Annotated in this window: 46 protein-coding genes and 1 tRNA gene; 20 read left to right on the plus strand and 27 right to left on the minus strand. The window is 61.8% G+C overall.

What is annotated here, in order from left to right:
* From NKI21_RS29370 to NKI21_RS29380, 3 genes are all read right to left on the minus strand, one after another.
* The coding region (locus tag NKI21_RS29370; protein ID WP_352868716.1) for a DUF2938 family protein at nucleotides 1–493 on the minus strand (493 nt) is incomplete at its 3' end.
* Between the two features lie 91 nt (nucleotides 494–584).
* Entirely contained in the window at nucleotides 585–1,061 is a 477-nt protein-coding gene (locus NKI21_RS29375; protein WP_023808596.1) for a peroxiredoxin, read from the minus strand.
* An 84-nt stretch (nucleotides 1,062–1,145) separates the two neighbouring features.
* Nucleotides 1,146–1,952, minus strand: coding sequence for a protein-disulfide reductase DsbD domain-containing protein (locus tag NKI21_RS29380; protein ID WP_352442779.1), 807 nt, complete (start codon nucleotides 1,950–1,952; stop codon nucleotides 1,146–1,148).
* 170 nt (nucleotides 1,953–2,122) lie between these two features.
* Here NKI21_RS29380 and NKI21_RS29385 point away from each other — a divergent pair, with 170 nt between their 5' ends.
* A complete protein-coding gene (locus NKI21_RS29385) occupies nucleotides 2,123–2,731 on the plus strand; it encodes a YqgE/AlgH family protein (protein ID WP_023808594.1) in 609 nt (202 codons plus the stop codon).
* A gap of 298 nt (nucleotides 2,732–3,029) precedes the next feature.
* Here NKI21_RS29385 and NKI21_RS29390 read toward each other — a convergent pair whose 3' ends face one another.
* The 4 genes from NKI21_RS29390 to thrC are packed head-to-tail and all read right to left on the minus strand — an operon-like array spanning nucleotide 3,030 to nucleotide 9,238.
* The gene (locus NKI21_RS29390) at nucleotides 3,030–5,918 is read right to left on the minus strand and encodes an EAL domain-containing protein (protein ID WP_352868719.1); all 2,889 of its coding nucleotides are present in this window, start codon (nucleotides 5,916–5,918) and stop codon (nucleotides 3,030–3,032) included.
* A 3-nt stretch (nucleotides 5,919–5,921) separates the two neighbouring features.
* Nucleotides 5,922–6,518 carry a GNAT family N-acetyltransferase gene (locus NKI21_RS29395; RefSeq protein WP_352442778.1) on the minus strand — a complete coding sequence of 199 codons (597 nt, stop codon included), beginning with the start codon at nucleotides 6,516–6,518 and terminating at the stop codon, nucleotides 5,922–5,924.
* Nucleotides 6,519–6,533: 15 nt separating this feature from the next.
* Entirely contained in the window at nucleotides 6,534–7,826 is a 1,293-nt protein-coding gene (locus NKI21_RS29400; RefSeq protein WP_127290840.1) for a M16 family metallopeptidase, read from the minus strand.
* A 14-nt stretch (nucleotides 7,827–7,840) separates the two neighbouring features.
* Nucleotides 7,841–9,238 carry a threonine synthase gene (gene thrC, locus NKI21_RS29405; RefSeq protein WP_352868722.1) on the minus strand — a complete coding sequence of 466 codons (1,398 nt, stop codon included), beginning with the start codon at nucleotides 9,236–9,238 and terminating at the stop codon, nucleotides 7,841–7,843.
* A gap of 128 nt (nucleotides 9,239–9,366) precedes the next feature.
* On the opposite strand from thrC, the gene NKI21_RS29410 reads away from it, so the two are divergent.
* A complete protein-coding gene (locus tag NKI21_RS29410; protein ID WP_023808589.1) occupies nucleotides 9,367–10,098 on the plus strand; it encodes a hypothetical protein in 732 nt (243 codons plus the stop codon).
* 25 nt (nucleotides 10,099–10,123) lie between these two features.
* Here NKI21_RS29410 and NKI21_RS29415 read toward each other — a convergent pair whose 3' ends face one another.
* The 3 genes from NKI21_RS29415 to NKI21_RS29425 all read right to left on the minus strand — a co-directional run bounded on the left by NKI21_RS29415 (nucleotide 10,124) and on the right by NKI21_RS29425 (nucleotide 11,483).
* Entirely contained in the window at nucleotides 10,124–10,414 is a 291-nt protein-coding gene (locus NKI21_RS29415) for a type II toxin-antitoxin system RelE/ParE family toxin (RefSeq protein ID WP_023808588.1), read from the minus strand.
* On the minus strand, nucleotides 10,414–10,650 hold the full coding sequence (locus tag NKI21_RS29420) for a transcriptional regulator (protein ID WP_023808587.1): 237 nt from the start codon (nucleotides 10,648–10,650) through the stop codon (nucleotides 10,414–10,416). The genes NKI21_RS29415 and NKI21_RS29420 overlap by 1 nt, the downstream gene beginning before the upstream one ends.
* Nucleotides 10,651–10,796: 146 nt before the next feature.
* Complete coding sequence (locus tag NKI21_RS29425) at nucleotides 10,797–11,483, minus strand: HAD family hydrolase (RefSeq protein WP_023808586.1); 687 nt, start codon at nucleotides 11,481–11,483, stop codon at nucleotides 10,797–10,799.
* Nucleotides 11,484–11,659: 176 nt separating this feature from the next.
* Here NKI21_RS29425 and NKI21_RS29430 point away from each other — a divergent pair, with 176 nt between their 5' ends.
* Nucleotides 11,660–12,793: a site-specific DNA-methyltransferase gene (locus NKI21_RS29430; protein ID WP_023808585.1), complete on the plus strand. Its 1,134-nt coding sequence runs from the start codon at nucleotides 11,660–11,662 to the stop codon at nucleotides 12,791–12,793.
* 8 nt (nucleotides 12,794–12,801) lie between these two features.
* On the opposite strand, the gene NKI21_RS29435 is transcribed toward NKI21_RS29430, so the two are convergent.
* The 3 genes from NKI21_RS29435 to mutY are packed head-to-tail and all read right to left on the minus strand — an operon-like array spanning nucleotide 12,802 to nucleotide 14,983.
* Nucleotides 12,802–13,185 (minus strand): WapI family immunity protein, encoded by a 384-nt coding sequence (locus NKI21_RS29435; protein ID WP_023808584.1) that lies wholly within the window; start codon nucleotides 13,183–13,185, stop codon nucleotides 12,802–12,804.
* A 12-nt stretch (nucleotides 13,186–13,197) separates the two neighbouring features.
* Complete coding sequence (locus NKI21_RS29440) at nucleotides 13,198–13,809, minus strand: HAD family hydrolase (RefSeq protein ID WP_023808583.1); 612 nt, start codon at nucleotides 13,807–13,809, stop codon at nucleotides 13,198–13,200.
* Nucleotides 13,802–14,983 (minus strand): A/G-specific adenine glycosylase, encoded by a 1,182-nt coding sequence (gene mutY, locus NKI21_RS29445; RefSeq protein ID WP_352628650.1) that lies wholly within the window; start codon nucleotides 14,981–14,983, stop codon nucleotides 13,802–13,804. Before mutY ends, NKI21_RS29440 begins: the two co-directional genes overlap by 8 nt.
* Nucleotides 14,984–15,036: 53 nt before the next feature.
* Here mutY and NKI21_RS29450 point away from each other — a divergent pair, with 53 nt between their 5' ends.
* The 3 genes from NKI21_RS29450 to smc all read left to right on the plus strand — a co-directional run bounded on the left by NKI21_RS29450 (nucleotide 15,037) and on the right by smc (nucleotide 20,008).
* Nucleotides 15,037–15,537 (plus strand): DUF721 domain-containing protein, encoded by a 501-nt coding sequence (locus NKI21_RS29450; protein ID WP_352442775.1) that lies wholly within the window; start codon nucleotides 15,037–15,039, stop codon nucleotides 15,535–15,537.
* Between the two features lie 163 nt (nucleotides 15,538–15,700).
* A complete protein-coding gene (locus tag NKI21_RS29455) occupies nucleotides 15,701–16,444 on the plus strand; it encodes a DsbA family protein (protein ID WP_352442782.1) in 744 nt (247 codons plus the stop codon).
* Between the two features lie 105 nt (nucleotides 16,445–16,549).
* Entirely contained in the window at nucleotides 16,550–20,008 is a 3,459-nt protein-coding gene (gene smc / locus NKI21_RS29460) for a chromosome segregation protein SMC (RefSeq protein ID WP_352442774.1), read from the plus strand.
* Nucleotides 20,009–20,081: 73 nt separating this feature from the next.
* Here the strand turns inward: smc and NKI21_RS29465 are convergent, their stop codons facing one another.
* From NKI21_RS29465 to NKI21_RS29490, 6 genes are all read right to left on the minus strand, one after another.
* Nucleotides 20,082–20,210, minus strand: a complete 129-nt coding sequence (locus NKI21_RS29465; RefSeq protein WP_352442773.1) for a hypothetical protein — start codon at nucleotides 20,208–20,210, stop codon at nucleotides 20,082–20,084.
* Between the two features lie 51 nt (nucleotides 20,211–20,261).
* Complete coding sequence (locus tag NKI21_RS29470; RefSeq protein ID WP_352442772.1) at nucleotides 20,262–20,477, minus strand: hypothetical protein; 216 nt, start codon at nucleotides 20,475–20,477, stop codon at nucleotides 20,262–20,264.
* A 182-nt stretch (nucleotides 20,478–20,659) separates the two neighbouring features.
* A complete protein-coding gene (locus NKI21_RS29475) occupies nucleotides 20,660–21,028 on the minus strand; it encodes a VanZ family protein (protein WP_352442771.1) in 369 nt (122 codons plus the stop codon).
* Between the two features lie 120 nt (nucleotides 21,029–21,148).
* Nucleotides 21,149–21,640: a hypothetical protein gene (locus NKI21_RS29480; RefSeq protein WP_352442770.1), complete on the minus strand. Its 492-nt coding sequence runs from the start codon at nucleotides 21,638–21,640 to the stop codon at nucleotides 21,149–21,151.
* 36 nt (nucleotides 21,641–21,676) lie between these two features.
* The gene (locus NKI21_RS29485) at nucleotides 21,677–22,909 is read right to left on the minus strand and encodes a polysialyltransferase family glycosyltransferase (protein ID WP_352868728.1); all 1,233 of its coding nucleotides are present in this window, start codon (nucleotides 22,907–22,909) and stop codon (nucleotides 21,677–21,679) included.
* Nucleotides 22,910–23,581: 672 nt separating this feature from the next.
* Nucleotides 23,582–25,219: an ABC transporter substrate-binding protein gene (locus NKI21_RS29490; protein WP_023808574.1), complete on the minus strand. Its 1,638-nt coding sequence runs from the start codon at nucleotides 25,217–25,219 to the stop codon at nucleotides 23,582–23,584.
* Nucleotides 25,220–25,347: 128 nt separating this feature from the next.
* Here NKI21_RS29490 and NKI21_RS29495 point away from each other — a divergent pair, with 128 nt between their 5' ends.
* Nucleotides 25,348–26,247 carry a LysR family transcriptional regulator gene (locus NKI21_RS29495; protein ID WP_127290810.1) on the plus strand — a complete coding sequence of 300 codons (900 nt, stop codon included), beginning with the start codon at nucleotides 25,348–25,350 and terminating at the stop codon, nucleotides 26,245–26,247.
* Between the two features lie 89 nt (nucleotides 26,248–26,336).
* Here NKI21_RS29495 and NKI21_RS29500 read toward each other — a convergent pair whose 3' ends face one another.
* The 4 genes from NKI21_RS29500 to NKI21_RS29515 form a co-directional block, all read right to left on the minus strand.
* On the minus strand, nucleotides 26,337–27,209 hold the full coding sequence (locus NKI21_RS29500) for a phytanoyl-CoA dioxygenase family protein (protein WP_352868732.1): 873 nt from the start codon (nucleotides 27,207–27,209) through the stop codon (nucleotides 26,337–26,339).
* Between the two features lie 168 nt (nucleotides 27,210–27,377).
* On the minus strand, nucleotides 27,378–29,468 hold the full coding sequence (locus NKI21_RS29505) for an O-antigen ligase family protein (protein WP_352868735.1): 2,091 nt from the start codon (nucleotides 29,466–29,468) through the stop codon (nucleotides 27,378–27,380).
* 227 nt (nucleotides 29,469–29,695) lie between these two features.
* Nucleotides 29,696–29,770, minus strand: a tRNA-Gln gene (locus tag NKI21_RS29510).
* Between the two features lie 128 nt (nucleotides 29,771–29,898).
* Nucleotides 29,899–30,243 (minus strand): VOC family protein, encoded by a 345-nt coding sequence (locus tag NKI21_RS29515; protein WP_352868738.1) that lies wholly within the window; start codon nucleotides 30,241–30,243, stop codon nucleotides 29,899–29,901.
* A gap of 223 nt (nucleotides 30,244–30,466) precedes the next feature.
* On the opposite strand from NKI21_RS29515, the gene ppdK reads away from it, so the two are divergent.
* The 3 genes from ppdK to NKI21_RS29530 all read left to right on the plus strand — a co-directional run bounded on the left by ppdK (nucleotide 30,467) and on the right by NKI21_RS29530 (nucleotide 35,277).
* Nucleotides 30,467–33,145: a pyruvate, phosphate dikinase gene (ppdK, locus tag NKI21_RS29520; RefSeq protein WP_352868741.1), complete on the plus strand. Its 2,679-nt coding sequence runs from the start codon at nucleotides 30,467–30,469 to the stop codon at nucleotides 33,143–33,145.
* A gap of 118 nt (nucleotides 33,146–33,263) precedes the next feature.
* Nucleotides 33,264–34,367 (plus strand): glycosyltransferase family 9 protein, encoded by a 1,104-nt coding sequence (locus NKI21_RS29525; RefSeq protein WP_352868744.1) that lies wholly within the window; start codon nucleotides 33,264–33,266, stop codon nucleotides 34,365–34,367.
* Nucleotides 34,368–34,536: 169 nt separating this feature from the next.
* Entirely contained in the window at nucleotides 34,537–35,277 is a 741-nt protein-coding gene (locus tag NKI21_RS29530; protein WP_352442764.1) for a polysaccharide deacetylase family protein, read from the plus strand.
* A gap of 39 nt (nucleotides 35,278–35,316) precedes the next feature.
* Here NKI21_RS29530 and NKI21_RS29535 read toward each other — a convergent pair whose 3' ends face one another.
* Complete coding sequence (locus NKI21_RS29535; RefSeq protein WP_352721765.1) at nucleotides 35,317–35,706, minus strand: DUF427 domain-containing protein; 390 nt, start codon at nucleotides 35,704–35,706, stop codon at nucleotides 35,317–35,319.
* Nucleotides 35,707–35,848: 142 nt separating this feature from the next.
* Nucleotides 35,849–36,205 (minus strand): hypothetical protein, encoded by a 357-nt coding sequence (locus NKI21_RS29540; RefSeq protein WP_023808564.1) that lies wholly within the window; start codon nucleotides 36,203–36,205, stop codon nucleotides 35,849–35,851.
* Between the two features lie 183 nt (nucleotides 36,206–36,388).
* On the opposite strand from NKI21_RS29540, the gene NKI21_RS29545 reads away from it, so the two are divergent.
* Nucleotides 36,389–38,017, plus strand: coding sequence for a fatty-acid--CoA ligase (locus NKI21_RS29545; protein WP_352868747.1), 1,629 nt, complete (start codon nucleotides 36,389–36,391; stop codon nucleotides 38,015–38,017).
* 80 nt (nucleotides 38,018–38,097) lie between these two features.
* Nucleotides 38,098–38,883 carry a DUF1499 domain-containing protein gene (locus NKI21_RS29550; RefSeq protein ID WP_352868750.1) on the plus strand — a complete coding sequence of 262 codons (786 nt, stop codon included), beginning with the start codon at nucleotides 38,098–38,100 and terminating at the stop codon, nucleotides 38,881–38,883.
* Between the two features lie 13 nt (nucleotides 38,884–38,896).
* Here the strand turns inward: NKI21_RS29550 and NKI21_RS29555 are convergent, their stop codons facing one another.
* A complete protein-coding gene (locus tag NKI21_RS29555; RefSeq protein WP_128302515.1) occupies nucleotides 38,897–39,895 on the minus strand; it encodes a LacI family DNA-binding transcriptional regulator in 999 nt (332 codons plus the stop codon).
* Between the two features lie 195 nt (nucleotides 39,896–40,090).
* Between NKI21_RS29555 and NKI21_RS29560 the strand changes: the two genes are divergently transcribed.
* Genes NKI21_RS29560 through NKI21_RS29580 form a run of 5 tightly spaced genes read left to right on the plus strand, consistent with a single transcriptional unit; the run spans nucleotide 40,091 to nucleotide 44,799 of the window.
* Nucleotides 40,091–41,131 (plus strand): ABC transporter substrate-binding protein, encoded by a 1,041-nt coding sequence (locus NKI21_RS29560; protein WP_352442761.1) that lies wholly within the window; start codon nucleotides 40,091–40,093, stop codon nucleotides 41,129–41,131.
* A gap of 27 nt (nucleotides 41,132–41,158) precedes the next feature.
* Complete coding sequence (locus tag NKI21_RS29565; RefSeq protein ID WP_352442781.1) at nucleotides 41,159–42,196, plus strand: ABC transporter ATP-binding protein; 1,038 nt, start codon at nucleotides 41,159–41,161, stop codon at nucleotides 42,194–42,196.
* Nucleotides 42,193–43,080, plus strand: coding sequence for an ABC transporter permease (locus NKI21_RS29570; RefSeq protein ID WP_352442760.1), 888 nt, complete (start codon nucleotides 42,193–42,195; stop codon nucleotides 43,078–43,080). The genes NKI21_RS29565 and NKI21_RS29570 overlap by 4 nt, the downstream gene beginning before the upstream one ends.
* A complete protein-coding gene (locus NKI21_RS29575) occupies nucleotides 43,073–43,864 on the plus strand; it encodes an ABC transporter permease (protein WP_128302516.1) in 792 nt (263 codons plus the stop codon). Before NKI21_RS29570 ends, NKI21_RS29575 begins: the two co-directional genes overlap by 8 nt.
* A 14-nt stretch (nucleotides 43,865–43,878) precedes the next feature.
* On the plus strand, nucleotides 43,879–44,799 hold the full coding sequence (locus NKI21_RS29580; RefSeq protein WP_128302517.1) for a phosphorylase family protein: 921 nt from the start codon (nucleotides 43,879–43,881) through the stop codon (nucleotides 44,797–44,799).
* Between the two features lie 19 nt (nucleotides 44,800–44,818).
* On the opposite strand, the gene NKI21_RS29585 is transcribed toward NKI21_RS29580, so the two are convergent.
* The gene (locus NKI21_RS29585; protein WP_128302518.1) at nucleotides 44,819–45,745 is read right to left on the minus strand and encodes an MBL fold metallo-hydrolase; all 927 of its coding nucleotides are present in this window, start codon (nucleotides 45,743–45,745) and stop codon (nucleotides 44,819–44,821) included.
* Between the two features lie 117 nt (nucleotides 45,746–45,862).
* Here NKI21_RS29585 and NKI21_RS29590 point away from each other — a divergent pair, with 117 nt between their 5' ends.
* From NKI21_RS29590 to NKI21_RS29600, 3 genes are all read left to right on the plus strand, one after another.
* The gene (locus NKI21_RS29590; protein WP_352442759.1) at nucleotides 45,863–46,453 is read left to right on the plus strand and encodes a biotin transporter BioY; all 591 of its coding nucleotides are present in this window, start codon (nucleotides 45,863–45,865) and stop codon (nucleotides 46,451–46,453) included.
* 364 nt (nucleotides 46,454–46,817) lie between these two features.
* Nucleotides 46,818–48,095, plus strand: coding sequence for a sugar transferase (locus NKI21_RS29595; RefSeq protein ID WP_352442758.1), 1,278 nt, complete (start codon nucleotides 46,818–46,820; stop codon nucleotides 48,093–48,095).
* A 43-nt stretch (nucleotides 48,096–48,138) separates the two neighbouring features.
* Entirely contained in the window at nucleotides 48,139–49,413 is a 1,275-nt protein-coding gene (locus NKI21_RS29600) for a nucleotide sugar dehydrogenase (protein ID WP_128302521.1), read from the plus strand.
* Nucleotides 49,414–49,428: the final 15 nt, after the last annotated feature.

The raw sequence follows: 49,428 nt of genomic DNA on the forward strand, positions 1-49,428 counted from the left end.
CCCCCCCCCCCCCACCCCCCCGCCCGCCCGGCGGTGGGCGCGCCTTGTGGCGAAAACCTAACTCCCCCCCCCCCCTGCCCCCCCCCCCAACCCCACGGGGGGGGCCCCGGTGGCGGGCCCCAAACCCGGCGCCCATGCCGGGTGCCAGTAGGAACCAGCCGGCGCCGACGGTGACGATGCCGAGGATGAAGGCCGGCAGGAATGTCGGCGCGGCAAGCCAGCCCGCTCCGGCCAACACCACCAGGATGATGCCGTAGACGATGCCGACAAAATAGTGAAAGGCCCAGCCCAGCGCCTTTTCATGCGCGTAGGGCGCTGCACCGCCGATATCATCGTGAAAGACCTTGTCGCGGAGATGCCAGACCCAGCGACCGACCGGCCCCCAGTTCGGCCGTGGCTGCCCGAACGCCTTGTGCAGGAAGATGGCCCAGAGATCCATCGCCACCGTAGCGCCGATGCCGATCGCGATAGCACGCCAGAACATGTCAAACATCGAGGTCCCCCCAAAGGCAATCCCTGGAATACAAGGGCGATCGTCGGGCGGCGGCAACCGTTGCGGTCCAGCCCGACGTTGTCGCTGAAGTTCAGAGCTGCCCCAGAATATGAGCCGCACCGGACTCGTCGACACCGGGCTTGGTCTCGACATTGAGCGCGGTGACCTTGCCGTCGTCGATGATCATTGAGAAGCGCCTCGAGCGCAGGCCCATATCGTTGCTGATGTAATCGAGGCCCACCGCCTTGGCGAAATCGCCACTGCCGTCGGCGAGGAACAGGATCTTGCCCTCTCCGCCGGTGAAGTGCGCCCAGGCACCCATGACATGGACGTCATTGACCGAAACGACGGCGATGGTGTCGACGCCGCGCGCCAGGATGGCATCGTGGTTCTCGAGATAGCCCGGCAAATGGTTGTTGCTGCAGGTAGGTGTGAAGGCGCCGGGAACCCCAAACAGCACGACCTTCTTGCCCGAGAAAATCTCGGCCCCGGTGATCGGCTTGGCGCCATCGGCGGTCATCGTCTTGAAGGTCACGTCAGGCAGCTTGTCGCCAACGGAAATGGTCATGGATTCCTCGCTTGGGAAAATGGGAAGGACGTGTCTTTGCGTAGCGAACTCAACGGCTTCCTGCAATCGTTGGGACAGGCTGGATCAAGGGAAAGGCAGAATCCCTGCGACCGCGCCCGCCGCACTCGTCAGCGTATAGTGAAGCCCGCCATCGGTCGGCGTCGTCGAGGGGCGATCGAGGATCGGCACGGTGAAAATCAGCTTGCCGTCCTTTTCGCTGCGGGCCGGGGTGCCGAACATGTAGTCCCGCTCGCCGGCAACGAAGAAATCCGCCGCCGCCGGATCGCCGGGAAAGCTCGCCTCGACAATCAGCGTCTCGTGGTCGCCCGGCAGCACATTGATGCCGAAATCGGACCTCGCGGGCGTCGGCAGCGCCGTAAAACTCGCCTTCACCAGCGCCGCGTCCTCGACATTGTCCGGATCGGAGGCGGGGTCGACGGTCAGCCGCGTCTGCACCGGAATGCAGATCGTTTCGCAGATGCCGAGAAAGATGTCGGCATCGATCACCGCCGGCTGGTTCGGCGTCGCCAGCGTGAATGTCACCGGCAGAGAAACCGGATAGTTGTAGCCTGCCCATTTGCCATAGCCGTCGTCATGGCGCTGCGGCGCCGGAAACGACAGAGTGGCGTCGGCGATGTTGGTGCTGGCTGAAATGTCGAGTTGCGGCGGCACGCCCGCGTCGCCCGGATCGCGCCAATATGTCTTCCAGCCAGGCTTGAGCGCAATATCGAGAACGCCTTGGATACGGCCGGCATCGTCGGCTTTGCCTGATGTAACCAGCCGAACCTTGCCGCCTTCACTGTTGTACCACGCCGACGAAGAGGCGGCGGCGGGAAGAGCGGTTGCCGATCCGATGGCGGCTCCGAGCAGCAGGATTTTCAAGCTTCGCATGGCGGTGATTTGATCGTCCGTTCGTGGCCGCGCAATGATTTCATGGCCTTGCCGGTATCATATTTGCGTGACTTCGAGGGAGAAGAATGTTCGAGCCGCCGCAACAGGCTTTGGTCGAATCCAGCACGGCGCATCTTTTCGGCGCTTTGGAAACGCGTTACGCTCCCTTCATGGACTTGTTGCGCCACAAGAAGACGGTCGCCAGTCGCGGCTTTCTCGACGATCAGTTCCTGATTGCCATGCCCGGCATGAAGGACGACCGTTTCACGCGCTCGGTCATCTATGTCTGCGCACACTCCGATGAAGGCGCCATGGGCCTGATCATCAACCAGACGCAGCAGATGCTGTTTCCGGACCTGCTCGTGCAACTGGGCATCATGAACGAGCAGGAGGCGATCCGCTTGCCGGCTCAGGCCCGCGATTTCGTCGTGCGCAATGGCGGCCCCGTGGACCGCAGCCGGGGCTTCGTCCTGCATTCGGGAGACTATCGGGTGGAATCGTCGCTGACCGTTTCCGACGACATCTGCCTGACGGCGACCGTCGACATATTGCGCGCAATATCGTCCGGCCGCGGGCCTCGTCATGCGCTGATGGCGCTCGGCTATTCCGGCTGGGGCGCCGGCCAATTGGAGACCGAGATCGCCGAAAATGGCTGGCTGACCTGTCCGGCCAATGCCGAGCTTCTGTTCGACACCGACATCGAGCGCAAATACGACCGGATCCTCGCCTCGATCGGTATCGACCTTGCGCATCTCAGCTTGGCGGCCGGACACGCGTAATCGCGAACAGTCATGCGCAACATTCGCGGCTAGCCGAAGCCGCCTACACCTTCGTCATCCTAGGGCGAAGCAGGAGCGAAGCTCCGTCGCGGAGACCCTGGGATCCATTCCGTGACCTATGTCGAAGGATGCAGCGGCGAAGAAATCTGAACCGTTTTCAACGCTTTAACCTCACGGCATGGATCCTAGGGTCTGCGCCGCGTCGCTGCGCTCCTTGCTTCGCCCTAGGATGACGAAGCGATAGGCGTCTCGGCCAATCGCAGAGGTCCGCGCCTGGGCGACGCGCGCCTGAATCCCATCACGCTTGCGTCAGCGGATACTGTTCCTTCAGCGTCTTCAGCACCTGGTCGCCCGGCATTGGTGCGCCGAACATGAAGCTCTGGACATATTCGCAGCCCATCTGGCGCAGTTCCAGCGCGTCGCTCTCGTCCGAAATGCCCTCGGCGACGACGGACAGGCCGAGTTCATGCGCCATGTTGACCATCGATTTCAGCAGCACCGCGCGCTTGGGCGTGTTGTCGTCGACGAAGCTCTTGTCGATCTTGATGGTGTCGAAGGGGAAACGCGTCAGATAGGCCAATGAGGAATAGCCGGTGCCGAAATCATCCAGCGACAGGCCGATGCCGAGCTGCTTCAGCTTGGTCAGCACATGGGCGGTCTGCTCGGGATTGTCCATCACAAGCGATTCGGTGAGCTCCAGCCGGAAGCAGCGCGGCTTCAGATTGGCCCGAGCGATGACCGAGCGGACGTCGCTGACCAGGTCACGGCGGATCAGCTGGCGGCTGGACAAATTGACCGAGACCGACAGCGGCGCGTCACCGATCTGTTTTTGCCAGCTGGCGAGATCTTCCGCCGCCTGCTGCATGGCAAACAGGCCGAGCTGCACGATAAGCCCGCAGCTTTCGGCGACCGGGATGAAATCCGCCGGCGGGATCATGCCGCGGCGCGGGTGGTCCCAGCGCAGCAGCGCCTCGAAGCCGGCGACACTGCCGTCCTCAAGCCGCACGATCGGCTGGTAGGCAAGCGTGAATTCCCGCCGCTCGATGGCGCGGCGCAGGTCGGATTCGAACTGCAGCCTGTCGGTGCCGACAGTGCGGAAGGCCGGACGGAACGGCTCGATCCTGTCGCCGCCGAAGCGCTTGGCCTGGTGCATGGCAAGCTCGGCATCCTTGACCATGTCCTCGGCCGACATCTGCGGCGAATTCCAGGTGATCAGTCCGATCGACGCGGTCAGCACGATCTCGCGCTTGGCAAAGGTGATCGGGTTGTTGATGGCATGCTTGATGGCATCCGCCACGGCGGCGATGCGGGCCGGGTCCTGTTCGGACAATAGCATCAGCGCGAACTGATCGCCGGCAAAGCGCGACAGCGAATCCTTCGGCTTGAGCAGCCGGTGCAGGCGACGCGCGATGGTCAAGAGGATGGTGTCGCCGGCCGAGATGCCGAGGCCGTCATTGACCTGCTTGAAACGGTCGATGTCGATGACGAAGACGGTTGGCCGCACCTTTTCTTCGGTGCGCGCGATCGAGATGATCGCTTCCAGCCGATTCATCAAAAGTTCGCGGTTCGGCAGACCGGTCAGATTGTCGTGAACGGCGTCGTGCAGCAGCCTTTCCTCGGACTTTTTCTGCTCGGTCACGTCGACCATGGTACCGACGCAGCGGATAACCTCGCCGTCGGATCCGATGACCGGGCGCGCGCGCAGCGAAAACCAGTGATAGTGGCCGTCGGCGCCGCGCAGGCGAAAATTCTGCGATACCCGGCCGCGCCGGTGTTCGAGCACGACGTCGAGCGTGGTGCGGAACGTGTCGCGGTCGTCGGCATGCAGCACCGGGAGCCAGTTGCGGGCCGCGCCGCCAAGGCTGTTCGGCGCCAGTCCGAGCTGGATGCTGACATCGGGCTTGGTGACGACGCGGTCGCGCAGCACGTCCCAATCCCATACCGTGTCGCCCGAACCGGCGACCGCCAGCGCCTGCCGCTCGAGGTCGGAGAACAGGCCCTGATGCAGCGCGCCGCCGGCAAAAGCATGCTGCATGACGGTGAAGCCGATCAGAAGGATGATCAGGATCAGCCCGCCGCCCAGGGCCGGCTGGGCAATGTCGTTGTCGAGCATGCCGGTGATCGCCATCCACGATCCGCATAGCCACAACAGCACCATGACCCAACTGGGCACCAGCATGATGGCACGGTCGTAGCCGCGTATGCCGAGGAAGATGATCAGGCCAAGCCCGGTCAGTGCGGTGGCGGCGAAGGACAGCCTGGCAATGCCGGCGGCGACCGCCGGATCGACGATGGCGACGCCGGCGATCAGCACCAGTCCGAGGATCCAGACCAGCGCGCCATAACTGAAATGGCCGTGCCATCGGTTGAGGTTGAGATAGGCGAACAGGAACACCACGAAGGTTCCCGCCAGCGCCACCTCCGTTCCCGCTCGCCACATCTGCTCGTTGCCGGGCGATATCTCGATGATCTTGTTGAGGAAGCCGAAATCGACGCAGATATAGGCCAGCACCGCCCAGGCAAGTGCCGCGGTTGCCGGGAACATCGAGGTTCCCTTGACCACGAAAAGGATGGTCAGGAACAGCGCCAGCAGGCCTGCAATGCCGATGACGATGCCGCGAAACAGCGTGTAGGAATTGACCGAGTCCTTGTAGGATTCCGGATCCCAGAGGTAGACCTGCGGCAGCTTCGGCGAGGCCAGTTCGGCGATGAAGGTAATCACCGTGCCGGGGTTCAGCGTCACCCGGAAAACGTCGGCGTCGGGGCTGGTCTGGCGATCGAGCGCGAAGCCTTCGCTGGGCGTGATGGCGGCGATGCGGGTCGAGCCGAGATCCGGCCAGAAGATGCCGGAATTCACCAGGCGGAAATGCGGTGCGACGATCAGCCGGTCGAGTTGCTGGTCGGTGGTGTTGGCGAGCGCGAAAACAGCCCAGTCGCCGGTGGAACGGGCATCATTGGCCTCGACCTCGATGCGCCGCACGATACCGTCCGGACCCGGCGCGGTCGACACCTGGAAATTCTCGCCCTGGTTGCGGTAGATCTCGACGGCGCCGGAAAGGTCGAGCGCGACGTCGTCGCGGGCAATCTTGATCGGTTCGACGGCAAAGGCCGACGATGCCGCGCACAGCATCAGGAGTGTCGCGAGGACAAAGGCGAACAGCGACCCGTTGCGCAGGAAATTCGTCAAAAATCAGTCCTTCGTTCCAACGCCCGGCGGATCGTCCGCGATCCGGGCGTAGAGGTAGTGGTCCTGCCAGATGCCGTTGATCCTGAGATAGGATCGCAGCAGTCCTTCGCGCCGAAATCCGGCTTTTTCAAGCACGCGGATCGACCGGATATTGTCGGGAATACAGGCCGCTTCGATCCGGTGCAACCTCAGCGTATCGAAGGCGAAGCGGGCCACCACCTTGACCGCGTCGGTCATCAGGCCGCGGCCGCCGAAGCGCTCGCCGATCCAGTAGCCGACATGGCCGCTCTGCGAGACGCCATGGCGTATGTTGCCGAGCGTGATGCCGCCGGCCAGCTTGCCACTGCTCCTCTCGAAGATGAAGAAGGCGATAGCGGTTCCTTGCGCATAATCCTCGCGGTAGCGGCTGATGCGCAGCCGCCATGCGTTGCGGTCGAGTTCATCGGGAGTCCAGCGTGGCTCCCAGGGTTCGAGGAAGGCGCGGCTATCGCCACGCACCGCCGCCCACTCGCGGAAGTCGTTGGTGAACGGCACGCGCAGCGTGACGCGGTCGCCTTTCAGCGCCGGCAGGTCGCGGCGGAAGAAAGGGAGCGCGAACACGACGCTTCGAGGGGCTTAGACGGCGAGCTTACGGGCCGTGGTCTGCGTGCCTGCGAGCGATTCGAGGATCGCCTCGTATGGCGCCAGTGTGCCCACAGGCCCGACAGCGGTAAGCGTCGGCTTGGTCGAGAACAAACGCGACGATAGATCGGTCAGCCGCTCGACCGTCAGCGCCGACAGCCGTTCCATCAGTTCCTCCTTGGCGATCGGCCGGCCGAACAGAAGCAGCTGCCGTGCGATCTGCGAAGCGCGGCTGGCCGGGCTTTCGGCTGACATGATCAGTCCGGCGCGATATTGGGCGCGCGCCCGGTCGAGTTCTTCCTGCAGGATTTTCTCGCCGGCCTTCTGCAGCTCGTCGATGATGACAGGCACCAGTTCGGCGATGTCGCTCTGGCCGGTCGCGGCATGGACGCCGAAGACGCCGGTGTCGGAAAAGCCCCAATGGAAAGCATAGACCGAATAACACAGGCCGCGCTTCTCGCGGACCTCCTGGAACAGGCGCGACGACATGCCACCGCCGAGGATCATCGACAGCACCTGCGAGGCATAGAAGTCGCGCACATGATAGGCCCGGCCTTCGAACCCCAGCACGATCTGCGCGTCCATCAGGTCGCGGTCCTCACGGAAGTCGCCGCCGACATATTGCGCATATTGCGGGATGGTGCTGTCGGCCTTGCTGCGGAAGCCGCCGAGTTGCTTTTCGACCTCGCGCACGAAATTGTCATGCTTGATGTCGCCGGCGGCGACAATCACCATGCGCTCGGCGCCATATTGCCGCTCGATGAAGTCGTGGAGTTGCTTGGAGGTGAAGGATTTGACCGTTTCGGGTGTGCCGAGAATGGAGCGGCCGATGGTCTGATGGCGATAGGCGGTTTCCGTGAAACGGTCGAAGACGATGTCGTCGGGGGTGTCGTGCGCGGCGCCGATCTCCTGCAGGATCACATGCTGTTCGCGTTCGAGTTCCTGCGGGTCGAATTCGGACTCTTGCAGGATGTCGGCAAGAATGTCGACGGCCAGCGGCACGTCGTCGGAGAGCACCCTGGCATAGTAGGAAGTGGTTTCGACGCTGGTGGCGGCGTTGATTTCGCCGCCGACGTCTTCGATCTCCGAGGCGATTTCGAAGGCGCTCCGCCTTTTCGTGCCCTTGAACGCCATGTGCTCGAGCAGATGGGCCATGCCATGCTCGTCCTCACGTTCATTGCGGGCACCCGACTTGACCCAGGCACCAAGGGCAACCGATTCGATGCTTTGAAGGGTTTCGGTGGCGACTGTCAGGCCGTTCGACAGACGGCTTACCTCAACACCCATATGGCTAGTACTCCTTAACGCGCCGCCCGCGCGCGGCGGCCGACATAATCTTCCACCATTTTCAGGTCGGAGGGAAGTACCGTGTATTTTTCCTCCGATGTCATCAACCCACCTAGCCATGCGGGCAGTGCGGGCGACACGCCGCTGGCGGCTTCGACGGCGGCCGGGAATTTTGCCGGGTGTGCGGTACCCAGCACCACCATCGGCACGGCGCCTGACGCCTTGCCCGCAGCGACATGCACAGCTGCCGCGGTGTGCGGATCGAGCAGATAGTTGCTGGCCGCGAGCGTCGAGCGGATGGTGGCGGCGACCTCGTCCATATCAGCCCGGCCGGCGTCGAATTCCGACCGCATCCCGGCGATTTGCTGGGGTTCGATGGTGAAAGCGCCGGACTGCTTCAGACCGTCCATGTAGCGCCGCACGGTCGCCGCGTCACGGCCGGAGGCCTCGAACAGCAGGCGTTCGAAATTGGACGACACCTGGATATCCATCGACGGCGACGTGGTCGCAAAGACACCCTTGGTGCGATATTCCCCTGTCGCGAAGGTCCGCGCCAGGATGTCATTGTCGTTGGTGGCGATGACCAGCCGCTCGATCGGCAAGCCCATCTTCTTGGCCGCGTAGCCGGCGAAGATATCGCCGAAATTGCCGGTCGGCACGGTGAAGGAGACCGGCCTGTCCGGCGCGCCAAGCGACAGCGCCGAGGAGAAATAATAGACGATCTGGGCCATGATCCGGGCCCAGTTGATCGAGTTGACGCCCGAAAGCGCCACCCGGTCGCGAAATCCGTGATCGTTGAACATGTCCTTGAGCAGGCCCTGGCAATCGTCGAAATTGCCTTCGATCGCCAGCGCATGGACGTTTGCAGCCGTCGACGTCGTCATCTGCCGCTGCTGCACCGGCGAGACGCGGCCGTGCGGGAAAAGGATGAAGATGTCGGTCCGGCTGCGACCGGCAAAGGCATCGATGGCCGCCCCGCCGGTATCGCCCGAGGTGGCGCCGACGATGGTGGCGTGCTGGTCGCGTTCGGCAAGCACATGGTCCATCAGCCGGGCCAGAAGCTGCATCGCCAAGTCCTTGAAGGCGAGCGTCGGCCCGTGGAAGAGTTCCAGGATGAAGGTGTTGGGGCCGGTCTGCACCAGCGGGCAGACGGCCTCGTGGCGGAAGGTGGCATAGGCTTCGCGCACCAGCCGCTCGAAAACGGAGGCCGGGATCTCGTCGCCAAGGAACGGCGACAGCACGCGGATGGCAAGTTCGGGATAGGCAAGGCCGCGCATGGCGCGGATCTCGGCGGCGGAAAACTGTGGCCACTCGCGCGGCACGTAGAGCCCGCCGTCGCGCGCCAGCCCGGCCAGCACGGCGTCGGAAAATCCAAGAACGGGGGCTTCCCCGCGGGTACTCACATAATGCATGTCACAATTCCGTTACTGCTTGGCTTTTCCATCCACCGCAAGGTGGTTAATTTCTGCGCTGGCTCAGTCGCATTTTTGCCGCGCGGTTGATATACGTCACCAGCTTTGCGAGAGGGAAGTGCAGTTTCATGGCGTTTCGTACATTCAGTGGTCGCTTTTTGGCGGGTCTTGCGCTCACCGGCTTTATGCTTGCCGCCGCCGGCTGCCAATCGGGCGACAATGGCATCCTGAACCTCGGCATAGGCAAGAAGGAGGACCCGACGGCGCCACCGCCGCCCCAGGATCCCAAGATACTGGCCAGCCAGTTGCAGGCCTATTGTCCCAGGGTGACGGTGCGGGACGGCACGGCTTTCTTCAACACCTATTCCAAGGAAGCTCAGAAGCCCAAGCCCAGGATCAAGAAGACCGGCGACGCCGCGCAGGATGCCGCGGCCCAGGCCGAGGCTGACGCCGCTGCTGCAACTCCGCCCGACGAATCGGCCAACATCATCTACCAGGCATCGGTCAGCGACGTGACACGCGACTGCAGCCGTGCCAACGGCCAGCTGACGATGAAGATCGCGGTCGCCGGCAAGATTGTCCCCGGACCGAAGTTTTCTCCAGGCACCATCACCATGCCCATCCGCACGGCTGTGATGCATGGCACCGAGGTCCTCTATTCGCAGATCCACCAGTATCAGGTCCAGGTCACCGATCCTTCGGTCGCCACGCAGTTCGTCTTCACCGATTCCAATATTGTCGTGCCCGAGCCGACGGCGCAGGACTATCAGGCCTTTGCCGGCTATGACGAAACCGCGCATCAGGCAACGGCCGACAAGCCGAAGAAGAAGCAGAGGAAGAGAGCCGCCGCGACGAACTAAGCGGCGAACACAAGACATGGGCGGGCTATGTGAGGCTCTCCGGCCATTCTCTGGCCCCATGGACAACGGCGATGATTTCAACGTCACTGCCGCGCACCCGATAAACAACGATATAGGATGTCCGCGCTATCACAAGCTCGCGGGTTCCGCCCGCTCGTCCCTTGCGTCCGACCATGGGATTTGACGCCAAGAGTTCGTCGGTGCGACCAATCAGATCGGCTGTTAGCCGATACGCCGCAACGGGACTGTCCTGCGCGATAAAATCCTGAATCTGGTCGAGGTCGTCGAGAGCGGCGCTCGTCCATGAAACCTGCATCAGGTGGGGCGGTACTTGTTCAACACCCGCTCGATATCGGCACGGCTGGCAAATTCACCACGGTCGGCCGCTTCAATTCCTGCGTTCACCTTGTCTAAAAACCGCTCCTGCCACTCAAGGGAGTGGCCGTTCTCAAGCGCGTCCGCAACGACTTCCGACGCGGACAGGCTGGACCGCGCCGCGATAGCATCGATGCGGGCCTGTAACTCTGGCGTGATTTCAAGCTCAATCGTCATGACGCAATCATCGCATAGCCATCAGGGTTTTGAAATGAAAACCAGCTCCCAAAATTGCAGTATCGCCTCCTACCACTCTGAAGCACGAGAACGGTAGACCGACCGGGCGAGAAAAGTCCCGCCACGAGGGCGAAATTCAATCGCCCTCAGGCGTCCGACCACTCCGACAGCGCCGCGATCACGCTTTTCAACTCTGCCCAGCGGCGGATCACCGTTTCGGCGCCGGCCTCGGTGAGCGCGTCGGCATGGCCGGGATAGCTGTGGGCGGCTCCGGTGAAGCCGATCACCCGCATGCCCGCCGTCCTTGCGCCGTGAACGCCGTGCACGGAATCCTCGATAACGAAAGTGTTCGCCGGGTTGGCGCTGAGTTTCTCCGCCGCGAACAGGAACACGTCCGGCGCCGGTTTCGTTTTCCCGGTCGGTGTTTCCATCGCCGAAAAAATCCGGTCGGTGAAAAACGGCAGAAGATGCACCTTTTCCAGCATGAATTCGATCCGCTCGGAGCGTGAATTCGAGCAGACGCAGCGCGGCACGCTTACCGCGGCAACGGCCTCGCGCACGCCATCGATGGCGCGGACGTCGCTGCGCAGTTTGCGGTCGACCAATTGTTCCTCCCTGTCGATCAGAGAGGCCTGGAAGGGGATGCGGGACTTTTCCTCGACCCGCAGCATGATGTCCTTGAAGGTCAGGCCGGCATAGCTCTCCGAAATCTCCTCAGCCGATATCTCGTATCCTGCCAAGGTCAAAAGCTCGGCGTCGACGCGGGCGGCGATGATCTCGGAATCGACGAGCACGCCGTCGCAATCGAAGATGACAAGGTCTGGCTGGGGCATGGTGATCCGGACAATAGGAGGGCGAAGTGGCCTCGGAAGGCTCAGGCGGCGCGGCATACACCAACAGGGCCGCCTTCGCAAATTCGCCACACCCGTCCCTTGGCCTTCACGGAATATTTACGCTGATCGGTAACCATAACGGAGAGTAAACAGTAACGCGTGCCTTGGGTGTCAGAATGTCTGCCGTGCGTCTTCTCGACGAGCTATCCCACGCTCCCCAGCAATCCGAATGGCTGGACACGATCCTCAAGGGCGACTGCGTCGCCGCGCTCGACCGGTTGCCCGAAAAATCGATCGACGTCATCTTCGCCGATCCGCCCTACAATCTGCAGCTCGACGGCGACCTGCACCGCCCCGATCAGTCCAAGGTCGACGCCGTCGACGACGACTGGGACCAGTTCGAGAGTTTCGAGGCCTATGACGCTTTCACGCGTGCCTGGCTGCTGGCGGCGCGCCGGGTGCTGAAGCCCAACGGCACCATCTGGGTCATCGGCTCCTATCACAACATCTTCCGGGTCGGCGCCAAGATGCAGGATCTCGGCTTCTGGATCCTTAACGACGTCGTCTGGCGCAAGACCAACCCGATGCCAAATTTCCGTGGCCGCCGCTTCCAGAACGCGCATGAGACGATGATCTGGGCTACGCGCGATCAGAAGGGCAAGGGCTATACCTTCAACTACGAAGCGATGAAGGCGTCCAACGACGACATCCAGATGCGCTCCGACTGGCTGTTTCCGATCTGCACCGGCGGCGAGCGGCTGAAGAACGACAATGGCGACAAGCTGCATCCGACGCAGAAACCGGAAGCGCTGCTTGCCCGCATCATGATGGCCTCGACCAAACCGGGCGACATCGTGCTCGATCCCTTCTTCGGCTCAGGCACCACGGGCGCGGTGGCCAAGCGTCTCGGCCGCCATTTCGTCGGCATCGAACGCGAGCAGGCCTATATCGACGCCGCCAACGAGCGCATCGACGCGGTGCGGCCGCTGGAAGAGGCCGACTTGACCGTTCTCACGGGCAAGCGCGCCGAGCCGCGCGTCGCCTTTGTCAGCCTGATCGACACCGGCCTGATGATGCCGGGCGCGACGCTCTACGATGCCAAGAAGCGCTGGGCGGCCAAGGTGCGCGCCGACGGCACGGTGGCGATCGGCGACAGCGCCGGCTCGATCCACAAGATCGGTGCCGAAGTGCAGGGGCTGGACGCCTGCAACGGCTGGACCTTCTGGCATTATGAGCGCAGCGGTGGCCTGACCCCGATCGACGAGCTTCGCCGCATCGCGCGGCTCGGCATGGAGCGGGCAGGGGCCTGATCGGCAGCTCAGGCCTTGTCTTCCTCCAGGATGATTTCGCTGACCTCGCCTTTCGCCATCAGTGAGAGCTGACTGGCAAAACGCGACAGACGCGAATAGTCCGTCCGGAGTCGCACACGCGCGAAGTCACGGGCTTCGATCTCCTCCGCGACCTCGATCCGGACGAACAGGTGACCGACGCCATCCGCCGGGAAAACCGAGATGCTTATCAGGCCGGGCGATCTCAGGACCAGATCCGCGCGTTTAAGCGGATAGGCCTGCAATGACACAATAAATTCGCTTACCTCGTCGGTCGGGAAATAGGCATCGCCACGTCCTCGAAAGTGGCCATGCTCGACACTGGCGTCAAGTATTGACCATTCCGGGTTGAAGGTCAGAACGAGCTTGCCCATTGCCGGTCTCGATCAGGTCGCGATGCCATGCCGCTCAAGGTCTGCTTGAAGCGCCTTTGCATCGGTGAACAGCACCGACTGCCAGCCGGCCGCCTTGGCGCCGTCGACATTCTTCTGGCTGTCGTCGATGAACAGCGTCGCGGCCGGTTCGAGGCCGAAGGCGGCGATGTGATGATCGTAAATGCCGCGATCGGGCTTGATCATGCCGATCTCGCCGGAGATGGTGACGCCGCGCGGACGATTGAGAAAATCGAAGCGCTCGCGGGCTTCGGCCAGCGTGTCGCTGGCGAAGTTGGTCAGCATGGTCACGTCGTGGCCGCTCTCGATCAGGCCGACCATGATGGCGACGCTGTCGTCATAAGCATGCGGCACCATCTCGTGCCAATGGCGGCGGAAACCGCGGATGTTTTCCGCGTGATCGGGATGGTCCGCGATCAGCAGCGCCTCGGCCTCTTCCCAGGTGCGGCCGCGATCCTGCTCGATGTTCCAATCATGCGTGCAGACATTGTCGAAAAACCACTTTCTCTCTTCGGCATCCGGAATGAGGCGGCTGAACGGAATGTTGGGATCGTAGTGGATCAGCACTCTGCCGATGTCGAAAACGATGTGGCGTATTTCAGTCATGGGGCCTCTTTGCACTGTGTGGCGACGGCTTTTTCGTCGCGCCGGGTATCGCAGCCTCGATTGCCTTTTTCATGACAGTCGGCAGCGCCTCGCCGGAAATCTCGTGAGCGAGCGACCAGAAATGCCCGTCTGGCGCATCACCTTTGATGTGAGCGTGAAAGACTTCGAGTTCGAGAGCGAAATGCGTGAAGACATGCGCAATGCGGCCCGCATGCCGCCAGTCGGCGGGAAAGGGCGCGGCCGCTTCCGTGGTTGCCCCATCGATCCGCGCGGTCCAGCCCGTCGTCGGCACCTCGGTCATGCCGCCGAGCAAACCCTTCTCTGCCCGTTTGCGCAGAAGGATGGCGCCGTCGGCCCGCACGGCGACAAAGGCCGCGCCGTGCCGCTGCGGCTTGTCGGCCTTGGGCAGGCGCACCGGGAAGTGCTCGGGATCGCCTGAAACGACCGCGCTGCAGTCTTCGCGCAGCGGGCACAGCATGCAGCGCGGCCGGCGTGGCGTGCAGATGGTGGCGCCGAGATCCATCATCGCTTGGGCGAAGTCGCCAGGCCTTGTCCCGGGCACCATGCGCTCGACATGGGCACGGATCTCGGGCTTGGCTTCGCTGAGCGGGGTTGTGATCGAAAACAGCCGGGAGATGACACGTTCGACATTGCCGTCGACAACGGCGGCGGGGCGATCGAAGGCAATCGCCGTGATGGCCGCCGACGTATAGGCGCCGATGCCGGGCAGTTCTCTCAAACCCGTCTCCGTGTCGGGAAACCGGCCGCCACGCGCGGCCACAAGATCGGCACAGGCCTTGAGATTGCGGGCGCGGGAGTAGTAGCCGAGCCCGGCCCAGGCCTTCATCACGTCCTCGGTGGGCGCCGCGGCCAGCGCTTCGACATCGGGCCATTTCTCGACGAATACCTTGAAATAAGCCTTCACCGCTTCGACGGTGGTCTGCTGCAGCATGACCTCGGAGAGCCAGATGCGGTAGGGATCAGGCCGCACGCCGCGCGCATGCTCAATTGGTGTGATGCGCCACGGCAATTCACGGTGATGCACATCGTACCAGCTGAGCAGGCGGGATGCGATATCGTCGCTGACACCGGATGCAGCTGTGCTGCTATCTCCGGATGTGGCTTTGCCACTATCCCAGGATGCGGTCTTGCGGGTCTGGTCTGCTGGTGCCATTGATCTTGTATTGGCCTGGCCGGTATCTGCTGGGTCGTCGCTGGAGGACGTACATGGCAGGGAGAACGCCCTACGGCAATCCCGTCCCGGTCAGCGATCTCGCGACCAGGATCCTCGATCCGGTGCTGCGCAAGCGGGCCGGCATTTCGATCGGCCTCGTCCAGTCATGGGACGAGATCGCCGGCCTGCGGCTGGCCAGCCATTCGCGCCCCGAAAAAATCCAGTGGCCGCGCCGTATGCATGAGGACGATCCGTTCGAGCCGGCCGTGCTGGTCATTGCCTGCGAAGGCATGGCGGCACTTCATCTGCAGCACGAGACGGGCGAGATCATCAACCGGGTCAACGCCTTCCTCGGCTTCACCGCCATCAACCGCATCAGGATCCTGCAGAAGCCGGTGACAGCCGACAAAGGAAAGCGCAAACCGGCCCTGAGGCCGCTGACGGCGGCTGAGAAGACGAAATTGTCGGGAACTGTCGGCCTGGTCGATAATGATGAACTGCGCGCCTCGCTGGAGAAACTTGGCGCGACCATTATTGGGGAGAGAAAATCATAGGCGTCTTGAAGAAAATCATGGATTCGTCGTCAATATCTCGCATTCGTGATCGCCCTTGTCAGGTTTCGCGATTGGATTGGGGATCGAGATGCCTTAATTCGCGCCAACTCTCGCCTTTTCGTGTCTTTGCATTGCAAAATCCAACCCTTGTCAGGTGATTCGTATGAACCGTCCCCCGTTTGGTCAAAGCTTGTCTCGCAGAAATGTCCTGTCTTCGCTGGCCGCCATTCCGGCGGTGGCCCTGCTCGCCGCCTGCAGCGACTCTGGCGAGGAGGCGAAGGCCGCGGATGTGAAGCCTGCGGCCCCGGCCGCCCCCGCGAAGGCGGCCACGCCGGCCGCCGCCACCGCGCCGGAGGCCCAGGGCACCGTGGATGTGGCGGAACTGATGAAGCCGGGTGCGCTGCCCGACAAGCAGCTTGGCAAGGATGACGCCAAGGTCACCATCGTCGAATACGCCTCGATGACCTGCCCACACTGCGCGCATTTCGCCGAGACCACCTTTCCGGACCTGAAGACCAAGTACATCGACACCGGCAAGGTCCGCTACATCCTGCGCGAATTCCCGTTCGATCCGAGCGCCGAAGCCGGTTTTATGCTGGCGCGCTGCGCCAAGGATAACTATTACCCTATGGTCGACGTCCTGTTCAGGCAGCAGGCGAACTGGGTTGGCGTTCAGAATACCAAGGATGCGCTGCTGCAAATCTCGAAGCTCGCCGGTTTTACACAGGAGTCCTTCGAGGCCTGCTTGACGGACCAGAAACTTCTGGACGATGTGAGATCGGTCCAGAAGCGCGGCGCCAATGAATTCAAGGTCGACTCGACACCGACCTTCTTCATCAACGGTAAGACCTACAAAGGGGCGATGTCGATTGAGGAAATGTCGGCCATCATCGACCCTCTGCTCTGACATCCAGTCAGCCCTGAGGCGGCGGCGCTTCGGCGTGCGCGGCTTCCTGTCGTGCCGCGAATTCCTTTCGCAAAATCACGGAAATCCGCTTAGTGGGCGGGGCGAATGAAGTTTTCGCGCCTTCGCCTCCTCGGTTTCAAGTCCTTCGTCGAGCCCGGCGAGTTCGTCATCGAACGCGGCTTGACCGGCATTGTCGGGCCGAATGGCTGCGGCAAGTCGAACCTTGTCGAGGCGCTGCGCTGGGTGATGGGCGAAAGCTCCTACAAGAACATGCGCGCGTCCGGCATGGACGACGTCATCTTTTCCGGCTCGGGCACTCGGCCCGCACGCAACACCGCCGAAGTCACGCTTTTCCTCGACAACAGTGACCGCTCGGCGCCCGCTGCCTTCAACGATGCCGACGAACTGCAGGTGTCGCGCCGCATCGAGCGCGAGGCCGGCTCGCTTTACCGTATCAACGGCAAGGAGGCCCGTGCCAAGGACGTGCAGCTTCTGTTCGCAGACCAGTCAACCGGCGCGCGTTCGCCGTCGATGGTCGGTCAAGGCCGCATTGGCGAACTGATCCAGGCCAAGCCGCAGGCACGCCGCGCGCTGCTCGAAGAGGCGGCAGGCATTTCCGGCCTGCACACCCGCCGCCACGAGGCAGAACTGCGGCTGAAGGCGGCCGAGCAGAACCTCGAACGACTGGACGACGTCGTCGGCGAGCTGGAAAGCCAGATCGAAAGCCTGAAGCGCCAGGCGCGCCAGGCGTCCCGCTTCAAGAACCTGTCGGCCGATATCCGCAAGGCAGAAGCGACGCTTTTGCATTTGCGCTGGACACTGGCCAAGACCCAGGAAGGCGAGGCACGTTCGGCGCTGGCGGTTGCGACAGCACTGGTCGGCGACCGCGCCGCAGCCCAGATGGCCGCCGCCAGGGAGCAAGGCATCGGCGCTCATAGGCTGCCGGACCTGCGCGACGCGGAAGCCGCCGCCGCCGCTGCCTTCCAGCGCCTGTCGATCGCCAAGTCGCAGATCGAGGAGGAAGCCGGTCGCATCCGCGCCCGTCAGAGCGAACTCGAGCGCCGGCTGCAGCAGCTCGACGGCGATATCGCACGTGAAGAGCGCATGGTCCGCGACAATGCGGACATTCTCGAGCGCCTTCGCACCGAAGAGGCAGCACTCAATTCGGAAAATGCCGGCGCCGCCGAACGCGAAGCCACCACCCGTGCGGCGTTCGAACAGGCGGCGTCGACGCTTTCGCAAAGCGAAGCCAAGCTCGCCGCGCTGACCGCCGAACGGGCCGAGGCTGCCGCCTCGCGCAACCAGATCGAACGGACGCTGCGCGACACCGCCGAGCGCCGCGACCGCTTCGCCCGTCAGCTTGCCGATGTCGACCGGGAATTGTCGGAGATACTCTCCAAGGTCGCTGGCCTGCCCGATCCGGCCGAGAAGCGCGTGCTGGTCGAACAGGCCATGGCGCTGCTGGAGGAGGCCGAGGCTGCCGTGTCCGAGGCCGAGCAGTCGGTCATCGATGCCCGCGCTACCGAAAGCGCTGCCCGGCCACCGCTTCAGGATGCCAGGGCCGAGCTGGCACGGATCGAAACCGAAGCGCGCACGCTGGCAAAAATCCTGAATGCCGCCAGTGGCGATCTTTTCCCGGCCGTGCTGGAACAGATCAGCGTCGATCGCGGTTTCGAAACGGCGCTGGGTGCGGCCCTTGGCGAAGATCTCGACGTGCCGCTTGACCGCAGCGCGCCGGTGCATTGGGGCGAAAGCGCGATCCAGCCCGGCGACGCGGCTCTGCCGGAAGGCGTCAGAAGCCTGGCCAGCGTGGTCCACGCGCCGGCACAGCTCGCCCGCCGCCTGGCGCAGGTCGGTATCGTCGAATCTAGCGACGGCCGCCGGTTGCAGCCGCTGCTTGCTCCCGGCCAGCGGCTGGTCAGCCGTGAAGGCGCGCTCTGGCGTTGGGATGGCTTTACCGCCAGCGCCGATGCGCCGACCGCCGCAGCACAACGGCTGGCGCAGAAGAACCGGCTGGCTGAGCTCGATGCCGAGGCGATACAGGCGACGCTCGTCCTGCGCCAGGCCGAGGAGGCGCTGGGAGAGGCTGAACAGGCGCTGCGCCTGGCAAGCGAGGCCGAGCGCAACACGCGCCAGGCCGGTCGTGACGCCCAGCATCGGCTGGACGCTGCCCGCAATGCGTTGGCCGAGGCCGAGAGAGCCGGCGGCGAATTGCAGAGCCGGCGCGCCGCGCTCGATGAAGCGCGCGCCCGCATCGTCGACAGCCATGAGGAGATTTCGGCCGCCTTCGCCGAGGCGGAAATGCTGCTGCAGGACGCGCCCGATCTTGGCGATCTGCAATTGCAGCTCGAACAGTCCTCGGCCAATGTCGCCCGCGACCGCGCCGCGCTTGCCGATGCGCGTGCCGTGCATGAGGGGCTGCGGCGCGAAGCCGAGGCGCGCGCGCGCCGGCTCGATGCCATTGGCGCCGAGCGCAGCAACTGGCTGGAGCGGGCCGAAAACGCCTCGACGCAGATCGCATCGCTCGGCGAACGCAAGGCCGAGGCCGAGGCCGAACGCGAGCGGCTGGCCGATGCTCCCGATGAAATCGACGCCAAGCGGCGTGCCTTGCTGTCGCAGCTCACCGAGGCCGAGAGCTTGCGCAAGGCGGCGGCCGACCGTTTGCAGGAAGCGGAGAACCGGCAATCCGAACTGGACAAGGCCGCCACCGGCGCCATCCAGTTCCTGGCCGAGGCGCGCGAGACCCGCGTTCGCGCCGAAGAGCGGCTGACCGCAGCCGACGAACGCCGGCTGGAGGTCGAGGCGCGCATCCAGGAGACGCTGAACACACCACCGCATCTGGTCATCCGCCACACCGGTCTGGAGGCTGACAGCCCGATGCCTGAGATGGCCGAGATCGAGCGTCAGCTTGACCGGCTGAAGATCGAGCGCGAACGGCTGGGCGCCGTCAATCTGCGCGCCGAGGAGGAGCAGAAGGAGCTTTCCGACCGGCTCGAGGCGATCGTGTCCGAGCGCGAAGACATCATCGAGGCGATCCGCAAGCTCAGGCAGGCGATCCAGAGCCTCAACCGCGAAGGCCGCGAGCGGTTGCTTGCCGCCTTCGATGTCGTCAACGGCCATTTCCAGCGGCTGTTCTCGCATCTGTTCGGCGGCGGCACGGCGGAATTGCAGCTGATCGAATCCGACGATCCGCTCGAGGCCGGGCTCGAGATTCTTGCCCGCCCGCCTGGCAAGAAGCCACAGACCATGACGCTGCTGTCCGGCGGCGAACAGGCGCTGACGGCGATGTCGCTGATCTTTGCGGTGTTCCTGACCAATCCGGCGCCGATCTGTGTGCTCGATGAAGTGGATGCGCCGCTCGACGACCACAATGTCGAGCGCTTCTGCAATCTCATGGACGAAATGGCTGCCACCACCGAGACGCGCTTCGTCATCATCACCCACAACCCGATCACCATGGCGCGCATGAACCGGCTGTTCGGCGTGACCATGGCCGAGCAGGGCGTCAGTCAGCTGGTGTCGGTCGACCTGCAGGCGGCCGAGGCGATGCGCGAGGCAAGCTGACCCAGGTCGCGCTACCTGCGAATGGGCGGCTCTGGAGCGATTTCAGGGAAAAGTGTGAACCCCGGCAAAAAAATCAGAGCGTCGGATTGTGTTTGTGCGAATGCTGTTTGGCCGAAGCCCAGACGAAATAGAGTGATCCCAGCTTCAGCACAGGCACCCTGCGATCCCGTTCGCGATCACGCAGTTCGCGGTAGGTCTTCACCTTCAGTGTGCCTCCCGGCAATCTGATTCGAAAAGCCATGATGCATAGAGCTTACGTGCTTTCTCCAGTCGATGGAAGGTTCATTTCAAGCTCCTCGTCAGTATTCGAGCTCTTGGAGGGTCGATCAGGAATTGTACTGGGCCACCAGATGACGAAATATTTGCCACACTGCCAGACCGGGACTTCGCCCTTGTACTCCCGCCGCCGCAGTTCATGACGTTGCTTGACCTTCAACACACCACCCGGAAGCCTGATCTTGATCGTCATCGTCCCTCAATACTGATGGTGCGCTTCCTGGGTGCCGCGCCCGAAGCTTCATCTGTCCGGCCAAGGTAGAAAAATCGCCACTCCCGGATCGGATCGTTGCAATCCGATTTCGCCGAGTCAATGGAGCCGAGGGCGAACTCCTGTGGCTATCGGCGCCGTGCACATAAGGCCTGACAACAGGCTCAACCTCTGCGCCGCAAGATCCAGTTCACACAGATCACGGCCACGAGGCCACATGCGATGCCGGCGCAATCGGCAACCCAGTCGAACACATCCAGATCACGTCGTATCAGCGCCGTGCCCTGGAGGACCTCGATCGCCGCTCCAACCATGGCGAGGAAGACGATCAGCCTTGTCTTGCGATCGGGCCAGCCGAGTCCTCCAAGGAAAGTCATGACGGCAAAGGCGCTGGCGTGGTTCAGCTTGTCGGACCGGAAACCGATATCGATCCCATACTCCTCGAGTCGGGGCATAGGCAGCAATGCAAGGGCAAGAACAGCGATAAGCGTGCCGAAAAAAGCGATCCGTTCGGCGGCTGGATAAAATCTCATTCTGTTCCAATCTGTGCCTGGCCGCCGCAAAGGTCGAATCCGGCTCGGTGTTGGCGGTTCAGGCTGAAACTCAGATCGACGGCGTTGTCTTTCAAAGCCGCAATTTTTGCTTGAGCCTTTTCAGCCAGGTCTGTTCCGCCTCATCCTGGTTTTGATGCGCCGGGACGTAGCGCGGCCGTATCTTTTTTCCTTTGATGTAGAATGGCTTTTCAACTTCTCCAACCAGGTTGACGAAAAGCCGGGAAACCTGATGCCCGCTTTCATATTCTTGAGGCGTTCATAATTGGGGTAATAATCAGGGTAAAGCTTATGAATATCGTCGTAGAACAGTTCGGCGATCTCGGCGAAAAATGCTTGAGATACATGGTAGGCGATAAAATCGCGCCATATTTGCGGCACAGCTTCGTTCGACCGAATGCGGTGGGCCTCATAGTCCCATCTGGTGTTGTTGCGGCGCGTATCGATTTCGAGCGCTTCCGGAGCGGGAAACGTGTCGGCCAACTCCTGGTAGAGATCGAGGGGAAGGGCGTCGCGCAGGATGATGTGTGGAAACGGCTCCGATCGAACGTCGGCCCTGGTGGCACGTTGAAGGACTGAAAGCGGCTTTGACATCGATGGTGTCTCAGATCGAGTTTGCCTGAGTTGGATTCAGAGGATCGTGTTCAACCTGTTCGGGCTGCCGCCTTTCAACGGATCCTTGGTTGCGTTCAAAGATTGGAGCCCTGAAAAGGGCTCCGCATGGGCTTTCACCATTTCGCTCATTAGAATATCCGCGCCGGTCATCAGGGGGATCAAGGTTTCCGCGAATGTGTATGTTTTGATGCCGTAAAGCCACTTCAGGTAGAGAAGGGCAGCTGACGTGCCGGAGACGCACCCAACAATGTTCATCCGGGATACGACAAGCTCTATCGGATATATGTGTGGGAGGCTCGCCTCCATGATCCTGGTGCTGGCGTCGGCCGTCACATTGCCGACCGTATCCAGCAATTCGGGGAAGAAGGGCGTGCTTATTCTTGGATGTTCCTTCCAGACGACGTCGTATCCCCTCTCGACGATCTGCTCCGCAATTCGTCTATAGATCGCCGCCTCTTGCGCGTACGACATTATGCCGTTTCGCGACAATGCTTGGCCGAGCAGCAGGATCCGTGGGTTGGCTGACGCACGGCAATGTTTGCCGCCGGAAAGCGCATCCCTGCAGGCTTCATCTATTACGTCGCGCATCAGCGAAGCGCCGACCTGAAATCTTGGTACGTTCTCCAGAGCATCGTGAATGGGGATTTCGTGAAGCAAAGAATAAAACTTTGTCACCCGCCTCAGATGGTGTCTTTCTATCTTGTCGGCCGCTTTCCTCAGTCGGAACGCGGGTGAAATTGTAGAGAGTCCTGCAATCAAGGCTCCGATGATGCGCCGTCTAAACCTGGTGCCTGGCGGCCGTGACATGGTTGACATTTCGAATGGAAGGTATGACGTCAAGCCATCCTCATACAAAACGATCTTGGCTTCCGGGTATGAGTCCAGCAGTATTTTTTCCGATGGCCGGTTAACGAAGCAGGCCCAGATTTCAGCTGCGGTACTCGCGTCGAGACCAATTGTGTCTCGGATCAGACGATGGACCCGGAAAATTTGCAGTTGCCCATATTTACGCTCGGACGTCAGAAGGTCGTATGCCCATATGATCCGTTTCCAGGTCCATACTGTAGACGCAAGCTTAGCAAGATCAGTCTTGAAATGCTCGGAAACGCCGGCCGTTTCATAAAGGACAAGATAGTCCTCATGCTCCTGTTGCGGCGGCGAGCTTTCATCCGCTATTGACTGGCGAAGTGAGGCAACCAAGCTGAGCAATTGCCAGGTCCCAAAGACGCAGCATATTCGGACTGGCAATTTAGAATCTCCAAATCGGATGGGAATAACTCCGCTTGTTCCGTCATTTCAACATACCATTGCGTCAAATCCAACAGGCCGTGTGTGGCTCGGGACTGGTTGCGTCCGCTTCACAATACTCGCTCTTGCTTCAGCAAGAAATGTCTTGCCGGGCTTAACGTCCGCGACAGACCGGAGTTCCGCGCAACAACAAGTCGGGCGATTTCCGCTAAACTGCGCGACGGACGCCTGTTAAGATCCGGTATGATCACAAGGAGGAGGCGGCAAGATCGCTCAAGTGACTCGATCCTGCCGCCGCGGGTCTTGTCTTCCGGTTGGCATCCAGGCGTGAATTCTCCCGGTTTTCGGGAAGGTCGTTGTCGGGGAAAGCGGGTTTCGCTGCCGTCAGGCAAAAGTAAGCTCCAGTTGTGAACCGGAGTGTGACGATGACAGACGCAGAAACCAGAATGTTTCGCATGCTTGGTGTGCCGGCTGGTCTGATGTGGCGGCCTGAGGTCCCTGCTGACCTGCCAGGGCAGGGCATGTGTGGGCGCATCTGTGCATCGTGTCCGATGCGAAGCCCGCACTGCTCCACGACCGTTCTTGAGGGCGGCGCCACGCCGCAACTTTCCCGGTGAGCAGGCGAAGGGCGGCGCCGGAAAATGCGCCGTCCGTCGGAGGGGTTGCCCGCGATCAGGCGGCGAGCCAGGCCCGGGTGAAATCCTGCTCATAGGCCTGATGCATCTGGTAACCCATCAAGGCAGGTTTCATATGGCAGAACAGCTTTCGCCAGTAGGGCTGAACGATGATGCCGGAATCCTGCAACATGACCTGCAGTTCCTTCATCACCGCACGGCGCTGCTCCGGATCGGCGATGGCGTTGGCCTTGTGGACCTTGGCATCGAAGTCGGGATCGGCGAACCCTGTCTCGTTCCATGCCGAACCGGTCTGGTAGGCAAGCGCATAGGTCTGGATGCCGAGCGGTCGGGCGTTCCAATTGGTGGTCGCGAAGGGATACTTCGTCCAGTCGTTCCAGAATGCCGATTCCGGGATGACGGTGCGTTTCACCTTGAAGCCGGCTTCGCGCATCTGCTGGGCGACGGCATCGGAGCTTTCCTTGCGGTAATCGGCTTCGACCGAGATCAGATCAAACTCGAAATCGAGCTGGCCGGCTTCCTCGAGCAATGCCCTGGCCCGGACCGGATCACGTTTGATCGGCGGCAGGTCGGCGTGTTCGGGATGCATCGGTCCGACATGATCGTTCTGCGCGACGATACCCATGCCGTCGGCGCCCAGTTGCAGCACCGCTTCGTTGTCGACCGCAAGCTGTATGGCGTTGCGCACGCGCTTGTCGTCATAGGGTTTGGCGTTGACGTTGCAGCGCGAGACCAGGGTGGCGGCAGTGACGATCTCGCTTTTCTTCAGGCCCAGCCTGTCGAGCATGGCGACGTCATAGGACTGCGTCTGCCCATTCAGGTCGATCTCACCGGATTCGAAGGCGGAGACGGTGGCGGCCGAGTCGGTGCCGTAGTCGGTCCAGTCGATGCCGTCGAGGAACACCTCGCCGCCCCACCACGACCCGTCCGGCCGCTTGCGCACCGAGGCAGCAACGCCGACATCGAGTTTTTTAAGTTCGAACGGGCCCGTGGAAACGGGGTTGGCCGACAGTGGCGCAGCCTTCGGATTGAAGGTGTGGTGGACGATCAATGCCGGGTAGTCGGTCATCGCGGGGATGATGGTGATGTCGGGCTGAGACAGTTTCAGGACCACGGTGTGGCCGTCGCGAACCTCGATGGCACCAGTGCGCGCCACCTTGGTGTCGGGATCGATCAGCGCGGTCATGCGCCCGGCCATCGAGTTGCCGGCGGCATCCTTCTCGCACCAGCGCGTGATGTTGAAGGCGACATCCGTGGCGGTGAAATCGTCGCCGTTCGACCATTTCACCCCCGGGCGCACCTTGAGCACATATTCCGTGGCGTCCGCATTGATCTCCCAGCTCTGCAGCAGCACCGGCTCGAAGGTGAAATCCGGCTTCCAGCGCACCAGCGGTTCGAGAAACTGCATGGCGATGTTGCCCATCTGCGAAACCTTGAACTTGCGCGGGTCTTCCAGCTCCATCACCTGCATGGCAACACGCAGCACGCCGCCCTTCCTGGGTTGGGCGGCTTCCTCGGCCCGTGCTGGGACCGGCTGACCGATGAGCCCATAGGCAATCGCCGTGCTGGCGCCGAAGGCGCTGGCCAGCGCCAGGAACTCGCGGCGGCCAAGCGCGCCGCTCTTCGCGCCTTTCGCAAATGTGCCGATCGCGGGATGAAGAGGTCTGGATGTCATATCGGTTCTCCCATTGTTGATTTTACGCCCAAATTCGGTGGAATGCCCTTGCCGCGTCGTTGCTGGTCGCTGTTTTCTACAGGACGCAGCCGATGGCGGCGGGGCCGCGACGGCGAGGGAAAGGCAAGATGAATCTTCTGACGGCGATGCGGGTGTTCGATCGAGTCTGCCTGCTGGGCAGCCTGTCGGCGGCGGCGCGCGATCTCAACATGTCGACGACGGCGGTCAGCCGCACCATCAAGGAACTGGAAGACGACCTCGGCGTCCGGCTCATCAATCGCACCACAAGGCGTCTTAGCCTCACCGAGGCGGGCCGCGACTATGCTCCGCGTGCGCGCAGCCTGCTCGACGACATTTCCGAACTGCAGGATTCGACGCGCGGCCTGCACAAGGAGACGCGGGGCCTGATCCGGGTTTCCTGCTCCAATGTTCTGGGCCACACGCGCATAACCAAGCTGGTGCCGAAATTCCTCGAAGAAAACCCGCTCACCACGATCGAGTTCGACCTCACCGCGCGTTATGTCGTCGGCATTGTCGAGGAAGGCTACGATGTCGCCATCCGCTTCGGCGGTCAGGCGGATTCCGCCCTGATTGCCCGCCGGCTTGGTGAAGTCCGCAACTATGTCTGCGCCACGCCCGATTATTGGGATGCAAACGGCCGTCCGGTCCACCCGGATGAGCTGGCAAGCCATTCCTGCGTGCTGAGCAATTTCGCCAAGCGCCTTGGCACGTGGCCATTTATCGGACCCGACGGCCCTTTCGATGCGGCTGTCGGCGGGCGCATCTCGACCAACAGCGTCGAGGCCGCCTACCAGATGACCACCGCCGGTTTCGGCATCGGCAACCTGCCCAGCCTGCTGGTCGACGCTGCGATCAGGGACGGCCGGCTGGAAGTGCAGCTGGATGAGTTTCGCCCCGGCTCCAGCCCGATCTACGCGCTCTATCCGCACCGCACCTATATTGCGGCCAAGGTGCGCGCGTTCGTCGACTTCCTGATCCGCGAACTGTCGGCCGACTTCACCGCCTGAAATGCTGCGCGATTGCCCATGGCCAACGCCGTCAGGGGCCTGGCGCGAACGCCAGGCCCCCTCTGCCCCCGTCGCCCGACGCGGCAGCGTCATTTCCACCAAGCGGTGGTGTCGTACATCGGTCCCGGCTCCTCGAAGAGCTTTTCGTATTTGCACAGTGCCGGCGTCTTGCCGAGCGGCACCGAAACACCGTCCCTGAACGCCCATTCGCCACGTTGCGTCGTATCGGCCCGCACATAACTGGACAGCGCAAAGGCCCGGTCGTGCCGCGATTTGTTGGGCGAGGAGCCGTGCACGGTAAGCAACCCCCATAAAGCAAGGTCGCCCGGCTCCAGCACCAGCGGAACGATGGTCGCCGGGTCGATGCCGACCTTGCGCAACTCTTCTTCGGCGGTCAGGCCCTTCATCAGTTCGCCGGTTCCCTCGTCCGACAGGCCGAGATAGCCGAGCTTGTGGCTGCCGGGCACGACCTGAAGGCAGCCATTGTCCAGCGTCGCCCGATCGACCGCGAGGCCTGTTGTCACGGTGGCGTCGGCGACATTGTCGAAGGCGGCCTGGTTACGGAAGCGCAGATCCTGGTGGAAGCGATAACCCGTGACATTGGCGCCGGGCGGCTTCCAGTGCAGCTGTTGGGCGATCTGCCTTATGTCACGGCCGATCAGGCCCTCGAGCAGCTTCAGATAGTCGGGATTGCGGCGGAATGCTTCGAAATAGGAATTGATCCAGGAAAACCAGTAAGCCTGCAGCACATAGCGTTGGCCAAAGTCCGATTCAGGCAGGATCTGGAAATTCAGGTTGCCGTTCCGGAAGGTGGCGTGATGCTTGAGGCCTTCGGCATAGACCGCATCGGTTTCCTTCTTCAGCCGGATCATCTCGTCGCCGTCGACGAATTGTCGAACGACCGCGTATCCTTCCTCGCGGTACTGCTCCACCGCCTCGCGTGCCTGCCTGTCCGTCAGCATGTCCGTGACAACCCCCGTCTGTGATCCGTGTCGATCGTAACGAAGGGGTTGCCGGCGATAAGCCATGGATTTTGGCATCGACTTTCCCGATTATCGGGAAATTGAGCGGGGCGTCAAAGGTGCATTGGTCGCAATCGGCTGGTCAGATACGTGCTGCGCCGGCAGGCCCTAAAAATAGGTCCGCGGCGCGACAAGGTTCTTCTGCTGGCGAACATAAAAACAGTAGAAGCCGAACGCCGCGGCAAACCACATGAAGGCCTCACCCATGGCCAGCCGGTTGTTGGAATTGGTAAGGATGGTTAGGGCGAAGAAGACCAGTGTGGAGATGTAGCAGGACCATGCGGCCGGAGCGACAAGCTTGGCTCGCATGGCCAGTAGAACCTGCCTGGCCGACCAGGTGTAGAGAAAGGCAAAGAACGCCAGTCCGACCACACCATAGCGCACGGCAATCTCCAGATAACCATTGTGGAAGACGTTGAAGATCATGGGATGATAGGTTCTGTTCTCCCACTCGGTCAGCCAACTGGAACTGGCTCCGAAGATCGGGTGGCGTTTCCAGATATTGATCGCATCCGCCCACAGCATCAGCCTTTCCTTGGCTGCAAGTGGCACCGCATCGCTCGCGATGGCGCGATCGAAGGCGGGGAGGATGCCATGCCTGAACACATCCGGAACCAAGGTTTTGACGAAGGCCATGGTATCGTCGGCGGTGGACGAGAAGATGTTGTGTGCTGCGACAATGCCGGCCGCCACGATCACCAGCACGCCACCCGAAACCAACAGTTCGCGACGATGGCCTCTCGCCAGGGTCATGACCGCCAACAAGAGCAGAGCGAGCGCAAGCGCAAGCCACACTCCCTTTGACCGCATCTCGATGATATTGACGAGGGCAAGCAGCAGGACGGCTGTCGACAGGACCCAATGCAGGTTCTTGGTTGCTTTCCCGAGGTCCGTTCTCTGGGCCGAGTAGGCCATGAATTGCAGCGTGCAGAGGAAGATGAAACCGGCCGCTACCGACGCGTGGATGGGATTGTTGAAAAGCCACGGGGCCGGTTGGATGCCTTGAAACATGTCCGAATAGAAGGTGTCCGCAGCCAGGAAGACGAGACTGAGGATCATGAACCAGAGCACGAGCCGTGCGGGTTGCCTGACAAACAGCAGAAACGCGAAGCCGGTCGTCGCGTAGAACAGCGGAAACATGTAAATGCCTTCGGCGCCACCCAACTGGTGGGTGCCGAAATAGACGATCGCCAGTCGGATGAAGACATAGAGCGACCAGCCCAGACACAGAAAGCCGACCCAACCGATCAGCGGTTTGCTGTAGGTCCACAAATCCACTCTGAACCAGCGGATGACCGCGAACAGGGCCAGCGCCAGGCCCGCATAGCGGTAGGTGTCGGCCTCGCGCCACACCGCGGAGACCAAAGCGAGAATGGCGAGTGCCGCAAGCAACAGAAGCAAGGTGTGGCGCGGCGCGTTGTCCTTGGCATCATCCAGGGCATCTCGCGGCAGAGGGGGCGGCAGCAGGACGTGATGCAGGCGGCGCAGCTCGTCGCTGGCCCGCAACACCCCGGCACGTAGCCGGCTCGGCCCGCCCAGCCTTGCGGATTTGTAGCTTCCCGAGGGGCCGGCTATGCCCGAGATCCCACTGCTGGCGGCGAAGCCAAGCACGTTTTGGCGGACCGAATAGACTTTCAGGCCGGTATCCCAAAAGCGCTCGAGTGCAACGTCCCATGGCATTTTCATAACGGCGAGCGCCGACAACAGACCCTGCGCGCCCTCCCGCGTCACCAGATAGGCGGCGGCCGAGCCTTGCGGGCCATGCAGCGCACGACCGATCTCGTCGCTTTCCGTCGTCTCGGCGGCGCGCATGAAGAAGCTCATGCGATGGTTGGTCAGCTTGATGACGTCGAAATCCGGCACCGCCGCGATGATGGCCTCGATGCGCCGTATGGTGTTTTCGCTGAAGAGGACGTCGTCCTCGACAATCAGGCCATAGGCGCCGCCACCCGCGAGGAATGCCTCCAGCGCCTGGATATGGCTGCGGTAACAGGCATATTCGCCCGAAAGGATGTCGCGCCCGCTCAGCTTGCGCGCGGCTGGCAGATCGATCTCCGTCCAGTCTTTTTCAGCAAGCGCCCGACCGTCGACGGCGGCAATGCGCTGCAAGGTCAGTCCTGCCGCTTCGGCGCTGGCGAGCAATTCGCTCCAGCGCTGGGTCTCGCGATCGAGGTTGATGGCGAAGATAGGAAGGTTCATTGAAGTTCCATGTTGAGCCGCCACCCACCTGGCCGACCTATGTATGGAAAGAGGAAGATGTTCAAGGCGACACTGTCCAGATCATGTGCAAATGCTGACCCGAATTTGCCGCGATGGCGTTGGTTTCGCTGAACTTATGACGCAGTCGAACTATTAACCGACCGGCTTCATGGAAGATCGCAAATGTACTCTCGGGTCCTATGTGTCCGGAACGGACCTGAGCGAGATGGCTGGGGCGCCAGGATTCGAACCTGGGAATGTCGGTACCAAAAACCGATGCCTTACCACTTGGCGACGCCCCAATTGCCGTCAGAGTCGCTTGTGCGGCGCGTTATTAGCAGAGCAGCCAAAAAGCACAATCCTTATGAGTGACGGTTGGAACGCTCGAATTGGGCAGGCAACGCAGCGCTGCCAAATGATATGCAGCGGGCTATTCGGACCACACCGCCATCTCGTTTCCGGCTGGATCGACGAAGTGGAAGCGCCGGCCGCCGGGGAACGGGAAGATCGGTTTGACGATCGTGCCGCCGGCGCTTTCGACAGCGTCGAGGGTTTGCTCCAGATCCCTGCTGTAGAGCACGGGCAGCGGCTTTGATGGCGCTTCCGCGGCATCTGCCTGGAAGCCTCCGTCCAGGCCTTCGGCAAAGGCCGAATAGGTCGGCCCATAATCGGTGAACGACCAGGCAAAGGCAGTACTGTAGAAAGCCTTCAGCCGGTCCAGCGTTCCACCGGTCGCGGGCATTTCCAGATTTTCGAGTTTTCCGGGCAGTTTCATGGCGCACCTGTTTGTTCCCTTTATGTTCTAAACCAAAAACCTCGGAATGGCAAGTCATTTTGCCGCATCTTCGGACGCGGCTTTTGCTTAATCGATTGTAGAAGGCCGACCGCTTTGCCGGCGCTTGCCTTTCGCACTGCAGCATCATATCGCTCCAAGGACGGACCGGCGGAACTTTCCGTTTCGCCAATCTTTCCAATCTCCTGCAACCGGAGAGCGATGCATGACCAAATGGGTTTTCACCTTTGGCGATGGTGCGGCGGAAGGCCGTGCCAGCGACAAGAATCTCTTGGGCGGCAAGGGCGCCAACCTGGCCGAGATGTGCAGCCTGGGGCTGCCGGTGCCGCCGGGCTTCACCATCACCACGGAGGTCTGCAACGCCTACTACGCCAACGGCCGTATTTATCCGGCCGGGTTGGAAGCCGATGTCGCGGTCGCGTTCGATCACATCGGCCAGCTGACCGGCCGTCGGTTCGGCGACCCGTCGAAACTGCTGCTGGTGTCGGTGCGTTCGGGCGCTCGCGCCTCGATGCCCGGCATGATGGACACCGTGCTCAATCTGGGCCTGAACGACGAGACGGTCGAGGCGCTGGCCGCCGATTCCGGCGATGCGCGCTTTGCCTATGACAGCTACCGCCGCTTCATCCAGATGTATTCCGATGTCGTCATGGGCCTCGATCATGAGGTGTTCGAAGAAATCTTGGAAGATCAGAAAGGCGGGCTCGGGCACGAGCTCGACACCGAACTGACGGCGCTCGAATGGCAGGGCGTCATCGCGCTCTACAAGGCCAAGGTCGAGGAAGAGCTCGGCAGGCCTTTTCCGCAGGATCCGCACGAGCAGCTCTGGGGCGCGATATCAGCCGTGTTCTCGAGCTGGATGAACAACCGCGCCATCACCTATCGCCGCCTGCACGACATTCCCGAAAGCTGGGGCACGGCGGTCAACGTCCAGGCCATGGTGTTCGGCAATATGGGCGAAACCTCGGCCACCGGCGTTGCCTTCACCCGCAACCCGTCGACCGGCGAAAAGATGCTCTATGGCGAGTTCCTGGTGAACGCGCAGGGAGAGGACGTCGTCGCCGGCATCCGCACGCCGCAGAACATCACCGAGGCGGCGCGTATCGCAGCCGGCTCGGACAAGCCGTCGCTGCAGAAGCTGATGCCTGACGCGTTCCAGTCCTTTGTCACCATCTCCGACAATCTGGAGAAGCACTACCGCGACATGCAGGATCTCGAATTCACCATCGAGCGCGGCAAATTGTGGATGCTGCAGACCCGCTCCGGCAAGCGCACCGCCAAGGCGGCGCTGAAAATTGCCGTCGAGATGGCGCGGGACAGACTGATCACGAAAGAGGAAGCCGTCGCCCGTATCGACCCGGCCTCGCTCGACCAGTTGCTGCATCCGACCATCGACCCCAAGGCCGCGCGCGACGTCATCGGCATCGGACTGCCGGCGTCGCCCGGTGCCGCCACCGGCGAGATCGTCTTTTCCTCCGGCGACGCCGAGGAATTGAAGACGCAGGGCCGCAAGGCGATCCTGGTGCGCATAGAAACCAGCCCCGAAGACATTCACGGCATGCATGCGGCGGAAGGCATCCTGACCACGCGCGGCGGCATGACCAGCCACGCCGCGGTGGTGGCGCGCGGCATGGGCAAGCCTTGTGTCTCGGGTGCCGGCTCGCTGCGTGTCGACTACAAGGCCGGCACGCTGATGGCGATGGGCTCGACCTTCCGCAAGGGTGATATCATCACCATCGATGGCAGCAACGGCCAGGTGCTGAAGGGCGCCGTGTCGATGTTGCAGCCGGAACTTTCCGGCGATTTCGCCGCTATCATGGAATGGGCCGACGCGGTGCGCCGCATGAAGGTGCGCACCAATGCCGAAACGCCGCTCGACGCGCGCATGGCGCGCTCTTTTGGCGCCGAAGGCATCGGCCTTTGCCGCACCGAGCACATGTTCTTCGACGGCGAGCGCATCGTCGCCATGCGCGAGATGATCCTGGCCGACACCGAAAAGGACCGGCGCATCGCACTCGCTAAGCTTCTGCCCATGCAGCGCTCGGACTTCCTCGAACTGTTCGAGATCATGGCCGGCCTGCCGGTGACGATCCGCCTGCTCGATCCGCCGTTGCACGAATTCCTGCCGAAGACCGAGGAGGAGGTGGCCGAGGTCGCCGCCGCCATGAAGGTGTCGCCGGACAAGCTCAGGCAGCGCACCGAGGCGCTGCACGAGTTCAACCCCATGCTCGGCCATCGCGGCTGCCGCCTGGCTGTCTCCTATCCCGAGATCGCCGAGATGCAGGCACGCGCCATTTTCGAGGCGGCGGTGGAGGCCGGCAGGAAGGCCGGCGCCCTGGTGGTCCCCGAGATCATGGTGCCGTTGGTCGGCCTGGTGAAGGAACTCGATTACGTCAAGGCGCGCATCGATGCGGTTGCCAAGAGCGTCATGGAGGAAACCGGCGTCAAGATCGATTACCTCACGGGAACCATGATTGAGCTCCCCCGCGCCGCGATCCGTGCCCATGTCATTGCAGAGTCGGCCGAATTCTTCTCCTTCGGCACCAATGACCTGACCCAGACGACCTTCGGCATCTCGCGCGACGATGCGGCCTCGTTCCTGGAAACCTACCGCCAGAAGGGCATTATCGATCAGGACCCGTTCGTCTCGCTCGACATCGACGGCGTCGGCGAACTGGTGCGCATGGCCGCGCAAAAGGGCAAGGCGACGCGGCCAGACATCAAGCTCGGCATCTGCGGCGAACATGGCGGCGATCCGTCCTCGATCCGCTTTTGCGAAGAGGTCGGCCTCGACTACGTGTCCTGTTCGCCCTATCGCGTGCCGATCGCCAGGCTGGCGGCCGCGCAGGCAGCGGTGCTGGTTGCGAAGGCAGGCCGCCGATAGGATCCATCCAGCTTACCGTTTTGTAAGGCAATTCACGCGAACGTGCTGGCGGCGTCGCGTAATCTCGACATTGTTCCTGCCCAATTTGCGGCCATCCGCAAATTGCTCCCGGAAACAGATGCTGCAGATTTCTCCCGCGCCGTTCCACTCGATCCTGGTCGTCCAAACCAAGTTCATAGGCGATCTCGTCCTCGCCTCGGCGCTCGCCAAAAACCTGCGGCTCGAATTCCCCGGCGCCAGCATCGTCTTTCTGTGCGAGGCCCGCTTCGAGAGCTTCGTCATGGCCCATGGTATCGCTTCCGAGGTGGTCGCATTCAGGCGCGACCGCATGCGCGGAACGCCCTTGGAGCGCGGGAAGGAGCTCTACGCCATGGTGCGGGCGTTGCGCCGCTTCCGTTTCGACCTGACCATCGACCTGACCGATTCGAAGACGTCGCGCATGGTCACCGGGCTCGTCAACGCCAAGACCCGTGTCGGTTACAATCCTTCCGAAAGACCCTTGCGTATGTTGGAGCGGCAACCCGCCAATGTCTTTGCCAAGCCCTACGGCTTTGATGGTCAGCATTTCCTGTACCGCTACCTCTCGCCGCTCGAAGCGCTCGGCATCGAACTTCGCACGGTGATTCCGAACCTTCAGCCGCTGCCATCGGAGACGGCGAAAGCATTGGCGCTGCTGGGTAAGCACCATCTGCGGCCAAACGCATTCATCGCCGTGCATGCGGGTGCAAGCTTCGAGGGCCGACGTTGGCAGCCGGAGCGGTTTGCAGCAGTGATCGTCGAGATTGCCGGCGAGACCAGCCTGGATGTCGTCCTGGTGGGCGGCCCGGATGAGCGCGAGATCGCCGAACGTATCGTCGCCAGAACCGCGCCCTCGGTCGTCAATCTCGTCGGTGACCTGTCGCTTGAAAGCCTGCTGGCGTTGCTGAAACAGGCTCGGCTGTTTCTCGGCAATGAGAGCGGCCCGATGCACATGGCCGCAGCCACCGGAACCCCGGTTGTCGGATTGTTCGGTCTGACGGAGCCGTCGCGCTGGGGTCCCGTCGGCGTGCCCAGCATCTCGCTCCAGCCGCCGATGCCTTGCGCCTGCATGGCCGAAAACCTCTGCCGCGCGCCGGATCCGAGCAAAGCATGCTGCGTCTGGGGCCTGGAGGTCAAGCCTGTGGTCGATGCGGTGCGCGAGGTTCTTTCGCGCACCGAAATGAAACTGGAACACGCCATCTGAGATCATGCGCCGCATGCACGACCGCTCTCGACGCGGTGGAATGACCTGTCGCCCACAGGAACGGTCACATTGTCGCGGAGCGCTTTTCAGCTATGCACCATCCCGATTTCCGCCTTCATGCGGGTCGTTGGGATGCCTGCTTGAAATGACGGGTCCGGGAATCGGTTTGATGCGCCTACTGCAAAAAAATCTCTGTATGATCGCCATGTTGTGGGCGATGGCATCCGCCAGCCATGCCGCGCCGCTCGTCGAGCCGACGCTGCACATCAAGTCGCAGGCGAGCGGAGCCGGCCGCGTGGCGCTTACGCTTGACGCGTGCGGTGGACAGACCGACAACCGGATCCTTTCGGCGCTGGTGGACAACAAGATTCCCGCCACCATTTTCGTCACCGGCATCTGGCTGAAGCGAAATGCCGCCGCTGTCGAGATCATGCGGGCGCATCCCGATCTGTTCGAACTGGAAAATCACGGCGGCCACCACATTCCGGCGGTCGACACGCCGCGGAAAATCTATGGCATCCGCAGTGCCGGCAGCCCGGACGCGGTGCTGGCCGAGGTCGAATCGGGAGCCGCCGCTCTTGCCGGGACCGGCGAGCCGGCACCGAAATGGTTCCGTGGCGCAACCGCCGAATACAGCCCGTCGGCAATCGCCATGATCCGCAAGCTTGGCTTCAAGGTCGCGGGTTTCTCGATAAACGGCGACGGTGGCTCTTTGCTCGGCGCCAAGGAAACCGCCCGGCGCATCGCGGCGGCCAAGGACGGCGACGTCATCATCTCGCACATCAACCAGCCGACCCATGCGGCCGGCGAAGGCGTGGTGCAGGGGCTGCTGGCGCTCAAGGCCAAGGGCTTGACCTTTGTGCGGCTCGACGATGCCGAGGGCATCGGCAACAACGGCACGACGGAGTGACTGGCCAGCCGAGCGGAGCTCGATGCCTTCGGGGTGGGCTCAGTCTGGTTTGGCTTCGATCGTGACCTTGCTGGCGTAGAATGCGCCGTGGTTGCGGATTTCAGCCATTTCGTCGAAAGGCCGCTCGTAGGCCCACATGGCGTTCTGGCCGGTCTCGCCGGCAGGCAGCACGCTCCAATAGCTTGCATCGCCCTTGTAGGGGCAATGGGTCGAGTGGTCGGTGCGGCCGAGCTTGCCGAAATCGATGTCGGCGAACGGAATGTAGAACGCCGCCGGATAGGGGGCCTCGGTCAGCACCTTGGCCTTCGCTGTTGAAGCGATGACCACGTCTCCGGTACGCACGGTAACGGTGCCGGCATAGGGCTCGATGGTGATGATTTTGTCCGGGTTGCGTTGGAAACCGGGTGCGGGGTTGGCGATCTGATCCATGCGGGGCTCTCCTTGCGTCGACTTTAAGGTGTGTCGCGCAAGCGCATTGTGCAAGCCGCTATCGCCATCCAGTACGCAAAACTTGCCGGGCCGACGCCGATGGATCGCGCCTTGGAACCCTCGAGATACTTGTCGTCAGCTGTCAGGCAGCGGCCTTGAACACGTCCATGAGACCGGCATAGGCGGCAGCGATCCCGGCGACCGGGTTGCTGCTTCTCGATACGGTCTCGACCTTCAAGGAACCGCCGCCGGTAGGCAAGGTGAGCAGCAGGAACTGGCGGTTTCCGCCATCGCCGACTGACGCGGCCGCGACGTGCTGGTCCTCGCCCTGATTCTGGACGCACATCTTGAACAGCAGCGTGCCGCCGACCGCTTCCAGCGCGCCGCCGACAACTTCAACAAATTCATCTTCGGAAACAGTCTTTGTGTCCGGCACCACATCGGCCAGACTTTCGGCAAGCGTACTCTCGAGAGCCTTGTCGTCGAGCTGCGCGTCCATGCGAACCTCTTTCAGTCGCCAATCGCACCCCTTTGCCCGTTAACGAAACTTAACGCCGACGATGGCCGGATTGTGGCGGTTTTCCACCAATGCGGCGCTTGGTGGTGCTGGCGGCTGGACAATCGGCCGGTTCGCTCCACAATAGCCCGAAAAGCACAACGCAAAAGCGTGAGGGAGGACCCAATGCTGGGACTGATGCAGGAATGGCCGCTGCTTTGCCATAAGCTCATCGACAATTCCGAGCGGCAGCATGGCGTGCGCGAGATCGTGACGCGCTCGATCGAGGGGCCGATCGTGCGCACCACTTACGCCGACATCCATCGTCGCGCCCTGAAGGTCGCCCAGCGGCTGGAGCGCGACGGCTATGGGCTGGGCGACCGCATCGCGACGCTGGCCTGGAACACCGCACGCCATATCGAGGCCTGGTACGGCATCATGGGCATCGGCGCCATCTACCACACGCTCAATCCGCGGCTGTTTCCCGAGCAGATCGTCTGGATCATGAACCATGCCGAGGACAAGGCAGTCTTCGTCGACCTGACCTTCGTGCCGCTGCTCGAGAAAATCGCCGGCGCCGTAAAATCGCTGAAACAGGTGATCGTGCTGACCGACAGGGCGCATATGCCGCCGACGACATTGCCCAACGCGGTCGCCTATGAGGATTGGCTTGACGAAGCGGATGGCGACTTCGCCTGGAAGACCTTCGACGAAAGCACCGCCGCTGGCATGTGTTACACGTCCGGGACCACGGGCGATCCCAAGGGCGTCGTCTACAGCCATCGTTCGAACGTGCTGCACGCCATGATCGCTGCCATGCCCGACGCCATGGGCCTGTCGTCGCGCGATACGATCCTGCCTGTCGTGCCGATGTTTCACGCCAATGCCTGGGGTCTTGGCCAGAGCGGGCCGATGATCGGCGCCAAGCTTGTCATGCCCGGCTGCAAGATGGACGGCGCCTCGATCTATGAATTGCTCGACACCGAGAAGGTGACCTTCAGCGCCGCCGTGCCGACCGTCTGGATGATGCTGCTGCAGCATCTGGAGGAGACCGGCAAGAAGCTTCCCTATCTGAACAAGGTTGTCATCGGCGGCTCGTCGTGCCCGCGCGCGATCATGACCAAGTTCCAGCAGAACTACGATGTCCAGGTTATCCACGCCTGGGGCATGACCGAAATGTCGCCGCTCGGCACGCTGTGCACCCTGAAGCCGGACCATGCCGGTCTTGAGGGCGAAGCCCGGCTCGATGTCCAGCAGAAACAGGGCTATCCGCCCTTCGGCGTCGAAATGAAGGTGACCGACGACGACAACAACGAGCAGCCTTGGGACGGCAAGACTTTTGGCCGCCTGAAAGTGCGTGGGCCGGCCGTTGCCCGTGCCTATTATGGCGGCGCCGGCGTGGAGCAGTTCGATGAGGATGGCTGGTTCGACACTGGCGACGTCGCCCACATCGACGCCGGCGGCTACATGCAGATCACCGATCGCGCCAAGGACGTCATCAAGTCCGGCGGCGAATGGATTTCGACCATCGACCTCGAGAATCTGGCTGTTGGCCATCCCGATGTCGCCGAGGCGGCAGCCATCGGCGTTCAGCATTCGAAATGGGGCGAACGGCCGCTGCTGGTCGTCGTCCGCAAACCGGGCAAGGAACCGACCAAGGCTGACATTCTCGACTTCATGGACGGCAAGGTGGCCAAATGGTGGATGCCGGACGATGTCGCTTTCGTCGGTGAAATTCCGCACACCGCCACCGGCAAGATCCAGAAGATCACCTTGCGCCAGCAATTCAAGGACTATCGCCTGCCGACGGATTGACGCGATGGTGCATGTTTCGGCTTCATGCCATCGCAAAAAGGCACTAAGTCTCCGTTCGGGTTGGGGCAGCACGGAAAACGATGGTTAGCATTCCTGAACGGCAAACGTCGAAGGCGGCCGGCTGGTCGCGGCGCACGGCCGCTTTTTCGTTGGTGCTGCTGCTGACGGTCTTCGTCGGCCATCGCTTCGATCTCGTCGAAACACCTGTCTTTCTGTGGGTGCTGGGCATTGTCGCGCTGCTGGCGGCGATGGCGCTGTTGTTTGCCGGGTTTGCCTTTTCGCGGCTCTGGAATTTCGGCGACCGCGGCGGTCGCGACCTGACGGTCGGCGCGCTGCTGGCACTGCTGGTGCTCGCACCCTATGGCGTCGCCGCCTACTGGGCGACGATCTATCCGCCGCTCAGGGATATCTCGACGGATTTCGACGAACCGCCGGCGCTCGACGTGAGCGACCGGAGGAAGGATATGAACGTGCTTGCGCCGTCGACGCCTGGGGAACAGCGGCTGCAGACCGATAGCTATCCGCTGGTCAGCGCACGCAGCTACGACCTGCCGTTCGAGACCGTCGTCAATGCCGTCGAAACCGTGCTCGACCGGCGCGACTGGGAGCTGTCGAAACCCTATCCCGATCTCGCCGGGCAAAGCGAGGTGACCATCACCGCCGTCGCCAAGGGCTTCGTGATCGGCCTTCCCGCCGACGTGGCGATCCGCGTGACGGACGATGGCGACACGGTCATCGTCGACATGCGGTCGGCATCCCGCTACGGCCGCTACGACCTCGGCGACAATGCGGCGCGCATCACCGAATTTCTCGCGGAACTCGACCAGGAAGTCGCCGGTCAGGTTGGCGCCGCTCCGGTCGAATGAGACCCAGGGGAGGCTATTCGCCAGGGTCGAACTCTCCTTTGAACAAGACTGTCGCGACCGGTCCAATCGGATTGGCGATCCGGCTCTCCAGGACTTCGACAAGTTTGCGTCCGACACCCGCTATGTCCACGAAATGAACGCCGATCTTCGCAGGCAGGAAGCGCGATAGCCGCGTGCTGTCCCGAGTGACAATGTGGATGTCACTCCCTGGCGCGAGACCTCTTCTGCCGAGAGCGTGTAATGCCCCCAGAAGGCCCAGTTCGTTGGCGCATGCCAAGCCCGTCGGCGGATCTGACCAGGCCAGCATGCGATCGAACCAGGCTGCGCTCGATTCCATGGTGAACATTCCATGACCGATCAGCGACTGGTCGATCGGAATACCAGCCTCGGCCATTGCCCTTCCATACCCGGAAAGACGCATGGCACTCGCCTGGTCGCCCGGAACGAGAAGTTGCAGCGCAATGCGTCGGCAGCCCTTGTCCATGAGCCGCCGGGTCGCCTCGTAGGCAATCTGTTCATTGTCGATGTCGACATAAGGATATGCTGTATCCAGGTCAGTTCTTCCAAACGCGACGAATGGCATGCCTCTATCCAGCAATAGCTTAACGCGCGGATCACCCGAGACCATGCGTGTGATAATCAGTCCGTCTGTGCTGCCCGCCTGAAGCTGTCGCTGCACACTCTCGATGGGATCATCATCGGGCGTGGTGGAGTAGATGGATAGGCTATAACCCGCTTGCCGCGCCGCCAGCGTCATGCCTTCGATTAACGGAAGCTTCAACAGATCGGACAGATGATCTTGTGTTTCCATCGGGTATATTGCTGTCATCGTCAGCGTGCGGCCAGTTTTGAGCGCGAAGCCATGATGATTTGGCACATAGCCGACCCGCTGCGCCACTTCCTTGACGCGAGCGATGGTGGCGGGATGAACCTCCGGCCCATCCTTCAGCGCGCGGGATACCGTGGTGACCGAAAGGGAAAGTTCCGCCGCGATCTGTTTCAGGTTGGTCATGTCGCCCGACCTCATTTGCGAAAGCGCCGGCTGATTTGCTGACTTCCACTACGTGACCGAATTCCACCTCACGGTCAATCCAAGCTCTCGCTAAAGCAGCTTGACTCTCCTGCAATTGGATGCAATCGTAACGTTACGATTGTCAAGAATTGGCCATTTTGAGCGCGTCTCAACAAATTCTAGGGAGGAGAACCTATGTCTTGGTTACGCATTTCCTTGACGGCATTAGCATTCTCGGCCGCCGTGCCGGTCTATGCCCAATCAGTCACCATCACGACCGCGGGCGGCGATTATGGCAACGCCATGAAGGAAGCCATGTGGGCCCCCGCTGCAAAAGAGCTTGGCTATGATGTCCGCGAGGAGACCCTCAGCGACGGCTTGGCCGCCCTGAAGATGCAGGTCACCTCGGGCGCGGTCACAACCGACGTCATTCACCTGGGCTCACCGGAGGGCGCGCAGGCCGCCGCACAGTCGCTGCTGGAGCCGCTCGACTACAAGATCATCGATCCAAAGGCCGTGCCGGATGGCGCAAAGTCCGACTACTGCTATCCGTTCGACTCCTATGGCACCGTCATGTCCTGGAACACCAAAACCTATGGCGAGAACCCGCCAAAGACATGGGCGGAGTTCTGGGATGTTGCCCAATTTCCGGGCCGTCGCGCCCTCCGCGCCAATGCACAGGACTCGATCGAGATCGCGCTGCTCTCGGACGGCGTAGCACCGGCCGACGTGTATTCCGTGCTCAGCACGCCGGAGGGCCTGGATCGCGCGATCAAGCGGCTTGAAGCGATCAAACCAAATGTCGCGGTGTGGTGGACTTCGGGAGCTCAGTCCGCGCAGTTGCTGAAAGATGGCGAGGCGGATTTGGTCGTTACCTGGAACGGGCGGGCCCAAACCGTGAAAGCGGATGGCGGCGCGGTCGATTACACGTTCAAGGGTTCCGTCATCGGTACGGATTGCCTCGGGGTACCGAAGGGGGCGCCGAACAAGGAAGCGGCCATGAAACTCATCGCGGCGATGACACAGCCCGCGCGCGTGGCGAAGCTGACCGATTTCATCGCTTATGGCCCGGTCAATCCTGCTGGCTATGAGGGTGGCCTTATTCCCGAGGACCGTCTGAAGACCCTTGCGACCGCGCCTGAAAATGCCGGCACTTCGGTGTTTTCGAATGCGGACTGGTGGGTCAAGAATGGCGAAGCTGCTCAAAAAACCTTCGATGAGATGATGGCCCGCTGAGTCTCAGCTTTAAGGCTGAAGCACATGATGAAGTCGCTCCCGATCACCATCGACAGCGTGCGCAAGACCTACGGATCTTACGTCGCGCTGGACGATGTCTCGCTCGACATTCAGGCTGGCGAATTTCTCACGCTCTTGGGGCCGTCCGGATCGGGCAAGACCACGCTGCTCATGGCTTTGGCCGGATTTGTCCGGCCCGATTCCGGTAAACTTTTGTTGGACGATCGGGACATTACCCGCCTGGCCCCCAACAAGCGCGACATCGGCATAGTCTTCCAGAACTACGCCCTGTTTCCCCACATGAACGTTCTGGCAAATGTCGAGTATCCGTTGGTGCTGCGCAAGACGCCGAAAGCCGAGGCCCGCCAGAGGGCACTCGACACTTTGGCCCGCGTGAAGCTTGAAGGTTTGGCGGAGCGCAACATTGCCGCATTGTCCGGCGGCCAGCGCCAGCGGGTGGCGTTGGCGCGGGCGATCGTCTTTGAGCCACGCGTGATGCTGATGGACGAGCCGTTGTCGGCGCTCGACAAGAACCTGCGCGAAACCATGCAGTACGAGATCCGGCGTCTGCACGATGATCTGGGGATCACCACGGTCTATGTGACGCATGACCAGCGCGAAGCGCTAATCATGTCCGACAGGATCGCGGTGATGAATTCCGGCCGCATCCAGCAGATCGATACGCCACAGCGGATCTATGATCGTCCATCGACCCGCTTCGTCGCGGAGTTCATGGGCGAGGCCAACATTGTGGCCCCGGGCTCGGCGCGCAGAATAGACGGCGCCGATGCGTCACGCGAAGCTCTGATGATCCGCGCGGAATGCTTCCATCTTGATGCGAAGCTCGTCGGGCCAGACGGGGTGGCCCTTGAGGGAACGCTGCGCGCCAAGGCGTTTCGTGGCGAGAACTGGCTTTTGACGCTGGCGCTTGACGGCGGGCAAGAGATACTTGTCTGCATTCCGGCGGCGCTGGCCAGCGGCTGCGCCGAACTTGCCGCCGGTCAGCGGGTGACCGCCTATGCACCAGCAGCGAAAGTTCACGCGATACCGGGAGTGGTAGCGTGACCGTCCTTGCCGATCCTGCGCTCGCGGCAGACGCGCGACGCGAGCGGCGGTTCTTCCTCTCGCTTTCACTGCCTGCGCTGTTCATCGTCGGACTGGCGGCGATAATGCCTATCCTATGGATCATCCGGCAATCCTTCCTGACCACGGGGGGCGAGTACACCGTCGGCAACTACGAGAAGGTGCTTTCGAGCGGGCTGACATGGTCGGCACTGGTCACAACCCTTGAACTGTCCCTGGGCACGCTGGCGATCTGCATTCTTCTCGGTACTCCCCTGGCGCTCGCCCTGGCCAGCGCCAGACCAAGGGTGGCCAATTTGCTGATGGCCTTCGTCATGCTGCCGTTGTGGACCTCCATTCTGGTGCGCACCTATGGCTGGCTCGTGCTGTTGCGGCGCGATGGCCTGATCAACGCAACTTTGACGGGTTCAGGCCTGACAGCTGAGCCATTGCCGCTGGTCTACAATTTCACGGGAACGCTGATCGGCATGGTTCACTACATGCTGCCGCTTTTTCTGCTGCCCGTTTATGCGGCGATGCGCGATATCGATGCAAACCTCGTCCGCGCGTCGGCGAGCATGGGCGCCACTCTCGGGCAAACGATCCGCACGGTCATCCTGCCGCTTTCGGCCGGCGGCATCTTCTCGGGTTCGATCATCGTCTTCATTTACACCATAGGGTTCTTCATCACGCCCGCGGTGCTTGGCGGCGGCAAGGTAAATCCGCTTTCCACCCGGATCGAGCGCACGCTATCGACCTTCCAGGATTGGGGCTCGGCGAGCGTCCTGGGCATTCTGCTCCTCGTTCTTATGGCGTTGGTGGGGGTGATGTTCCTGGCTGCGCGGCGGCTCATTGCCGGACGCAGCATCGGCACAGCCCATGCTTGAAGCCTATCCAGACAGCAGGCTGGCCCGCATCCTCCTGTGGAGCTTTTGTGCGCTCGTTATGGCGTTCCTGATGCTGCCGACGCTCGTCGTCGTCCCGCTCTCCTTTTCGGCGTCCAATCTTCTCGAGTTCCCACCGCGCGCATACTCGTTGCGCTGGTACGAGACTTTCTTCGGTTCGGCGACATGGATGGCCGCACTCAGGACGAGCCTGATCCTCGGCACATTGACAGCGATGATCACAGTGCCGCTGGGGCTTCTGGCCGGCATCTCGATCAACCGGCTCGGCGGAAAGGCCGCCGTAACCATTCAGGGCGTTCTGCTCACCCCGTCCATTGTGCCGGGGATCCTGCTCGCGATCGGTCTCTTCTTTGTTCTGGCGGCGCAACGTCTTGTCGGAACGCTGTTCGGTGTCCTGGTCGGACATGTGGTACTAGCCATTCCGGTCGCGTGCATTGTGTTGTTGCCCGCCTTGGCCCGCTTTGACTGGAACCAGGTTCAGGCGGCGCGCAGCCTGGGCGCAAACTGGGCGAGAGCCATTGGCGGAATAATTGTCCCCCAACTTCAGATCAGTCTGTTGTCGGCCACACTGATGGCCTTCCTGACCTCGCTAGACGAATCCGTCATTTCGATCTTCGTCGCGAGTGGTCAAAACAGCACGCTGCCGAAGCTCATGTTCCTGTCGCTGCGCGATCAGATCGACCCGACCATCGCGGCGATTTCGACCTTGTGGACCGTCATCGTCGTGGTCGTTGTCCTGGTCGTGACCCTTCGCCAAAAATCCTGAGCGAGACTGAAAACATGCCCAACAATCATCATGCAGCCGACGATCTGGCCGATCATTCAACGGACATACCCCAAGTGGGGTTGGCGATCATCACCGGATCGGCGAATTGGGGTCTCGCCTTTCCGGAAGATGTCGAAGTTGATGGCGTCCGCACCTTGCAGCGAGACATGAGTTTCCAAACGCCTTTCGGTCCCAGCGACAATTGGAAGCTGCTCGAATTCGATGCATCTATTACCGTCGAGGGCAAAACGAAACGTGCCCTGTGCATGTATTCGCACGGCAATCCCCGAGACCATATCGACCATTCCTGTCATCGCCGCGCGTTCTGGGTGTTGATGAGTGCGGGTGTAAAGCAGATTCTCTCCTGCTCGACCATTGGCGCCGTCAACAAGGCTATCAAGCCCGGCGACATGGTGGTGAACGCCGATATCCTCGAACTGACGCAGACCCCGTTTTCACTGCTTCCCGGCCGCCAGAGCTTCGACTGCTCGGGCAAGCAGATCGTATGTCCAAGATGTGCGGCATTGTTGGCCGAGACCGCCCGGCGCCATTGGCCAGCCGAATGCCGCGTCCATGGCATCGAGCAGCAGTTGGTGGCTGCCCACTGCTACGGGCCGCGACTGACAACTCCCGCCGAAGCTCTGGCATATCGAAACATGGGAGCGGACGTGCTCAACCACTCGATCGCCCCTGAGGCCACCTTATCGCGCGAGATCGGCGCCTGTTTCGTGCCCCTGGCGTTCGTCACGGCCGGTTTCAACGACTATATGGACCGCGAGCGCCAGAAATTGCTGCAGGAGCACGTGCTGCCGAGCCTCTCTATGACAGCCTCGCGGGTTGCGCTGGAGACCGCGGCACGTCTTCCAACGGATCCCGAATGCTCTTGCCAGGGCTTGAAGTCGCCTCAGCCAGCAGAGCGCTCCAGCCGGTTCTAGAGCGAATGGCGCCGATAGCCTATCCGGCCGGCGTGAAAATGCCGTCGATGGCCGGTGCGGCATCGGTCACAACCAGGCCGCGCGCCGTCAGATCCTCGAGATGGGCAAGCACCGACAATCCGGCGGCACCATGCAGCCGCGGGTCGGTGTCCCTGTAGATCGCCTTGACCATGTCCACGATCGTCCGGTCGCCTTCTCTGACCCGCTCCAGTATGGCGCGCTCGCGCATCTTGCGATGCGTCTTCAACCCGCGCATGAAAGCGCGCGGTGCTGTCACCGGCCCGCCATGTCCGGGCAACAGCAAGCGGTCCCCGCGTTCGATCAAGCGATCCAGCGAGGCCATGTAGTCGGCCATCGCTCCATCCGGCGGGGCGACGATGGAGGTTGCCCAGGCCATGACATGATCGGCCGAAAACAGGATGCCGGTTCCCTCCAGCGCGCCAATTCTTTCCAGCGCGAATGCCGCATGATTGGCGGTGTGGCCCGGGGTCAGAACCGTCCTGATCGACCAGCCGTCGCCGTCGACCACCTCGCCGTCGGGCAGGGCGACATCAGGGACGAAAGCCGTGTCGGCACTGGCGTCGAGCGCATTGGTCTCGCCGATATGCAGGGCTCTTGCCGGCCGGTGCGGCCCCTCTGCCAGCACGAGGGCGCCGGTGCGCTCTTTCAGCCGGGCCGCCAGCGGGGAGTGGTCGCGATGCGTATGGCTGACGAAGATATGGCTGACCGGCCGGTCTGCGATCACGCCGAGCAGGGTCCGCAGATGCGCCTCGTCATCCGGCCCCGGATCGATCACCGCCAGCGTATCGCGGCCAATTATGTAGCTGTTGGTGCCGTGAAAGGTGAAAGGGCTTGGATTGCGGGCCGTGATGCGCTGGACATCGGGCGCGACGTTCACCCCCTGGCCATAGAAGGGGTCGAAGCCGGTATCGAATTTCAGTGCCATGCATCGGTGCCTTGTTTCGGGAAACGGCAAAACCGATTGCCGCATAACACGCAAGCCAATATAGGAGGATGTGAGGCCGCGAACATCGGTGTGCGGCAATCGGATTGGGGAAATACCATGGCAATTGCAACTACGATGCGTCCGCTTGTTTCTCTGGCTCTGCCGCAAAATGGCGCGGCGCGGCTGGCAACGCAGCTTTTCCTGGCCATCGCCGGAACGCTTGTGCTGACCCTGTCGGCCAAGACCAAGGTTATGCTCGGGCCGGTCGACATTTCGATGCAGACGCTGGCCGTGCTGCTGATCGCCGCCGCCTTCGGCATGCGTCTCGGCGTCGCCACCCTGCTGCTCTACATGGCCGAGGGCGCCATGGGCTTCCCCGTCTTCCAGAGCACGCCTGAAAAGGGCATCGGCATTGCCTACATGCTCGGCTCGACCGGCGGTTATCTCGCCGGCTTCGTGGTCATGGCGGCCATTGTCGGCTGGGCGGCGGATCGCGGTTGGGACCGCCATCCGATCAAGCTTTTCAACGCCATGCTGGTTGCCGAATTCGTCATGATGGCAATGGGCTTTGCCTGGCTGGCGCTGCTCATCGGTCCGGAAAAGTCGTGGCAGTTCGGCGTCGTGCCGTTCATCGTCGGCGACCTGATCAAGGTGGCTCTGGCGGCAAGCCTGGTGCCGGCCGTCTGGACGCTGCTCAAGCGCGGCTGAAGCGCGCGATCGAAGAAACGGCCAGGGGCAATCAAGCCACTGGCCGGAGCGGCGTGACTGGCCGATTTCCGGTCTGGTGTCCGCCAACCTCGATAGATTGTCGGTTATATCGCCCTAGACGCTGCGACATCTTCAGTAATGATCATCAAGCCGCTTTATTAGCCTAGGCTTTTCAATTCCCGAACTGTTGACCTAAGAAATAGATGCTTGCTGGCGCAGCCGCGCTGTCGTAGCTCTTGGTCTTCGACTGTATCGAATCGCCGGGGGGCGAGACGTCCGATTCGTTGTTGTGAGCGATTAGGTCAGATGCACTATCGCGCTGGTCTGTCGCCGACACGGCAGCTTCGGGGAAGGGGGGAAGACGTTGAATGTCGCAGCGTCGACTATTGTCGGAAGCCGGCATTTCCTGTTCAGGATTCGGTTTCAACTGCTTGGCGGACTGACATTCGCGATTTTTGCGCCGGCGATCATCCGGATTGTCTTCAATCCTGAATTTATCTATTCGGCCAGTCTTCAGGTCACGGTGGCCGCTGCGGTCATCGCGCACCTTGTGGGCTTCTTGTCCTATCGCCGCATCGGAAATTTCCCGGGCGTGGCCGCGGCAAGTTACATCTTGCCGACATTTGCCCTGTCCTATGGGGCTGTTTTCCTGACCATCTTCTTTTTTCGGTTCGAGTACAGCCGGTTTCAAGCCGCCGCCAGTTTCACGCAGTCCACGCTCTGGTATTTCGGCCTGAGCCTGTTGACGCGGCGCCTCGATCCGTACCGGCTCGTCGTGATTCCCGGCGGAGATGTCGAGCGCCTCAAGACGTTACCGGGTGTGCATTGGTTTTGGATCAAGTCGACCAGTACGATAATCGAAAGAGCCAGCGGCGTGGTCGTTGATCTGCGTGCCGATCTTGGCGCGGAATGGGAACGATACATCGCGGATCGGGCCCTTTCGGGAACGCCCGTATACCACGTCAAGCAGGTCAGCGAGTCGCTGACCGGGCGGGTCGAGATCGAGCACCTGTCGGAAAACACGCTTGGTTCACTCAATCCGAACCAAGCCTATCTCAAGATCAAGCAGGCAGCCGACTGGGTCTCGGCACTTGTCTTGATTATCGTTCTTTCCCCGGTTCTGGCGTTGATAGCGCTGCTGATCCGGCTGGATTCCGATGGTCCCGCGCTGTTTCGCCAGCAGCGCATGGGCTACCGGGGCAAGATCTGCACGGTCTACAAGTTTCGCTCGATGCGCCAGCACTCTGACGCCGGCAGCGACAAGGAGAGGGCGATCACCAGGCGCGATGATGATCGCATCACCCGAGTCGGGCGTTTCCTGCGAAAATCCAGGATCGACGAACTGCCGCAGGTCATCAACATCCTGCGTGGCGAAATGAGTTGGATCGGACCGCGACCGGAAGCTGTCGTGCTGTCACAGTGGTACGAGGCTGAGCTGCCATTCTATCGCTACAGGCATATCGTCAGGCCAGGCATAAGTGGGTGGGCACAAGTAAATCAGGGGCATGTGGCTGCCGTCGATGACGTTATGGAAAAATTGCACTATGATTTCTATTACATAAAGAACTTTTCGCCTTGGCTGGACGTTTTGATAACCCTCAAGACAATGAAAACGATGCTTACCGGCTTTGGTGCGCGATAACCAATGCGAAGCATGGCTCTGGAATAGCAAGCGCAGGAAGCAGATGGATCTCGCCTCCAGGAAAATAGCGATCATCGGGCTTGGCTATGTCGGCCTGCCGCTGGCGGTCGCTTTTGGCGCCACCAGGGATGTCGTCGGGTTCGACATCGACCAGTCGAGGGTGGACGCGCTGAGGCGTGGTGACGATCATACGCTGGAAGCCAGCAGTGATGAGATCAGTGCTGCGTCGCGGCTGACATTCACCACAGACAAGGCCGATCTGCGCGATTGCGGGATTTTCATCGTCACGGTTCCGACGCCGATCGACAGGGCCAACCGTCCGGATCTGAAACCGTTGATCATGGCATCGACTTTGGTCGGTGAGGTCATATCGCCAGGCGCGGTGGTGATCTTCGAATCGACGGTCTACCCCGGCTGCACGGAAGAGGTGTGCGCGCCGCTGATCGAGAAACATTCGGGCCTGCGCTACAATGAGGGGTTCTTCCTCGGCTACAGTCCCGAGCGCATCAATCCGGGCGACCGCGAGCATCGGTTGCAGACGATCGTCAAGGTCACCAGCGGCTCGACGCCGGAAGCGGCCGAAGGTATCGATGCGCTCTATGCCTCGATCGTGCCGGCAGGCACACACCGTACCTCGAGCATTGCGGTCGCCGAAGCGGCCAAGGTCATCGAGAACACTCAGCGCGACCTCAACATCGCGCTGATGAACGAGCTGTCGCTTATCTTCGGCAAGCTCGGCATCGACACGTCCGAAGTGCTGGAAGCCGCCGGCACCAAATGGAATTTCCTGCGCTTCACGCCTGGTCTCGTCGGCGGCCACTGCATCGGGGTCGATCCCTACTATCTCACCCACAAGGCCCAGGAACTCGGCTATCATCCGGAGGTGATTCTTGCCGGCCGCCGTATCAATGACGGCATGGGTCAGCACGCGGCGGATCAGACGGCCCGCCTGATGATGCGCAAGGGAATACCTGTCGTTGGCAGCCGGATTCTGGTGATGGGCGCGGCCTTCAAGGAAAATTGTCCGGACCTGAGGAATTCCAAGGTCGCCGATATCGTTGCCCAACTGAAGGAATACAATGCCGGCATCGACATATGGGACCCCTGGGTCAACGCGCAGGAATGCGCGCGTGCCTTCGGCATAGCCAGCATGAAGGACATTCCCGATCAGCGCTATGACGGCGTTATCGTGGCCGTCGGCCACTGGCAGTTCCGCGCGCTGGGCGTCGACGGCCTGCAGGCGCTTTGCAAGACCCCGGGCGTCATCTACGACATCAAGGGTCTGTTCCCCAGGCATGTTACGGATGGGCGCTTCTGATGAGGGTTCTGGTCA

The organism is Mesorhizobium sp. M0715 (genome assembly GCF_040320355.1).
Lineage (GTDB): Bacteria > Pseudomonadota > Alphaproteobacteria > Rhizobiales > Rhizobiaceae > Mesorhizobium.

Bases quoted from the DNA above. Each gene is read 5' to 3' on its own strand.
- NKI21_RS29600 (WP_128302521.1), top strand. From the start codon at position 48,139: ATGGATCTCGCCTCCAGGAAAATAGCGATCATCGGGCTTGGCTATGTC.
- NKI21_RS29530 (WP_352442764.1), top strand. From the start codon at position 34,537: ATGCGCCTACTGCAAAAAAATCTCTGTATGATCGCCATGTTGTGGGCG.
- NKI21_RS29410 (WP_023808589.1), top strand. From the start codon at position 9,367: ATGGCGTTTCGTACATTCAGTGGTCGCTTTTTGGCGGGTCTTGCGCTC.
- mutY (WP_352628650.1), bottom strand. From the start codon at position 14,983: ATGGCACCAGCAGACCAGACCCGCAAGACCGCATCCTGGGATAGTGGC.
- smc (WP_352442774.1), top strand. From the start codon at position 16,550: ATGAAGTTTTCGCGCCTTCGCCTCCTCGGTTTCAAGTCCTTCGTCGAG.
- NKI21_RS29535 (WP_352721765.1), bottom strand. From the start codon at position 35,706: ATGGATCAGATCGCCAACCCCGCACCCGGTTTCCAACGCAACCCGGAC.
- NKI21_RS29385 (WP_023808594.1), top strand. From the start codon at position 2,123: ATGGACTTGTTGCGCCACAAGAAGACGGTCGCCAGTCGCGGCTTTCTC.
- NKI21_RS29560 (WP_352442761.1), top strand. From the start codon at position 40,091: ATGTCTTGGTTACGCATTTCCTTGACGGCATTAGCATTCTCGGCCGCC.
- NKI21_RS29380 (WP_352442779.1), bottom strand. From the start codon at position 1,952: ATGCGAAGCTTGAAAATCCTGCTGCTCGGAGCCGCCATCGGATCGGCA.
- ppdK (WP_352868741.1), top strand. From the start codon at position 30,467: ATGACCAAATGGGTTTTCACCTTTGGCGATGGTGCGGCGGAAGGCCGT.
- NKI21_RS29565 (WP_352442781.1), top strand. From the start codon at position 41,159: ATGAAGTCGCTCCCGATCACCATCGACAGCGTGCGCAAGACCTACGGA.
- NKI21_RS29500 (WP_352868732.1), bottom strand. From the start codon at position 27,209: ATGCTGACGGACAGGCAGGCACGCGAGGCGGTGGAGCAGTACCGCGAG.
- NKI21_RS29425 (WP_023808586.1), bottom strand. From the start codon at position 11,483: ATGCCCCAGCCAGACCTTGTCATCTTCGATTGCGACGGCGTGCTCGTC.
- NKI21_RS29545 (WP_352868747.1), top strand. From the start codon at position 36,389: ATGCTGGGACTGATGCAGGAATGGCCGCTGCTTTGCCATAAGCTCATC.
- NKI21_RS29575 (WP_128302516.1), top strand. From the start codon at position 43,073: ATGCTTGAAGCCTATCCAGACAGCAGGCTGGCCCGCATCCTCCTGTGG.
- NKI21_RS29495 (WP_127290810.1), top strand. From the start codon at position 25,348: ATGAATCTTCTGACGGCGATGCGGGTGTTCGATCGAGTCTGCCTGCTG.
- thrC (WP_352868722.1), bottom strand. From the start codon at position 9,238: ATGCATTATGTGAGTACCCGCGGGGAAGCCCCCGTTCTTGGATTTTCC.
- NKI21_RS29585 (WP_128302518.1), bottom strand. From the start codon at position 45,745: ATGGCACTGAAATTCGATACCGGCTTCGACCCCTTCTATGGCCAGGGG.
- NKI21_RS29455 (WP_352442782.1), top strand. From the start codon at position 15,701: ATGAACCGTCCCCCGTTTGGTCAAAGCTTGTCTCGCAGAAATGTCCTG.
- NKI21_RS29470 (WP_352442772.1), bottom strand. From the start codon at position 20,477: ATGACGATCAAGATCAGGCTTCCGGGTGGTGTGTTGAAGGTCAAGCAA.
- NKI21_RS29550 (WP_352868750.1), top strand. From the start codon at position 38,098: ATGGTTAGCATTCCTGAACGGCAAACGTCGAAGGCGGCCGGCTGGTCG.
- NKI21_RS29435 (WP_023808584.1), bottom strand. From the start codon at position 13,185: ATGGGCAAGCTCGTTCTGACCTTCAACCCGGAATGGTCAATACTTGAC.
- NKI21_RS29525 (WP_352868744.1), top strand. From the start codon at position 33,264: ATGCTGCAGATTTCTCCCGCGCCGTTCCACTCGATCCTGGTCGTCCAA.
- NKI21_RS29415 (WP_023808588.1), bottom strand. From the start codon at position 10,414: ATGCAGGTTTCATGGACGAGCGCCGCTCTCGACGACCTCGACCAGATT.
- NKI21_RS29450 (WP_352442775.1), top strand. From the start codon at position 15,037: ATGGCAGGGAGAACGCCCTACGGCAATCCCGTCCCGGTCAGCGATCTC.
- NKI21_RS29480 (WP_352442770.1), bottom strand. From the start codon at position 21,640: ATGTCAAAGCCGCTTTCAGTCCTTCAACGTGCCACCAGGGCCGACGTT.
- NKI21_RS29580 (WP_128302517.1), top strand. From the start codon at position 43,879: ATGCCCAACAATCATCATGCAGCCGACGATCTGGCCGATCATTCAACG.
- NKI21_RS29420 (WP_023808587.1), bottom strand. From the start codon at position 10,650: ATGACGATTGAGCTTGAAATCACGCCAGAGTTACAGGCCCGCATCGAT.
- NKI21_RS29375 (WP_023808596.1), bottom strand. From the start codon at position 1,061: ATGACCATTTCCGTTGGCGACAAGCTGCCTGACGTGACCTTCAAGACG.
- NKI21_RS29515 (WP_352868738.1), bottom strand. From the start codon at position 30,243: ATGAAACTGCCCGGAAAACTCGAAAATCTGGAAATGCCCGCGACCGGT.
- NKI21_RS29540 (WP_023808564.1), bottom strand. From the start codon at position 36,205: ATGGACGCGCAGCTCGACGACAAGGCTCTCGAGAGTACGCTTGCCGAA.
- NKI21_RS29400 (WP_127290840.1), bottom strand. From the start codon at position 7,826: ATGGGTGTTGAGGTAAGCCGTCTGTCGAACGGCCTGACAGTCGCCACC.
- NKI21_RS29490 (WP_023808574.1), bottom strand. From the start codon at position 25,219: ATGACATCCAGACCTCTTCATCCCGCGATCGGCACATTTGCGAAAGGC.
- NKI21_RS29590 (WP_352442759.1), top strand. From the start codon at position 45,863: ATGGCAATTGCAACTACGATGCGTCCGCTTGTTTCTCTGGCTCTGCCG.
- NKI21_RS29475 (WP_352442771.1), bottom strand. From the start codon at position 21,028: ATGAGATTTTATCCAGCCGCCGAACGGATCGCTTTTTTCGGCACGCTT.
- NKI21_RS29440 (WP_023808583.1), bottom strand. From the start codon at position 13,809: ATGACTGAAATACGCCACATCGTTTTCGACATCGGCAGAGTGCTGATC.
- NKI21_RS29430 (WP_023808585.1), top strand. From the start codon at position 11,660: ATGTCTGCCGTGCGTCTTCTCGACGAGCTATCCCACGCTCCCCAGCAA.
- NKI21_RS29555 (WP_128302515.1), bottom strand. From the start codon at position 39,895: ATGACCAACCTGAAACAGATCGCGGCGGAACTTTCCCTTTCGGTCACC.
- NKI21_RS29505 (WP_352868735.1), bottom strand. From the start codon at position 29,468: ATGAACCTTCCTATCTTCGCCATCAACCTCGATCGCGAGACCCAGCGC.